46 protein-coding genes, 1 pseudogene and 1 CRISPR repeat array (1 of these 48 cut by a window edge) are annotated in these 57,325 nt (G+C 73.2%); of the genes and pseudogenes, 25 read left to right on the top strand and 22 right to left on the bottom strand.

Features of this window, described 5'->3' with window-relative positions:
* Positions 1-484: the 3' portion of a hypothetical protein gene (locus ACIO9K_RS10900; protein WP_400328473.1), read on the top strand. The gene continues 278 nt to the left of window position 1, outside the view; the window shows 484 of its 762 coding nt (coding positions 279-762); its start codon lies off the left edge, out of view; it ends in the stop codon at positions 482-484.
* Positions 485-827: 343 nt separating this feature from the next.
* Here ACIO9K_RS10900 and ACIO9K_RS10895 read toward each other — a convergent pair whose 3' ends face one another.
* On the bottom strand, positions 828-1,034 hold the full coding sequence (locus tag ACIO9K_RS10895) for a NaeI family type II restriction endonuclease (RefSeq protein ID WP_400328949.1): 207 nt from the start codon (positions 1,032-1,034) through the stop codon (positions 828-830).
* A 189-nt stretch (positions 1,035-1,223) separates the two neighbouring features.
* Positions 1,224-3,508: a CRISPR direct-repeat array (repeat unit 29 nt; unit sequence CGGCTGACCCCCGCGGGTGCGGGGAGAAC).
* Positions 3,509-4,156: 648 nt separating this feature from the next.
* Here ACIO9K_RS10895 and ACIO9K_RS10890 point away from each other — a divergent pair.
* Positions 4,157-4,732 (top strand): hypothetical protein, encoded by a 576-nt coding sequence (locus ACIO9K_RS10890; RefSeq protein WP_400328471.1) that lies wholly within the window; start codon positions 4,157-4,159, stop codon positions 4,730-4,732.
* A gap of 215 nt (positions 4,733-4,947) precedes the next feature.
* Here the strand turns inward: ACIO9K_RS10890 and ACIO9K_RS10885 are convergent, their stop codons facing one another.
* The gene (locus ACIO9K_RS10885; RefSeq protein ID WP_363586692.1) at positions 4,948-5,754 is read right to left on the bottom strand and encodes an exodeoxyribonuclease III; all 807 of its coding nucleotides are present in this window, start codon (positions 5,752-5,754) and stop codon (positions 4,948-4,950) included.
* Between the two features lie 276 nt (positions 5,755-6,030).
* On the opposite strand from ACIO9K_RS10885, the gene ACIO9K_RS10880 reads away from it, so the two are divergent.
* Positions 6,031-6,804, top strand: coding sequence for a GntR family transcriptional regulator (locus ACIO9K_RS10880; RefSeq protein WP_363586693.1), 774 nt, complete (start codon positions 6,031-6,033; stop codon positions 6,802-6,804).
* 187 nt (positions 6,805-6,991) lie between these two features.
* Here the strand turns inward: ACIO9K_RS10880 and ACIO9K_RS10875 are convergent, their stop codons facing one another.
* From ACIO9K_RS10875 to ACIO9K_RS10865, 3 genes are all read right to left on the bottom strand, one after another.
* A complete protein-coding gene (locus tag ACIO9K_RS10875; protein WP_363586694.1) occupies positions 6,992-8,170 on the bottom strand; it encodes an ROK family protein in 1,179 nt (392 codons plus the stop codon).
* 247 nt (positions 8,171-8,417) lie between these two features.
* Positions 8,418-8,567: a hypothetical protein gene (locus tag ACIO9K_RS10870; RefSeq protein ID WP_363586695.1), complete on the bottom strand. Its 150-nt coding sequence runs from the start codon at positions 8,565-8,567 to the stop codon at positions 8,418-8,420.
* 20 nt (positions 8,568-8,587) lie between these two features.
* Positions 8,588-10,261 carry a hypothetical protein gene (locus tag ACIO9K_RS10865; protein WP_400328467.1) on the bottom strand — a complete coding sequence of 558 codons (1,674 nt, stop codon included), beginning with the start codon at positions 10,259-10,261 and terminating at the stop codon, positions 8,588-8,590.
* Positions 10,262-10,692: 431 nt separating this feature from the next.
* Between ACIO9K_RS10865 and paaK the strand changes: the two genes are divergently transcribed.
* The 5 genes from paaK (at position 10,693) to ACIO9K_RS10840 (ending at position 16,157) form a co-directional block, all read left to right on the top strand.
* Positions 10,693-11,949 carry a phenylacetate--CoA ligase PaaK gene (gene paaK / locus ACIO9K_RS10860; RefSeq protein WP_400328946.1) on the top strand — a complete coding sequence of 419 codons (1,257 nt, stop codon included), beginning with the start codon at positions 10,693-10,695 and terminating at the stop codon, positions 11,947-11,949.
* A gap of 336 nt (positions 11,950-12,285) precedes the next feature.
* Positions 12,286-13,296, top strand: coding sequence for a substrate-binding domain-containing protein (locus ACIO9K_RS10855; protein ID WP_400328465.1), 1,011 nt, complete (start codon positions 12,286-12,288; stop codon positions 13,294-13,296).
* Between the two features lie 89 nt (positions 13,297-13,385).
* Positions 13,386-14,072, top strand: a complete 687-nt coding sequence (locus tag ACIO9K_RS10850) for a class I SAM-dependent methyltransferase (RefSeq protein WP_400328463.1) — start codon at positions 13,386-13,388, stop codon at positions 14,070-14,072.
* Positions 14,073-14,138: 66 nt separating this feature from the next.
* Positions 14,139-14,606 carry a GNAT family N-acetyltransferase gene (locus ACIO9K_RS10845; RefSeq protein WP_400328461.1) on the top strand — a complete coding sequence of 156 codons (468 nt, stop codon included), beginning with the start codon at positions 14,139-14,141 and terminating at the stop codon, positions 14,604-14,606.
* Positions 14,607-14,744: 138 nt separating this feature from the next.
* Entirely contained in the window at positions 14,745-16,157 is a 1,413-nt protein-coding gene (locus ACIO9K_RS10840) for a pyridoxal phosphate-dependent aminotransferase (protein WP_400328459.1), read from the top strand.
* A gap of 55 nt (positions 16,158-16,212) precedes the next feature.
* On the opposite strand, the gene ACIO9K_RS10835 is transcribed toward ACIO9K_RS10840, so the two are convergent.
* The 3 genes and pseudogenes from ACIO9K_RS10835 to ACIO9K_RS10825 form a co-directional block, all read right to left on the bottom strand.
* A complete protein-coding gene (locus ACIO9K_RS10835; RefSeq protein ID WP_400328458.1) occupies positions 16,213-17,649 on the bottom strand; it encodes an aminopeptidase P family protein in 1,437 nt (478 codons plus the stop codon).
* A gap of 242 nt (positions 17,650-17,891) precedes the next feature.
* Positions 17,892-18,104 (bottom strand): DUF397 domain-containing protein, encoded by a 213-nt coding sequence (locus tag ACIO9K_RS10830; protein WP_400328456.1) that lies wholly within the window; start codon positions 18,102-18,104, stop codon positions 17,892-17,894.
* Between the two features lie 36 nt (positions 18,105-18,140).
* Positions 18,141-18,311, bottom strand: a pseudogene (locus ACIO9K_RS10825) (transcriptional regulator); the annotation flags it as partial.
* A 190-nt stretch (positions 18,312-18,501) separates the two neighbouring features.
* Between ACIO9K_RS10825 and ACIO9K_RS10820 the strand changes: the two are divergent.
* Positions 18,502-18,729, top strand: a complete 228-nt coding sequence (locus tag ACIO9K_RS10820) for a hypothetical protein (RefSeq protein ID WP_363586702.1) — start codon at positions 18,502-18,504, stop codon at positions 18,727-18,729.
* Positions 18,730-18,949: 220 nt separating this feature from the next.
* On the opposite strand, the gene ACIO9K_RS10815 is transcribed toward ACIO9K_RS10820, so the two are convergent.
* The 4 genes from ACIO9K_RS10815 to bioB are packed head-to-tail and all read right to left on the bottom strand — an operon-like array spanning position 18,950 to position 22,765.
* Positions 18,950-19,396: a hypothetical protein gene (locus ACIO9K_RS10815; protein WP_363586703.1), complete on the bottom strand. Its 447-nt coding sequence runs from the start codon at positions 19,394-19,396 to the stop codon at positions 18,950-18,952.
* A 54-nt stretch (positions 19,397-19,450) separates the two neighbouring features.
* Positions 19,451-20,209, bottom strand: a complete 759-nt coding sequence (gene bioD, locus ACIO9K_RS10810) for a dethiobiotin synthase (protein WP_400328453.1) — start codon at positions 20,207-20,209, stop codon at positions 19,451-19,453.
* Positions 20,206-21,510 carry an adenosylmethionine--8-amino-7-oxononanoate transaminase gene (locus ACIO9K_RS10805; protein ID WP_400328451.1) on the bottom strand — a complete coding sequence of 435 codons (1,305 nt, stop codon included), beginning with the start codon at positions 21,508-21,510 and terminating at the stop codon, positions 20,206-20,208. The genes bioD and ACIO9K_RS10805 overlap by 4 nt, the downstream gene beginning before the upstream one ends.
* 22 nt (positions 21,511-21,532) lie before the next feature.
* Entirely contained in the window at positions 21,533-22,765 is a 1,233-nt protein-coding gene (bioB, locus tag ACIO9K_RS10800; RefSeq protein WP_400328449.1) for a biotin synthase BioB, read from the bottom strand.
* A gap of 306 nt (positions 22,766-23,071) precedes the next feature.
* On the opposite strand from bioB, the gene ACIO9K_RS10795 reads away from it, so the two are divergent.
* Positions 23,072-23,923 carry a hypothetical protein gene (locus ACIO9K_RS10795; RefSeq protein WP_400328447.1) on the top strand — a complete coding sequence of 284 codons (852 nt, stop codon included), beginning with the start codon at positions 23,072-23,074 and terminating at the stop codon, positions 23,921-23,923.
* Between the two features lie 62 nt (positions 23,924-23,985).
* On the opposite strand, the gene ACIO9K_RS10790 is transcribed toward ACIO9K_RS10795, so the two are convergent.
* Positions 23,986-26,478, bottom strand: coding sequence for a DEAD/DEAH box helicase (locus tag ACIO9K_RS10790; RefSeq protein WP_371522554.1), 2,493 nt, complete (start codon positions 26,476-26,478; stop codon positions 23,986-23,988).
* Positions 26,479-26,649: 171 nt separating this feature from the next.
* On the opposite strand from ACIO9K_RS10790, the gene ACIO9K_RS10785 reads away from it, so the two are divergent.
* On the top strand, positions 26,650-27,849 hold the full coding sequence (locus ACIO9K_RS10785; protein WP_363586709.1) for an 8-amino-7-oxononanoate synthase: 1,200 nt from the start codon (positions 26,650-26,652) through the stop codon (positions 27,847-27,849).
* Positions 27,850-27,932: 83 nt separating this feature from the next.
* Positions 27,933-28,454 carry a hypothetical protein gene (locus tag ACIO9K_RS10780; protein WP_400328445.1) on the top strand — a complete coding sequence of 174 codons (522 nt, stop codon included), beginning with the start codon at positions 27,933-27,935 and terminating at the stop codon, positions 28,452-28,454.
* Between the two features lie 26 nt (positions 28,455-28,480).
* Here the strand turns inward: ACIO9K_RS10780 and ligD are convergent, their stop codons facing one another.
* Entirely contained in the window at positions 28,481-29,488 is a 1,008-nt protein-coding gene (gene ligD, locus ACIO9K_RS10775; protein WP_400328443.1) for a non-homologous end-joining DNA ligase, read from the bottom strand.
* A gap of 128 nt (positions 29,489-29,616) precedes the next feature.
* Between ligD and ACIO9K_RS10770 the strand changes: the two genes are divergently transcribed.
* On the top strand, positions 29,617-30,678 hold the full coding sequence (locus ACIO9K_RS10770) for an ATP-dependent DNA ligase (RefSeq protein WP_363621610.1): 1,062 nt from the start codon (positions 29,617-29,619) through the stop codon (positions 30,676-30,678).
* An 80-nt stretch (positions 30,679-30,758) separates the two neighbouring features.
* Here ACIO9K_RS10770 and ACIO9K_RS10765 read toward each other — a convergent pair whose 3' ends face one another.
* The gene (locus ACIO9K_RS10765) at positions 30,759-32,192 is read right to left on the bottom strand and encodes a serine hydrolase domain-containing protein (protein ID WP_400328440.1); all 1,434 of its coding nucleotides are present in this window, start codon (positions 32,190-32,192) and stop codon (positions 30,759-30,761) included.
* Between the two features lie 467 nt (positions 32,193-32,659).
* Here ACIO9K_RS10765 and tdh point away from each other — a divergent pair, with 467 nt between their 5' ends.
* Both tdh and ACIO9K_RS10755 read left to right on the top strand, forming a co-directional pair.
* On the top strand, positions 32,660-33,688 hold the full coding sequence (gene tdh / locus ACIO9K_RS10760; RefSeq protein WP_363586714.1) for an L-threonine 3-dehydrogenase: 1,029 nt from the start codon (positions 32,660-32,662) through the stop codon (positions 33,686-33,688).
* 32 nt (positions 33,689-33,720) lie between these two features.
* The gene (locus ACIO9K_RS10755) at positions 33,721-34,914 is read left to right on the top strand and encodes a glycine C-acetyltransferase (RefSeq protein ID WP_400328438.1); all 1,194 of its coding nucleotides are present in this window, start codon (positions 33,721-33,723) and stop codon (positions 34,912-34,914) included.
* 228 nt (positions 34,915-35,142) lie between these two features.
* Here the strand turns inward: ACIO9K_RS10755 and ACIO9K_RS10750 are convergent, their stop codons facing one another.
* Together ACIO9K_RS10750 and ACIO9K_RS10745 are read right to left on the bottom strand one after the other, a co-directional pair.
* Positions 35,143-36,723 (bottom strand): TolB family protein, encoded by a 1,581-nt coding sequence (locus ACIO9K_RS10750; protein ID WP_400328436.1) that lies wholly within the window; start codon positions 36,721-36,723, stop codon positions 35,143-35,145.
* A 153-nt stretch (positions 36,724-36,876) separates the two neighbouring features.
* Positions 36,877-38,283 (bottom strand): TolB family protein, encoded by a 1,407-nt coding sequence (locus tag ACIO9K_RS10745; protein WP_400328434.1) that lies wholly within the window; start codon positions 38,281-38,283, stop codon positions 36,877-36,879.
* A gap of 219 nt (positions 38,284-38,502) precedes the next feature.
* Here ACIO9K_RS10745 and ACIO9K_RS10740 point away from each other — a divergent pair, with 219 nt between their 5' ends.
* On the top strand, positions 38,503-39,414 hold the full coding sequence (locus ACIO9K_RS10740) for a LysR family transcriptional regulator (RefSeq protein ID WP_363621618.1): 912 nt from the start codon (positions 38,503-38,505) through the stop codon (positions 39,412-39,414).
* 76 nt (positions 39,415-39,490) lie between these two features.
* Here ACIO9K_RS10740 and ACIO9K_RS10735 read toward each other — a convergent pair whose 3' ends face one another.
* From ACIO9K_RS10735 to ACIO9K_RS10720, 4 genes are all read right to left on the bottom strand, one after another.
* Entirely contained in the window at positions 39,491-40,177 is a 687-nt protein-coding gene (locus ACIO9K_RS10735; RefSeq protein ID WP_363588867.1) for a TetR/AcrR family transcriptional regulator C-terminal domain-containing protein, read from the bottom strand.
* Positions 40,178-40,235: 58 nt separating this feature from the next.
* Complete coding sequence (locus tag ACIO9K_RS10730) at positions 40,236-41,396, bottom strand: FAD-dependent oxidoreductase (RefSeq protein WP_400328431.1); 1,161 nt, start codon at positions 41,394-41,396, stop codon at positions 40,236-40,238.
* A gap of 413 nt (positions 41,397-41,809) precedes the next feature.
* Positions 41,810-41,989: a hypothetical protein gene (locus ACIO9K_RS10725; RefSeq protein ID WP_400328429.1), complete on the bottom strand. Its 180-nt coding sequence runs from the start codon at positions 41,987-41,989 to the stop codon at positions 41,810-41,812.
* A gap of 35 nt (positions 41,990-42,024) precedes the next feature.
* On the bottom strand, positions 42,025-42,417 hold the full coding sequence (locus tag ACIO9K_RS10720; RefSeq protein WP_400328427.1) for a hypothetical protein: 393 nt from the start codon (positions 42,415-42,417) through the stop codon (positions 42,025-42,027).
* A 356-nt stretch (positions 42,418-42,773) separates the two neighbouring features.
* Here ACIO9K_RS10720 and ACIO9K_RS10715 point away from each other — a divergent pair, with 356 nt between their 5' ends.
* The 5 genes from ACIO9K_RS10715 (at position 42,774) to pip (ending at position 48,298) form a co-directional block, all read left to right on the top strand.
* On the top strand, positions 42,774-43,295 hold the full coding sequence (locus tag ACIO9K_RS10715; RefSeq protein ID WP_400328425.1) for a hypothetical protein: 522 nt from the start codon (positions 42,774-42,776) through the stop codon (positions 43,293-43,295).
* Between the two features lie 98 nt (positions 43,296-43,393).
* Positions 43,394-44,323: a Gfo/Idh/MocA family oxidoreductase gene (locus ACIO9K_RS10710; protein WP_363588877.1), complete on the top strand. Its 930-nt coding sequence runs from the start codon at positions 43,394-43,396 to the stop codon at positions 44,321-44,323.
* Positions 44,324-44,771: 448 nt separating this feature from the next.
* Entirely contained in the window at positions 44,772-46,586 is a 1,815-nt protein-coding gene (locus tag ACIO9K_RS10705; RefSeq protein WP_400328942.1) for an endonuclease/exonuclease/phosphatase family protein, read from the top strand.
* 45 nt (positions 46,587-46,631) lie between these two features.
* Positions 46,632-47,243 carry a GNAT family N-acetyltransferase gene (locus tag ACIO9K_RS10700; RefSeq protein ID WP_363621629.1) on the top strand — a complete coding sequence of 204 codons (612 nt, stop codon included), beginning with the start codon at positions 46,632-46,634 and terminating at the stop codon, positions 47,241-47,243.
* Positions 47,244-47,338: 95 nt separating this feature from the next.
* The gene (gene pip, locus ACIO9K_RS10695; protein WP_400328423.1) at positions 47,339-48,298 is read left to right on the top strand and encodes a prolyl aminopeptidase; all 960 of its coding nucleotides are present in this window, start codon (positions 47,339-47,341) and stop codon (positions 48,296-48,298) included.
* 57 nt (positions 48,299-48,355) lie between these two features.
* Here the strand turns inward: pip and ACIO9K_RS10690 are convergent, their stop codons facing one another.
* Positions 48,356-50,374, bottom strand: a complete 2,019-nt coding sequence (locus ACIO9K_RS10690; RefSeq protein ID WP_400328421.1) for a S9 family peptidase — start codon at positions 50,372-50,374, stop codon at positions 48,356-48,358.
* 223 nt (positions 50,375-50,597) lie between these two features.
* On the opposite strand from ACIO9K_RS10690, the gene ACIO9K_RS10685 reads away from it, so the two are divergent.
* The 4 genes from ACIO9K_RS10685 (at position 50,598) to ACIO9K_RS10670 (ending at position 57,228) form a co-directional block, all read left to right on the top strand.
* A complete protein-coding gene (locus tag ACIO9K_RS10685) occupies positions 50,598-52,334 on the top strand; it encodes an acyclic terpene utilization AtuA family protein (protein WP_400328419.1) in 1,737 nt (578 codons plus the stop codon).
* Entirely contained in the window at positions 52,331-53,929 is a 1,599-nt protein-coding gene (locus ACIO9K_RS10680) for a carboxyl transferase domain-containing protein (RefSeq protein WP_363621637.1), read from the top strand. Before ACIO9K_RS10685 ends, ACIO9K_RS10680 begins: the two co-directional genes overlap by 4 nt.
* 79 nt (positions 53,930-54,008) lie before the next feature.
* Complete coding sequence (locus ACIO9K_RS10675; protein WP_400328416.1) at positions 54,009-56,033, top strand: acetyl/propionyl/methylcrotonyl-CoA carboxylase subunit alpha; 2,025 nt, start codon at positions 54,009-54,011, stop codon at positions 56,031-56,033.
* Positions 56,034-56,046: 13 nt separating this feature from the next.
* The gene (locus ACIO9K_RS10670) at positions 56,047-57,228 is read left to right on the top strand and encodes an acyl-CoA dehydrogenase family protein (RefSeq protein ID WP_363621641.1); all 1,182 of its coding nucleotides are present in this window, start codon (positions 56,047-56,049) and stop codon (positions 57,226-57,228) included.
* The last annotated feature ends 97 nt before the right edge of the window (positions 57,229-57,325 follow it).

Genomic DNA, 57,325 nt, shown 5'->3' with positions numbered 1-57,325 from the left:
GATCGAGGACGCCGACGCGCTCGCCTTCCGGCTCTACCGTTGGCTGACGAACCCCGCACGCGAGCTGGCGACCGGTACGACGCTGGGCGATCTCGTCAAGACCGACGCCGACCTCGACGACTACATCGAGCACGCCGACCAAAGCCTGCGCGGCTTCGTCGCGCAGATCGAGGACAAGGGCGTCCGTTTCGGACTGCTGTACACGGCCGGCCACGGTGCACTGGCGTGCCCGCAGTGGTGGGGCCACCCGTCCTGGCCCGCACGAGTCGACCAGTTCACCGCTGTTCTCGACCGGCCCGGAGACCACCACTGGGGCCCCAACGTCGAGTACCGCGAACGACTGCCACCAGAACCGCCCGCCCTCCAGGACCGCAGCGCCCTGCGTGCGACGCTCCTGAGGGCGCCGTGGGAGCTCGACGGCACCACCGCCGAGTGGATCACCAGCGCGGGCATCGGCTACCTGAGGCTGCCCACTGACACCTGAACCGGACCGAGCCCACCCGCAGCCACGAGGAACCGGAGAACGCCACACACGACGGCGATTCCCGGCGCGATTGCACGGTCGCCCGCTTCGCCCTGCCCGCCTCCGGCGGGTGCCTCCTGCAGTTCGGCCGGCAGGTTGGCCGCCTCGAATGACACACGGCTGTGCCAGCCTCTGAGCGAGGGGCGCGGAGGCCTGCACTCACCTGCTCCGAGCGGTTGGGGACAGAGAGTCCCAAGGATTCGGCCGCGCCCGTCCGCGTCACGCAGGCGGACGCGGACTCGCGGGAGGAACTGGTGTTCATCACCGCCTCCCTGTCCTCCCGGAGGGGCGGTTCGCGTCACTTTCAGGCCGCGCCGAGACGACCGTGAGACGCCAATACCCTTTTATCAGACAAGTTTTGATTGTTAGTCAAGTCCAGGGAGTTTTCACGAGAGAGCCCTGCGCTCCACCGAGACATCCTGTCACCAGCCCAGAGCATGAGACAGATGTGGCCCACAGCCTCCGAAGGGAACGTCCAACCTCTGGAACTGAAGCTGAACTTCCACGCCACATCAAGCCCGTGGGCGAAGGGCTCCAGCACCGGCAGTAGCAATCAGACCCTCCCGTATGGGCCGAGTTCTCCTATCCTCAATATCGGCTGTGGTGGCGAGATTCATCACCGTTCTCGGTGGCGGCTCGATAGCTATGACGGTCGTTGCCTCGGTACGGGCGTCCACATCGCTCCGAGCGATCCCGATGACCGCTGACCCCCGCGGGTGCGGGGAGAACAGGACGTTGACGACCCGGCCCTGGTTGTGGAGCGGCTGACCCCCGCGGGTGCGGGGAGAACTGGAGAACACGCCACGCCAGCGAGCCCATTTGCGGCTGACCCCCGCGGGTGCGGGGAGAACTGGCCAGCGTCGATCACAGCCCCGATATCGATCGGCTGACCCCCGCGGGTGCGGGGAGAACGAGACGATGACGATCTCGTCGGCGAGGCGGATCGGCTGACCCCCGCGGGTGCGGGGAGAACCAGGCACGGCAGGTGATCACCGCGTCGTCGGCCGGCTGACCCCCGCGGGTGCGGGGAGAACCCGCCGCCCTTGGTCTTCGCCCCGGTACGGGCCGGCTGACCCCCGCGGGTGCGGGGAGAACATGCCGCCGGACCACATGACCACGTGATGGGACGGCTGACCCCCGCGGGTGCGGGGAGAACGGATCTCGCGCTGGCTCAGGCCAGTTCGAATGCGGCTGACCCCCGCGGGTGCGGGGAGAACCGTCTCAGCTGCGGTGGAAGAGAAGTAATTAGCGGCTGACCCCCGCGGGTGCGGGGAGAACGTTCCGTCGTCGCATGGCGTCCTCTTGTGTGGCGGCTGACCCCCGCGGGTGCGGGGAGAACCTGCAGTACGAGCCCGACACTGGCCATGTCCGCGGCTGACCCCCGCGGGTGCGGGGAGAACGCCCGCAACATCGCTCAGCTGGGCATCCACGTCGGCTGACCCCCGCGGGTGCGGGGAGAACCGACCTCCACTGCACCGGCACAACCGGCGAGGCGGCTGACCCCCGCGGGTGCGGGGAGAACGCGGGCCTTCGGTGATGAGGCGTTCGGATTCACGGCTGACCCCCGCGGGTGCGGGGAGAACTGCTCGGTGGTGAAGTCGGTGTAGCCGAGCGCCGGCTGACCCCCGCGGGTGCGGGGAGAACACGGACACCACGCCCCCGCCGGCTGTCGAGGACGGCTGACCCCCGCGGGTGCGGGGAGAACGTAGGCTTGCCCCGTCAGTGATCCAAAATGAACGGCTGACCCCCGCGGGTGCGGGGAGAACGTCCGCAGCGTCGCTCCACGGAACCAGTTGTGCGGCTGACCCCGCGGGTGCGGGGAGAACGCGTCCGTGGGCGGTCGCGGTCGACGTCTGCGCGGCTGACCCCCGCGGGTGCGGGGAGAACACCACGGAGGGGAACCCCCAGTTGAACGACGCCGGCTGACCCCCGCGGGTGCGGGGAGAACGAGCACCTGGCCGCTGACCCTCATCACCCGGGCGGCTGACCCCCGCGGGTGCGGGGAGAACGTCGCGGTGAAGAACCTGCTGCTGCACCTCGACGGCTGACCCCCGCGGGTGCGGGGAGAACGTCCGGGAGGGCCGCGTCTACTTCTCGAACTACGGCTGACCCCCGCGGGTGCGGGGAGAACGGCCACCACCACCTGACGACCCTGACGATCACCGGCTGACCCCCGCGGGTGCGGGGAGAACCCGGATCACCCGACACAGGCGCCGGGGGGCGGGGGCTGACCCCCGCGGGTGCGGGGAGAACGCGGGTTACGCCTGGTAGACCAGCTCGCGGATCGGCTGACCCCCGCGGGTGCGGGGAGAACTCGTCCACGCCCAACGCCAGCTCCGCGAACTCCGGCTGACCCCCGCGGGTGCGGGGAGAACGATGGCGAGCCGTTCAACGTGAACGACAGCTACGGCTGACCCCCGCGGGTGCGGGGAGAACCGGCCGGAGACCGGGATCACCGCCCCGTTCGACGGCTGACCCCCGCGGGTGCGGGGAGAACCGCTGATCGCCGTCGAAGTCGGGCAAGGAGTGCGGCTGACCCCCGCGGGTGCGGGGAGAACAGTACTGAGGAGCGCGCTGCGATCAGGAAGGCCGGCTGACCCCCGCGGGTGCGGGGAGAACCTGGGGACCCGTCAGGAGAAGATCGTCATCGACGGCTGACCCCCGCGGGTGCGGGGAGAACCCCGGTGCGCAGCCGCGACATCTCCACGGCCGCGGCTGACCCCCGCGGGTGCGGGGAGAACGACGTCCGGCCGCCCAGCGCCGACGAGGCTGCCGGCTGACCCCCGCGGGTGCGGGGAGAACTCCTCCCTCTTAGGACAAAGAGGGGCTGTTTGCGGCTGACCCCCGCGGGTGCGGGGAGAACGCCCTGGTCCTCACCGAGGGCCTGACCCTCGCCGGCTGACCCCCGCGGGTGCGGGGAGAACGCGTGCGTGGTCTGAGCGGGCATCGTGAGTGCCGGCTGACCCCCGCGGGTGCGGGGAGAACCCTTCGCGACCTGGGACGTTGTGGCGGCTTTGCCATTTCTTTGCGTGGCTTGGCGCGTTGTTGTGGGGACGTCTCAACGTCGCTGGCGAGGTGTTGAGGTGTCAAAGGGCTTGCGAATCATCCCACGTGTCGGTGACGTGCGGGGCCGATCGCCCTATACGTACGGTTCGCTGCCGCCGGGCCCGCGGACCGCCCAGTTTCGTAAGCGCTGGGAGGTGTGGACTGCGCCTGCTGGGCCGGGTGGGATCCGGGCGCAGCGGGTGCGCGAGGCCGTGGAGGAGGTGACGTGAGGTGCGCGGAACCAGGGTTGGCGTGGGTCCGATCGGGAACAGTTCGTGTTTCCCGTGGCGGTTTCGGAAGTGGTTGTTGCGGCTGGCGCCTTCGACAGGTGGGCCGGCTGTGCGCCAGGCGTGGTGAAAGGATCTGTCCGGGCCGCCACCGCCTCCTCACCTCCCTCGGGGGCCGCACCCAGTCCCCCTGCAGGACCTTGACGCAGCCGCCGCCCTCTGCCGCTCCCTGCTCGCCGAACTCCGTGTCCTGGTCGTCCTCGACAACGTCGCCACGGTCAGCCAGGTTCGCCCCCTGCTACCCGGCAGCGCCAGCAGCCGGATAGTCGTTGTCAGCCGCAGCCGGCTCTCCGGCCTCGCCGTGTGCGACGGCGCCCGCCGCCTCATCCCCGGCACCCTGCCGGAGCCTGAAGCCGTCGCCCTGCTGCGCACCGTCACCGCGGGCCACCGGCCGCGGGGCGACCCCGCCCAGCTTGCCGAACTCGCCCGGGTCTGGGCCAAACTGTCCCTGTCCCTGTCCCTGCACATCGCGGTCGAACGCGCCGCCGGCCTGCCCCACAGGGGACTGGACGAGCTGATCTCCGACCTGCGCTACGAATCCGCCCTGTGGGTCGCCCCGAGCGTGGAGACGACGAGGACGCCGACGCCGTCCGCCCTTCGGCAACTCGACTGCCACGGCGTCACCCCCGAACGCCTGCGCGTCATCGCCCCTTCCGCGCCCTCGGCCGCGAAGCCCGCGGAACCTGCCGCAGCCTCACCGCCTGGACCACCGACCTCCTCGACGTCGCCGCCAGCCGCGTCAAACGCCGCCTTTACGCCATCGGCGACCGCGCGCCCCACGTCGGTGTCCTCGCCGCCGAACTCCCCGCCTGCCACCATTCACGCCCTCGGCACCTGGCCCCGCGACGACCCCGAACAGGCGGATGCACCCGGGTAGACCGTTCGGCGGCGCCGTCCGGAGCGCGGGAGATTTGTCGGACGACGGGCGGTCTGAAGCTGCCATCGTCGAGAAGCGGTGAAACGAACCGACTTGTCAAACCGGCCCGGGCGAGCTGGCAGGCCTCGTCAGGTGATCCGAGCGGCCCTGAACCCAGGGAGGCGCCGTCAGCCGGGGCCGCCCCTGGGCTCTGCTCAACTGTGGCTGCCTGCCGGTCAGTTGTCGCCGAGGTCGTAGGCCGCGGTGACGGGGGCGTGGTCGGACCAGCGCTCGGTGTGGGTGGCGGCGCGTTCGACGCGGGCGTCGGTGGCGCGGGCGGCGAGGCCCGGGGTGGCGACCTGGAGGTCGATGCGCCAGCCGGAGTCGTTGTCGAAGGCGCGGCCGCGGTAGGACCACCAGGAGTAGGGGCCGGTGCGGTCGGGGTGGAGGGTGCGGACGACGTCGACGTAGCCGGCTTCGTCGTAGACGCGGGAGAGCCAGGCGCGTTCTTCGGGGAGGAAGCCGGCGGACTTCTGGTTGGCCTTCCAGTTCTTGAGGTCTTCGGGGCGGTGGGCGATGTTCCAGTCGCCGCAGACGACGACCTCGCGGCCGTCGGCGGCGGCGCGGGTGCGGAGGGCGGTGAGGTGGACGAGGAATTCCGCCATGAAGCGTTCCTTCTCGTCCTGGCGTTCGGTGCCGACCTCGCCGGAGGGGAGGTAGAGGCTGGCGACGGTCAGCCCCGGCAGGTCGATCTCGACGTACCTGCCCGTGTTGTCGAACTCCTCGGACCCGAATCCGATGACGGTCCGCTGCGGCTCCTGGCGGGACAGGACGGCGACGCCGGCCCGGCCCTTGGCGACGGAGGGGGCCCAGACCGCGTGCCAGCCGTCGAGGTCGCGCAGTTCGACGGGCAGTTGCTCCGGCTCGGAGCGCACCTCCTGGAGGCAGACCACGTCCGCCTCGGTGCCGGCCAGCCACTCGACGAAGCCCTTCTTGGCCGCCGCCCGGATTCCGTTCACGTTCACACTCGTCACCACGATCACCCGGGCAGCCTACCGAGTGCCGGGGCCTGCGCCGAAGCGTGACGCGCGCCGCCGCGGGATGACGTGAACGCGGCATGAATGTGTGCGACAGTCGCACCAAGCCGCGCCATTGGTCTTGACCATCTCCGGACGATGCCCCTAGGGTCGCTTACTGCAAAGACCTTTAATAAAGAAGGACGGATAAAAGCCCGCTCTCCCACCTGCCGCATCCGCGGACAGCGGGCCCGGGATCCGCCCTCCTTACCACAGGGTGGACGAAGCAGGGTGGAGGACACGGTGGGGACGACTGGACAGCTTTCGGCGGTGCCGGAACCGAAGTACTGGCACCTGCGCACGGTGCTGCTGCGGGCCATCGACTCGGAGTTCTCCACCGGCCAGGTCCTGCCCAACGAGCGCGAGCTCTCCGCCCGCTTCGGGGTCGCCCGGGCGACCCTGCGGCAGGCCCTCGACCAGCTGGAGCTGGAGGGTCGCCTGGTGCGTCGCCGGGGGATCGGCACCCTGATCGCCGCCCCGCGGGTCGGCGTCCCGGTCAACCGGCAGGAGGAGGGCTGGCCCGGCGTCGGCCGCAGCCACGCCTGGCGGACGGTCGACTGCACCACCGCCCCCGCCCCGGCGCAGCTGGCCAAGGGCCTCGGCATCGCCGAGGGCGCCACCGTGCACACCGTCCGCCGGGTTCGCCTGGTGGAGGGCCGGGCGGTGGCCACCGAGTCGCTGCACGTGCCGGCCGCCGCGCTGCCGCACCTGCCCGGCTTCCGGGCCGAGAGCGACCGGGCCCGCTCGGTGCTGCGCCAGCTGGAGCGGCTGGAGGTGGACGGCGAGTCCCGCGCGGTCGAGCTGGGTGTCGCCGAGGCCGACGAGGCCGCCCTGCTGGAGCGCCCGCCCGGTTCGCCGGTGCTGGTGATGACCACCCAGTACGCGTCGGCCGGCCGCCTGGTGGCGCTCGCCGTCGCCACCTACCGGGCCGACACCTGCAAGCTGACCTTCGGCTCGACCGGGCTGGTCGAGGTCACCCCGGTCGGCGCTGCGGCCGAGGTCCGCACCGCCTCCTGAACCACTTTTCCGACACCCTCAGACCGAGGCCCGAACGCCCAACTGGCGTCCGGGCCTCGGCCGTTGTGTGGGTTGAGTTGTGTGGGCGGAGTGGTCCGGGCGGAGCTGGGTCCGGACCGCTGCCCGGGCGGAGCTGAGTCCGGACCGCCGCCCCGGGTTCAACCCAGGGCGGGGCGGTCCGGGGCCGTCAGGCGCGGCCGTTGCCGGTGGTCGGCGGGTCGACGGCGAACAGCTGGTCCTCGACGTGGTCGAGGGCGACGCGGAGCGCGCCCATCGCCACGACCTCGGAGCCGAGCGCGGCGAGCGCCACCTCGGGCGCGCGGAGGGTGAACTGGGCGAGGCGCTCGCGCAGCGGTTCCAGGACGCCGTCGAGGCCGGCCGCCCAGCCGCCGATCACGACGAGCTGCGGGTCGATGGCGAGGACGAGCGCGGCGACGCCCTGGACCAGGCGGGTGAGGAAGCGGTCCATGGCGACCTTCGCGACCTCGTCCCCCTCCCGCGCGAGCCGCAGGACGCGGGCGACGGCGGCCTCGTCGAGCGGGTTGAGCGGCTTGCCGGTGGTGGAGAGGAGCCGCTCGGGGGTGACCTCCTGTCCGAGCAGGTGGAGGGCACCGATCTCGCCGGCCGCCCCGCCGTAGCCGCGGTGCAGCCTGCCGTTGATGAGGGAGCCGGCGCCGGGGCTGAGGCCTGCCATGACGAAGACGACGTCACCGGCGCCGACCGCCGCGCCCTGCCAGTGTTCGGCGATGGCGGCGAGGTTGGCGTCGTTCTCGATCAGGACGGGGCAGCGGAAGGAGCGCCGAAGCCGGGCGCCGAGGTCGAGGCCGGTCCAGCCGGGCATGGCGGTGCCGAGTTGGATGGTGCCGTCGCGGTCGACGATGCCGGGGGTGCCGATGCCGACGGCCCAGAGGTTGTCGCGGGAGATGCCGGCCTTGCGCAGGACCTCGGCGACGGCGGTGCGGACGGCGGCGAGCCGGTCCTCGGCGTCCAGGGTCTCGTCGACCGGCTTGAAGTGACTGCCCACCACCTCGCCGGTGAGGTCGGCGAGGATGACGTGGATGTCGTGCACGCCGACCTCGATGCCGAGGATGTGTCCGGCCTCGGCGCGGAAGCGGAACCAGCGGGCCGGTCGGCCGCGCCGGCCGGTGCCGGGCTGGCCGTCCTCCTTGGGCTGGTCGACCTCGGCGACCAGCCCGGTTTCGACCAGACCCTCGATGACGCCCTCGACGGTCGGGCGGGAGAGCCCGGTCTCGCCGACGAGCTGGGTGAGGGTCACGGAGTGGCCGGTCCGCAGCGCCCGAAGCGTGACCGCCGCGTTGATCCGCCGCAGCAGCGAGGAGTCTCCTCCGGTGAGCCGATCCGCCAATGCGATGCCCTTCGCCGTTCGCGCGACTGCCCTGGCGCGCGGTGTCGAGTGCGCGGTGCCCACCGAATGGCCCGCGGGGGTGTGCCACCCCCGGAACGCGGCACGGCGGCGCGGGGCCGCCTGCGCCAGGGCCGGAGGACAAGCGGAGCCTACCCGGGGGTGGGCCCGCTGGGCGAGAATCCTTGCAGCTCATCCAGGCTTCGGTATCGAAATGGTACGCATCGGGTGGTGGTGCACGACCCGGGCTTCACGGCCCGGCCACGGGCCGCCCGCCGCCGGGCCGCCGGGACCGTACCGACCAGCGGGAACGGGCGGAGAACAGCGAGCCGAGGCTCAGCCGGGAGCCGGCCGACAGGGCGCTGAGCACGGAGCCGGCCGCCACGGGGGAGTCGGGCACGGCCCGATGGTAGCGGCGGCTCAGGGCATCCGCGCCGCGAACAGCCGTTGCCCGAGCAGTCCCATCGGGTGCCCGTCCTCGGGCAGCGCGAGGACGGTCGGGCAGCCGGCGGAGGTGAGGGCGGCCCGCCAGCGCTCGGCGGGGAGCGCCGGGAAGGCGGGGAAGCCGGGGGCAGCGGGGGACACCGGGAAGGCGGGACCGGCAGGGTGGACGGCGGAGACCGGGAAGGTGGGACCGGCAGGGTGGACAGGGGAGGCAGGGTGGACAGGGGAGGCGGGGAAGGTTGGGGAGTCGGTGCGGGCCTCGGCGTCCCCCGTGATCAGCAGGTCGAGCTGTTCGCCGGTGGGCGCGAGCAGCAGCAGTTGCCCGCCGGGCGCGAGCTGGTCGACCAGCTCCGGGACGACGGTGTCCGGGTGGCCGGTCACGGTGGCGACGACGAGGTCGTAGCGGCCGCCGTCGGGCAGCTGGTGGTGGTCGGCGCCGGGGCGGGGCCGGGTGGCGAGGGCCCGGGCGACGGTGGAGTCGGCGTCGTCCTGGCCGAGTTCGAGGATGCGCAGCGGCTGCGGCCCGTCGTGGGTCTCGGCGATGCCGCGGACCAGCGCGCCGAGGGCGGCGCCGAGGTAGCCGCGGGCGGCCGTCCAGCGGATCGGGGCGGCGGCCGGGCGGGGTGCCTCCTCGCCGGTGATCAGCCGGGGCAGCCGTAGTGCGCCGCGCCGGATCCGGTCCAGGGCGGCGACCGGGCCGAGTCCGTCGTTCCAGGCCTCGACGGCGGGCCGCCAGGCCTCCCGGACCTCGGCCGCGGTGAGTTCGGGTCGGCCGTAGTGGACGTCGTCGTGCCGGGTGATCAGGCCGTGCCGGGTGAGGGCGTCGAGCCAGCGGCCGACCCGGGGCCGCTGGGCGGGGGTGACGAGGGCGGCGGCGAGGATCTCGGCCTCGGTGTGTCCGCGCCCGGGGTCGGTGAGGACGCCGCTCTGCTGGAGGGTCAGCAGCAGCGCGGACAGTACGGCGTGGTCGAGGTGGGTGCCGAAGGCCTGGACCTGTTCGGCGGTGACGCCTATGGCGTGCTTCCAGGCGATGGCGTCGGCGGCGTCGGCGGCGGTGCGCAGTCGCCGGTCGGCGGCTTCGGCGTGGCTGTGCGGGGCGCGGACGTGGGCGAGGACGGCGCCGAGCGCGTCGACGGCGGCGTACACGTCGTCCTGTCGGGGTTCGGGGCCGACGTGCAGGACGAGCCGCAGGGCGCCGAGGTCGTGGTCGGCCAGGTCGGGGCGGCGGCTGAGGCGCCACAGCAGGGTGGAGGGCAGGCTGAGGTGGGTGGCGGCGCTGGCGGCGAGGTCGACGAGCTGCCGCTCGGGGTCCTGCCGGGGGTCGCCGCAGTGGACGGTGCCGCCGGCGAGCAGGGTGGCGAGGGCGAGTTCGACGGCGAGGTCGGTGGCGGGGTGGAGCACGGTGTGCCGGATGGGCGGCGGGCCGAGGACGCCCGCCCAGTGCCGCAGTCGCTGTTCGGCGGTGCGGGCGGCGGAGGGCGGCAGCGCGGCGTGGGCGGCGACGCGCTGGGCGAGGGCCCGGGGCAGGCCGCCCGGCGGGGAGACGCCGAGCAGCAGGCCGATGCCGCTGATCGCGCGCCCGTCGGCGACGACGGCGGGTCGGTCGCCGAGTTCGCGCAGCGCGCTGACCAGGGCTGGAGTCGTGGGCACGGTGATCACTCCGGGGTGCGGGGGAGAAGCCGCACTACTGAACCACGTGGTCGGGCCGGGTGATGCCGTGCACGGGTCAAACTTCTGTAATGATTTTCATATCGGACAGCCAAGGTGGGTGTCCGATCTCCACCCGAAGTGGTCGGAACTTCGCATTCCGGATCCGGTGTGCGACCCCTTGACAGCCGGTACGGGCGCTGGGTTACTTGGCGTGGAGGTCGCCCTGACCGAACGATCGGTCGGCGCACCCGTCCCGCCCGACCTGCGGAGGAGCGACGATGACCGGCAGCGCACCCGCCCCGCGCCCGTACGGCGAAGAGCCCGCCTACGGCGAAGCGCCCGTTTGCGGTGAAGCGCCCGCCTGCGGCGAAGTGCCCGCCCGGCGCCTGGGTGAGCCGATCCCGCCCGCGCTGCTGGACGCCGGCGAGCGGATGGGCGTCGACGAGCTGCGCGCCCACCAGCTCACCCGCCTCCGGGCCACCCTGCGCCACGCGTACGACAACGTCGAGCTGTACCGCCGCAAGTTCGACGCGGCCGGCGTCGGCCCCGAGGACTGTCGCACCCTGGCCGACCTCGCCCGCTTCCCCTTCACCACCAAGGCCGACCTGCGTGAGGGCTACCCGTTCGGCATGTTCGCCGTCCCGATGGAGCGGGTCCGCCGGCTCCACGCCTCCAGCGGCACCACCGGGCGCCCGACCGTCGTCGGCTACACCGAGCGCGACCTGTCGATGTGGGCCGACGTGGTCGCCCGGTCGATCCGCGCGGCCGGCGGCAGGCCCGGGCACAAGGTGCACATCGCGTACGGCTACGGGCTGTTCACCGGCGGCCTGGGCGCGCACTACGGCGCCGAGCGGGCCGGTTGCACCGTCATCCCGGCCTCCGGCGGCATGACGGCCCGGCAGGTGCAGCTGATCCAGGACTTCCGTCCCGAGATCATCATGGTCACCCCCTCCTACCTGCTCACCCTGCTCGACGAGTTCGAGAAGCAGGGCGTCGACCCGCGCAGCACCTCGCTGCGCATCGGCATCTTCGGTGCCGAGCCGTGGACGGAAGAGATGCGGCGCGAGATCGAGGACCGGCTCGACCTGCACGCCGTCGACATCTACGGCCTGTCCGAGGTGGTCGGCCCCGGCGTCGCGCAGGAGTGCGTGGAGACCAAGGACGGGCTGCACATCTGGGAGGACCACTTCTACCCGGAGATCGTGGACCCGTTCACCGACCAGGTGCTGCCCGACGGCGCGAGCGGCGAACTGGTCTTCACCTCGCTCACCAAGGAGGCGCTGCCGGTCATCCGCTACCGCACCCGCGACCTCAGCCGGCTGCTGCCCGGCACCGCGCGCCCGGCCTTCCGACGGATGGAGAAGGTCACCGGGCGCAGCGACGACATGATCATCCTGCGCGGGGTGAACGTCTTCCCGACCCAGATCGAGGAGGTCCTGCTGCGGACCCCGGGCGTCGCGCCGCACTTCCAGCTGAGGCTCACCCGGCAGGGGCGGCTGGACCGCATGACCGTCCGGGTCGAGGCGCGGCCGGACGCCCCGGCCGAGCAGCGGGCGGCGGCGCGGGAGGCGATCGTCCGGGGGGTCAAGGACGGGGTGGGCGTCACGGTCGCGGTCGAGGTGGTGGAGCCGTACGCGCTGGAGCGTTCGGTCGGGAAGATCCGGCGGGTGGTCGACGAACGGGGGTGAGGCCGACGGGGGCCCGCAGCCCTGGGGCCTGCCGGAGGCGTAGGGCTGTCCGGGGGGGATGCCCTACGCCTCCGGCGTCTATCGCCGTCCCGCCGTCCCGCCGTCCCGCCGGCCCCCGGCCGCTGCCTGCCGTCCCGCCGTCCCGCTGGCCCCCGGCCGCTGCCTGCCGTCCCGCCAGCCTCCGCCTCGCGGACGCCTTTTGACGGACGCCTTTTGACGGACACCCGCCGACGGAAGCTTGAGACCCATTCGGCGCACCGGGATCGTGGTCGCGGCCGAAGGTTCCCAGACTCGAACGAAAGAGGGGTGGACCCAACCAATCGGAAAGGCATCCTCATGAGCATCGGGCTGCGCCGCGTCCTCGCGGTGACCGCAGCGATTTCCCTCGGCCTGGGCGCGGCGTCCTGCGACAGCGCGTCGCAGCCGTCCAGCGGCGGCTCCGGCGGCGGCCCGGCCCCCCTCCCGGCCGCGGCCGGGAGGGGGGCCGGGCAGATAGCCCTGCTGCTGCCGGAGGCCAGGACGACCCGCTACGAGCAGTTCGACCGGCCGCTGATCGAGAAGAGGATCAAGGAGCTGGCGCCGGACACGCAGATCGACTACTACAACGCCGACCAGGACGCCGCCGTCCAGCAGACCCAGATCGACGCCGCCGTGAAGAAGGGCGCCAAGGTGCTGATCCTGGACGCGGTGGACGCCAAGTCGATCCAGGCGTCGATCCAGAAGGCGCACGACGCGGGTGTCAAGGTGGTCGCCTACGACCGCCTCGCCCAGGGGCCGGTCGACGCCTACGTGTCCTTCGACAACCGCAAGGTCGGCGAACTGCGGGGCCAGGCGGCGGTGGCGGCGGGCGGTACGGCGGACGGCGGCGAGACGATCACGACCAACGGCTCGCCCACCGATCCCAACGCTGTCGACCCGAACGCTGCCGCACCCAGCGCGGCTGACCCGAACGCTGCCGCACCCAGCGCGGTCGACTCCAGCGCGTCCGGTTCCGGGGCGTCGCGCCAGAGTGTCCCGCTGACCGGCCAGGACTTCCAACTCGACGGCGTGCAAAGGATCCTGGCGGGCGCCCAGGCCATGTCGGTCTATAAGCCCTTCAAATCGGAGGCCGACGTGGCCGCGCAACTGGCCGTCGACCTGGCCTACGGCCAGGAAATCGGCGGCGCCCTCGTGCCGACCACGGTGACCAGCGGCAGCAGCGACAAGGTGCCGGCCGGACTGATCGCCCCGGTCGCGCTCACCAAGGACAACATCAAGGCCACCGTGGTCGCCGACGGCCTCTTCACCGTCGCCCAGATCTGCACGGCCGACTACGTCGCGGCCTGCTCCGCGGCCGGCCTCCAGTAGTTGCGGCGGGCGCCGGCTCGCTCGCCCGGCGCGTCCGGACGGCGGCCGGACGGGCGTGAGCACTCCCGCGCGGGCCCTATGCTGCGGAGATGCCGAGTGAGCTGCGCACTCTCAAGCCGGAGACCCACCAACCGGAGGCCGACCTCGCCTTCATCCGGCGCGAGACCGAGCTGAAGCCCGTCCCGTTCGTCCCCGAGGTCGGCCTGCACATGGCCGAGGACGCGATCACCCTGTGGGAGACCACCGAGCGGGCGCGGGGGGAGGCCGGACTGCCGCCGCCGTTCTGGGCGTTCGCCTGGGCGGGCGGGGTGGCCGTCGCCCGCCACGTGCTGGACCACCCTGAGCTGGTGGCCGGGCGGGCGGTGCTCGACGTGGCCTCCGGGGGCGGGGTGGTCGCCGTCGCGGCCGCGCTGAGCGGCGCCGCGTCCGTGCGCGCCGCCGAGATCGACGCCTACGCGGTGGCCGCCATCGGCCTCAACGCCGAGGCCAACGGCGTGCGCGTGGAGGCCGCCCTGGTGGACCTGGTGGACGGCGACGGCGCCCCGGCCGACGTGGTGCTCGCCGGCGACGTCTTCTACGAACGGGCCATGGCCGCCCGCTTCCTGCCCTTCCTGGAACGGGCCGTCGCGCGCGGCGCCACCGTCATCGTCGGCGACCCCGGCCGGGCCTACCTGCCCCGGGAACGGTTCACCGCGCTCGCGGCCTACCAGGTGCCGGTCGTCGCCGACCTGGAGGACACCGCCGTCAAGACCACCACGGTGTGGCGGCTGGGCTGACGGCCCGTCCGTCCAGGCTGCGGAATTCCCGGCCGCCGGGCGGAACCGCCTGCTAGACAGGCCGCCATGACCGACGAGATCGCCCCGCGCACCGCCGCCCCCAACGAAATCGCCCTGCGCACCGCCACCCCCGACGAGATTCCCGCCCTGCTCGCCCTCTGGGCCCGGGCGGCGAAGGGCGCCAGCATCACGGATGACGCCCCAGGTGTGGCCGCGCTGCTCGCCCGGGACCCGGAGTGCCTGATCGTCGCCACCCCGGCGGGCGACCCGGCCGCCGTCCTCGGCACCGTGATCGCCGGCTGGGACGGCTGGCGCTGCCACCTCTACCGGCTCGCCGTCGACCCCGACCACCGCCGCCGGGGCATCGGCGCTGCCCTGCTCGCCGCCGCCGAGGAGCGCTTCGCCGCGCTCGGGGGCCGCCGCGCGGACGCCATGGTGCTGGACGACAACGCCCTCGGCCACCGCACCTGGGAGGCCGCCGGTTACCGCCCCGAGCCGCAGTGGAGCCGCTGGACCAAGCCGCTGACGGCCTGATCCCGCCCCCGTCCGGACGGGCGCCGAGCGTTGGCGGCCGTGCCCGGGGCGTGGTCCGCTGAGGCAGATGCGTGTGCGAACGACCATGTTCCGGCACGCCGCCCAGCTCGCCCCGAGAAGCCCGGAGTAAGGACCGCCATGACCGACGACACCCGCACCCTCGCCTCCCCCGAGGCGGCCGCCGAACAGCTCACCCGGATGCCCGACCTGGAACAGGCCCTCGCCTACTTCCACCAGTACGTGGCGTCCCCCAGGGCGGTCAACCTGTCCGTCGCCGAGAACGTCCTGCTCTACCACCACTCGATGAAGAAGAAGGTCTTCGACAACATCCAGCTGATCCCCGAGCGGTACATCCAGTACATCGCCTCGGCTGGGACCTTGGAGGTGCGCCGGCCGGTCGCCAAGCTGCTCACCCTGGCGCTCGGCGCCGAGGTCGACGAGGACGACGTGTTCGGCGTGGCCGGGGTCGCCTCCGCGCTGGAGTGCATCGCGTTCGCGCTCAAGGGGCGTGACTCGGTCGGCCCGCCGCTCAGGGACGGCGACGAGGTGCTGATCCCCGCGCCGTACTGGCAGGGGTTCAACTGGTCGTTCGAGGAACGGCCCAAGCTCAGGTGCGTCCCGGTGAACCTGCCGACCACGGGGGAGCACCGGTACCGGCTCACCCTGCCCCTGATCCAGAAGGCCTACGAGGACCGGAAGGCGGCCGGCCACACACCGCGCCTGCTCGTCCTCACCAACCCGCACAACCCGCTCGGTGTGAACTACTCGCGGGCCCTGCTGGACGAGATCTACGGCTGGGCGCTCCACCATACCGATCTGCACATCATCTCGGACGAGATCTACTGTCACTCCCAACTCGACAGCAGCACCACGAAGTTCACCAGCGCGCTGGCCCTGAAGGCGTACCGGGAGCAGCCCGACCGGATCCACGTGGTCTGGGGCTTCGCCAAGGACTTCGGCCTGTCCGGCTTCCGCACCGGCTTCGTGGTCTCCCGGAACCTCGCTGTGCGCAACACCATGCTCGGCAACAACGACCCGGCCGAGCCCACCCACCCGCTGCCCTGGTTCAGCCCCTTCGACTCGCTGAAGACCTACGTCATCCAGGACCTGCTGAGCGCCCCCGCCAACGGCTCCGGCGGCGAGCTCTACACCACCTACGCGATGCGGGAGTACCGCACGCTGCTCAGGACGAGCTTCGACAAGGTCAAGGCCGCCCTGGACGCCGCCAAGGTCGACTACGTGCACCGGCCCGGCGACAACGCCGCCCAGTTCTTCTGGCTCGACCTCACCAAGTACCTCGGCAAGCGCCCCGGCCACGGTCACGAGGAGGTGGCCGGGCTGCCGCTCGCCCGGCCGAACGGACTCGACCCGAAGGAGGAGTGGCTGTTCAAGTACCTCATGGCCGAGCCCACCGAGGTCACCCTGCTGCCCGGCGGCACCATGCACAACCCGGCGCCCGGCTTCTTCCGCCTCTGCTTCACCGCCCGCCAGCCCGAGGACGTCGTCGCCGCCGTCCAGCGGGTGGGGACGGCGCTGGGGAAGCTGAAGTAGCCGGTACCGTGCGGCACCCGGGCGTTCCCGGGTGCCGCAGCTGTCGTTCCGGGGCTCAGCCGCGCAGTTCGGCGAGCCAAGCCTCGACCTCGGTGGAGGTGCGGGGGAGGCCGGCCGAGAGGTTCTCGTTGCCGTCCTCGGTGACCAGGATGTCGTCCTCGATCCGGACGCCGGTGCCGCGGTACTCCTCGGGCACCGTCAGGTCGTTCTGCTGGAAATAGATGCCCGGCTCGACGGTGAGCACCATGCCCGGCTTCAGCGGGCCGTCGACGTGCTCCTCGGTGCGCGAGTGGGCGCAGTCGTGGACGTCGAGGCCGAGCATGTGGCCGGTGCCGGCCAGGGTGAAGCGGCGGTGCAGGCCCAGCTCGTACACCTTGTCGGCGGTGAGGTCGCCGAACAGGCCCCAGGAGGTGAGGTGTTCGGCCAGCTCGCGCTGGGCGGCGTGGTGGAAGTCGCGGAAGTCGGCGCCGGGCTTCACCGCGGCGATGCCGGCCTCCTGTGCCGCGAACACCGCGTCGTAGACCTTGCGTTGCAGGTCGGTGAAGCGGCCGCTGACCGGGAGGGTGCGGGTGACGTCGGCGGTGTACAGGCGGTTGGTCTCCACGCCGGCGTCGAGCAGCAGGAGGTCGCCGGGCTTGGCGTGGCCGTTGTTGCGTACCCAGTGCAGGGTGGTGGCGTGCGGACCGGCAGCGGCGATGGTGCCGTAGCCGATGTCGTTGCCCTCGATCCGGGCCCGGACGAAGAAGGTGCCCTCGATCAGCCGCTCGGGGGTCTCGGTGTCGGTGCCGAGGATGCGCACCACGTCCTCGAAGCCGCGGGCGGTGGCCTCGCAGGCGAAGCGCAGCTCGGCGATCTCGAACTCGTCCTTGACCAGGCGCAGTCCGGACAGGAAGACCTCGAACTCCGCGTCCCGCTCGGCGACGGCCAGGCCCTGGAGGGACTGCTCCACGCCCGCGTCGTGGCGGCGCAGCACGCGCACCGGGCCGGTGGCCGCGCGCAGATCGGCGTGGACGGTGCGGACGTCCCGGCAGGGCAGGCCGAGCAGCTGCTCGTTCTCGGTCAGGCTGTTGCGGCGGCCGTCCCACAGCTCGCCGTGGTTGTCCAGCCAGAACTCGCCGTTGTCGGTCCGGGAACGGTCGCGCAGGTAGACGGCGGCCCGGTGGCCGGTGTCGCCGGTCGGTTCCAGGACCAGCACGGCGTCCTGGGACTGGTCGCCGGTCAGGTAGACGTAGTCGGAGGACGGGCGGAACGGGTAGTCGGTGTCGTTGGCCCGCACCTTCGGGTTGCCGGACGGGATCACCAGCAGCTCGCCGGGGAAGGCCGCGGACAGCTCGGCGCGGCGGCGGGCCGTGTGCGCGGCCTGCGGGATCGGCTCCAGGGCGCTGCGCTCGGTGTCGGCCCAGCCCTGCTTCATGTGCTCGGCGAGCTCGTCCGTGACGCCGCGGGTGAGGCCGTTCTTGCGGTACTTGATGGTCTCGGCGGGTTCGGTCACAGCAGACTCTCCAGGTGAGGGTGGTGGATGCGAGGTGCTTCGCTACGCTGACCTGCCCGGTACGTAACAAGCGTTATGTACGGTATATCGAGCAGAGTTCGAAGAGAAGGGGTAGACGCCTCGCGGAACCGGCCGACCTGCCTGGCGGCCAGGCCTTCCACCTGCGCAACGACAACGCCACCCGGCGGCCTGGATCAAGTACACCACCCCGACCGGACCCGGCTGGTCGGCAGTCGAGGATCTCAGACAGTGCCGAGGTCGCCGGACTTGACGCCGGCGACGAAGGACCGCCAGGCGTCGGCGCCGAAGGCGAGCTGAGGGCACTCGGGGTCCTTGCTGTCGCGGACGGGGAGGATGCCGGGGAGCCCGGGTGCGACCTCGACGCATTCGCCGCCACCGTTGCTGTACGAGGACTTCAGCCAGGAGGTGGGCTTGACCGTCGCGATGGGGAACATGGCGTGGAACTCCTTGAGACGGGCGTGGATGAGGGCCAACGAGTCCTCGCATGAGAGGGCTTGGGCCTGGAGCCAATGGTAAGTCTCTGCGAGGGAACGGATCTTGTTCTCGTCCTCGCGCTCGACATAGCCCCGTTGGATGGTTTCGAGGTAGGCCATCCACTTCTTGTCCGTGCTGGTCAGCAGCGTGAACGGCATGGTCGCCGGGAGGGCTTCGCCCGTCCGAGCCCTACCGGCCGGCCGTTGTCGGCGAGCGGGTCTACGACGTCCGCTCCGGGTGCTGGGCCGTCTTCATGGGGTGGCAGTACGGGCTGGCCTTCCTCCGGCCCGTCGGAGGTGGCGTGGAGTGGGACACCGAAGCGCGTTGGATCGCGAACAGCGAAGAGTGCGATGCCCCATGAGCAGCATGATCGACAAGGTCACGGCCGAGGACCGTCGCGCCGCGGCCGACATCCTCGACGACCTCCAGGCCGTCCTGAGCGCCGCCGAGGTCAAACTGCCCTCCCTCGGCATCGACTGGCGCTCGGCCAAAGCCACCGGAGTCATCCTGATCGACCTCGGAGCCGCCCGGCCGGACGTCATCGAGCGGCTGGTCGTCGTCCTCCGCAGGGGAATGCGACCGTAATCGCCTCCGGCGCCATCGCCATCGGGAGTTTCGCGCTCGCGGGTGTGGTTTTCCTCGCGATTCCTGAGCGTGTTCCCACCGCGGCGAGTGCCTTGGTGTTCGTCCTTATCCTCTTCGCCTCCTCGACGGGTGGATTCGCGCTCGCCGCAGGCTGGATGAGGGTGCAGACATGACGGCGCGGGCTTCGAGAGGTCTCGAAGCCCGCGCCGAGGTTCCGGTGTCAGGCGCCGTTGAGGGCGTAGGTGCGGAAGGTGGCCAGCAGGGGGAGGACCTCGGTCTGGCTCGGGTCCTCGGTCACGGCGCGCATGGAGTCGATCACCGCGCGGGCGATGGCCTTGGTCACCGCCAGGTCGTCCGGGGGCGCGAGGGCGCCCCAGGTCTTCAGGGCCTGGGTGAGCAGGGCGCTCATCCGGGCGCCGATGTTGGAGCTCACCGCGTCGGAGAGTTCGGCGATCTCCTCGTCGCTCATGGTGGACCGCAGGCCGAAGGCCAGGGCCATCAGGGTGTCCATCGCGTGCTCGCCGTACGCGGCGACCAGCGCCGGGAGCGACCGCTCGTCCGCACCGCCCGCGGCGAGGGCGGACAGCGCCTCGTCGTCGTCCTTCCACGCAGCCTCCAGGGCGGCCAGGGCCCGAAGAGACTCGTCTACCGTCATCCCGTCTGTCATGGGAGGAACGGTATTGAGCCCGTAGCGTCCGAACCCAGGGTTCGGGCGCCGGAATCACCCCTTCGAGCGAAGCGGGGCCTGTTCGGGCCGATGGGTGTGCGCGAAGTGCTTCGCGTCCCAGCTGCCGCCCAGCTCCGGGGCCAGCGAGGCGAGCGCGAGGGCGGCGAAGTCCGCGGCGGCTGCGGCGCGTTCCGGCAGGGCGCCGAGCAGCGGGGCGCCGGCCGAGCGCGGCAGGTCGGCGAGGTTGCACCGTTCGGCGAGCCCGGGGGAGGAGGGCCAGGAGCCGACGACCACGCCCGCGAGGGGGAGTTGACGCGAAGTCAGGGCCTCCGCCGAGAGCGCGACGATGTTCAGCGTGCCCAGCCCGGCGGAGGCGACGAGCAGGACCTCGGCCGGCAACCCGGCGTCCAGGACGGCCCGGGCCTGGTCGGCGAGGGTGCGGCCCTCGTCGTCGTAGCGGACGAGCAGCCCGCCCGCGCCCTCGACCAGGACCAGGTCGTGCGCGGCGGCCAGTTCGGCGACGGCGGCGGCCACCTCGGCGGGGGAGAGGAAGGGCATCCCGGCCCGCCGGGCGGCGGTGTCGGGCGCCAGCGGCTCCGGGTAGCGGACGAGTTCACGGATCGTCAGATCGCCTGCCAGGCGCCGGACTTCGGCCGCGTCCCCGGGCTCGCCCGGCGCGACGCCGGTCTGCCCGGGCTTGAGCACGGCGACCTTCTGCCCGCCGCGCAGCGCCGCCGAGGCGAGGGCTGCGGTGGCGACGGTCTTGCCGACGTCCGTGTTGGTGCCCGTCACGAACAGGATGCGGGCGCTCATCCGGCCACCGCCGCAGCGGTCACGGCGGCGGCGATGCGTGCCACGTCCTCGTCCTCCGTCACGTAGGGGGGCATGGTGTAGATCAGGTCCCGGAAGGGCCGCAGCCAGACGCCGGCCCGGGCGGCCGCCTCGGTGGCCGCGGGGACGTTCACCGGGTGGTCCAACTGGACGACGCCGATGGCGCCCTGGACCCGGACGTCCCGGACGCCCGGGAGGCCGGCGGCGGCCGCGAGCCCGTCGGCCAGTCCGGCCTCGATGCGCTTGACCCCGACCGTCCAGTCCTGGCCCAGCAGCAGCTCCAGCGAGGCGTTGGCGGCCGCGCAGGCCAGCGGGTTGCCCATGAAGGTCGGCCCGTGCGCGAGCACCGGCATCTCGCCGCGGCTGATGCCGTCGGCGATCTCGCCGGTGCACAGCGCGGCGGCGAGGGTCAGGTAGCCGCCGGTGAGTGCCTTGCCCAGGCACATCACGTCCGGCGAGACGCCCGCGTGGTCGGCGGCGAACAGCGCGCCGCTGCGGCCGAATCCGGTGGCGATCTCGTCGAAGACGAGCAGCACCCCGTACCGGTCGCAGAGTTCGCGCAGCATCCGCAGGTAGGCGGGGGAGTGGAACTGCATCCCGCCGGCGCCCTGCACCACCGGTTCGACGATGACGGCGGCCAGCTCGTCGGCGTGCCGGGCCATCAACTCCTCGAACTCGGCCGCGTACCCGGCGTCGAGCGGGGCGTCGAACCCGGCCGGCGGCTGCGGGGCGAACAGCTGCCCGGGCAGCACCCCGCCCCACAGGTGGTGCATGCCGCCGTCCGGATCGCAGACGGACATCGGGTGGAAGGTGTCGCCGTGGTACCCGCCGCGCCAGGTCAGCAGCCGGCGCTTGGCCGGGCGGCCGGTGGACTGCCAGTACTGGAGGCACATCTTCATCGCGACCTCGACGGCCACCGAGCCCGAGTCGGCGAGGAAGACGTGTTGCAGCGGCTCGGGCGTGATCTCGACCAGCGTCGCCGCCAGGCGGACGGCGGGCTCGTGGGTGAGCCCGCCGAACATGACGTGGCTCATCCGCCCCAGCTGCTCGCGCACGGCCTCGTCCAGCACCGGGTGCCGGTAGCCGTGGATGGCCGCCCACCAGGACGACATCCCGTCGACGAGCTCGCGCCGCCCGCCCGCGACGGGCTCGGCGAGGCGCAGCCGGACCCCCGAGGCGGATTCGACCACGTACGGGGTGGCGGTGCCGGGCATCGGCCCGTACGGGTGCCAGACGTGGGCGCGGTCGAGGGTGAGCAGCGTGTCCGCGGACAGCTGGGGCATGATGCGTCAGTCTCCAGAACTATCAGGCATTGGGCGCGAGTTCGGTGCCGGCGCCGCGCAGCCGGACCTTGACGAGGTCGCTGCGCAGCTCCCCGTCCGAGGCGTCGGTGTCCTCCACGGCCGACGCAGGGGTGTCCTCCGAGGCCGGGGCGTGCGCGTGCCCGCCGCACGGGCCGCAGCCGCCGCCGCTGCCGCAGGCCGACGCGGCGGTGCCGCAAGCCGACGCGGCGGAGGAGGCCGCCGCGACGTCCGCGCGGTGGCGGGGCAGGGTGGCCTCGCCGGCGCCCTCGACCTCGAACCCGGCGTCCTTGATCATGTCGAGGTCGGTCTGCCCGGCCTGGCCCTCGCTGGTCAGGTAGTCGCCGAGGAAGATCGAGTTGGCGAGGTGCAGGCCGAGCGGCTGCATCGAGCGCAGGTGCACCTCGCGGCCGCCGGCGATCCGCACCTCGGTGTCCGGGTTGACGAAGCGGACCATCGCCAGGATGCGCAGGCAGCGCTGCGGGGTGAGGTTCCACTCCTTGGCGAGCGGCGTGCCCTCGAACGGGATCAGGAAGTTGACCGGGACGGAGTCCGAGCCCAGCTCGCGCAGCGCGAACACCACGTCGACCAGGTCCTCGTCGCTCTCGCCCATGCCGGCGATCAGGCCGGAGCAGGCGGACAGGCCCGCGCCGTGCGCCTTCTTCACGGTGTCCACCCGGTCCGCGTAGGTGTGGGTGGTGGTGATGTCGCCGTAGGTCTTCTCGGAGGTGTTGAGGTTGTGGTTGTAGGCGTCGGCGCCGGCCGCCTTCAGCCGCTCCGCCTGGTTGTCGGAGAGCAGGCCGAGGCAGACGCAGATCTCGACCTCGGGGTCGGCCTCCTGGATGGCGGCCATGGTGTCGGTGACCCGGTCGATGTCACGGTCCGTGGGGCCGCGGCCGCTGGCGACCAGGCACACGCGCTTGGCGCCGCCGGCGACTCCGGCGCGGGCCGCCTCGGCGGCCTGGTCGGGCTTGAGCCAGGTGTACTTGAGGATCTCGGCCTTGGAGCCCAGCCGCTGCGAGCAGTAGTTGCAGTCCTCCGGGCAGAGCCCGCTCTTGAGGTTCACCAGGTAGTTGAGCTTCACGCGTCGGCCGAACCACCTCCGGCGGACCTTGCCGGCCGCGGCGACGACGTCCAGCAGCTCGTCGTCGGTGGTGGCGAGGACGGCCAGCGCCTCCTCGCGGGTCGGGACTTCGCCGCGCAGGCCCTTGGCGGTGAGGGTATCGAGCAGATCCATGGGGCCGATCCTGCCTGGTGGCGCTCGAATGGCGCCAGAGGGAACCCGCCAGAAGATCGGCGGAAGGATGTGCCACTTGCCACAGTGTCGAAGCTCACGGTGTCGCCGCTGGTCACGAGCTTGACGCCGGTGCGAATCGGAGGTTACCGGCCGGTAGGAGGTGGTCGCGGAGAGGGGCCGGGGAGGCCGGCGCGGGGCGGTCGCCGGTGCGCGCGCCGGACGGTCGCGGACGCCCGCGCGCGGCGGTGACCGGCAACCGCCCACCCAGTGATCCACGCCACCCGACGGTTGCTTAGAATCTGCGCCATGACCACGCAGGGGGAGCGCACCCCGACTCCGGGAGAGGGCCAGAACGGCCAGGCAGTGCGGCGGACCGGCGGGGCCCCCGCCGGCGCGGGCACGGACCTGATCGGTGGTCGGGGCGGCGGCAGGGGCAGGCGGTTGACGGCCCGCCGGGCGGTGGGCTGGGTCGTCGTGGTGGGAGTGGTGGCCGCCGGCGGATGGATCATCACCCGCCCGATGCCCGGCGACTACATACCCGGGCTCGGCCCGTCCAGCAAGGATGCGGCCAGGACGCCCCCGGTGGTCGGCACCCCGCCGCCGCGCACCGACCCCGAGGGGCTCAACGCGGACACCTTCTTCCCGCCTCAGCGCCCGGTCGAGGTCGGCGCCTACAAGGCCCGGCGCAACGGCATCCGGCAGGGCGGCAACTGCACCGAGGTGCTGCAGGACCGCACCCAGGAACTGCTCAAGGACACCGGCTGCCAGGCCTACCTGACCGTCAGCTTCACCGGCCAGGACCGCCCGGTGCTCAGCAGCGTCACCGTCCTGCGCTTCGGCGACCAGGCCGCCGCCACCCGGGCCGCCGACACCCTGCGCGGCAAGCCCGGCGCGCTCGCCTTCATCCTTCCGGACACCAACGCCGCCCCCGCGCCGTCGTCCGGCGGGCCCAAGTCGGCGGAGCCGCGGGTCGAGGCGGTCGGGCACTACGTGACGGTGGCGAGCTCCCGGCTCAGCGATGGCCGCACGCCCGGCCCCGGCACCGCGTCCACCCCGGCCGCGACATCGTCGGGCCCGGCGCTCACCACCGAGCAGACCCTGGAGGAGGCGACCCGCGCGCTCTCCTACGCGGCGGGCGCGCCGTTCGTCTGGATGTGACGCCGCGCCGGCCCCCCCGCTCCGGGGGGCCGGCGACTCCGAAAGCGGGGGTCGACGGTTCGTCAGCCGCCCAGCCGGTCCACCGCGGTGACCCGCAGCACCGCCCGGCCCTCCTCGTCCGAACCGTACAGGTCGACCTCGGCGCTGATGCCCCAGTCGTGGTCGCCCTCCGGGTCGTCGAAGATCTGCCGGACCTTCCAGGCGGAGTCCTCCTCCTCGATGATCAGCATCTTGGGGCCGCGCGCGTTCGGGCCGGTGCCGAGGTCGTCGTACTCCTCCCAGTACCCGTCCATGGCGTCCGCCCAGCGGTCCGCGTCCCAGCCGTACGAGCCGTCCAGCTCGGCGAGCTCCTCGTAGTGCTCCAGGGCGCACAGCTCGACCCGGCGGAACAGCTCGTTGCGCACCAGCACCCGGAACGCCCGCGCGTTCGCCGTCACCGGCGCCGGCTTGTCGTCCAGCGTCACCTCGGGGGCCTGCGGGTCCGTCGGGTTGGCCAACTGCTCCCACTCGTCCAGCAGGCTGGAGTCGACCTGGCGGACCAGCTCGCCGAGCCAGGCGATGACGTCCTTCAGGTCGTCGGTCTTCACGTCCTCGGGGACGGTCTGCTCCAGCGCCTTGTACGCGCTCGCCAGGTAGCGCAGCACGATGCCCTCGGTGCGCGCCAGTTCGTAGAAGCCGACGTAGTCCGAGAAGGTCATCGCCCGCTCGTACAGGTCGCGGACCACCGACTTCGGCCTCAGCTCGTGGTCGCCGATCCACGGGTGCGCCCGGCGGTACACCTCGTACGCGTGGGTGAGCAGCTCCTCCAGCGGCTTCGGGTAGGTGATCTCCTGGAGCCGCTCCATCCGCTCCTCGTACTCGATCCCGTCGCGCTTCATCTCGCCGACGGCCTCGCCGCGCGCCTTGTTCTGCTGCGCGGCGAGGATCTGGCGCGGGTCGTCGAGGGTCGCCTCGACCACCGAGATCACGTCCAGCGCGTACGAGGGCGAGGTCGGGTCGAGGAGCTCGAAGGAGGCCAGGGCGAAGGTGGAGAGCGGCTGGTTGAGCGCGAAGTTCTCCTGGAGGTCGAGGGTGAGGCGCACGATCCGGCCCTCGGCGTCCGGCTCCGGCAGCCGCTCGACCACGCCGCCCTGCAGCAGGGAGCGGTAGATCGCGATCGCGGTGCGGATGTGCCGGCGCTGCGCGGCGCGGTCCTCGTGGTTGTCGGTGAGGAGCTTGCGCATCGCCTCGAAGGCGTTGCCGGGGCGGCCGATCACCGACAGCAGCATCGCGTGGCTCACCTTGAACCGGGAGACCAGCGGCTCCGGGTCGGCGCCGATCAGCTTGTCGAAGGTCTCCTCGGTCCAGCCGACGAAGCCCTCCGGCGCCTTCTTGCGCACCACCTTGCGCTTCTTCTTCGGGTCGTCCCCGGCCTTGGCGATCGCCTTGTCGTTCTCGATCACGTGCTCGGGCGCCTGCGCCACCACCTGTCCGACGGTGTCGAACCCGGCCCGGCCGGCCCGCCCGGCGATCTGGTGGAACTCCCGGGCGCGCAGGATCCGCACCCGGTTGCCGTCGTACTTGGACAGCGCCGTGAACAGCACCGTACGGATCGGCACGTTCACCCCGACGCCCAGCGTGTCCGTCCCGCAGATCACCTTCAACAGGCCTGCCTGGGCCAGGCGTTCGACCAGCCGGCGGTACTTCGGCAGCATGCCCGCGTGGTGCACGCCGATGCCGTGGCGCACGAAACGGGACAGGTTGCGGCCGAACTTGGTGGTGAAGCGGAAACCGCCGATCAGGTCGGCGATGGCGTCCTTCTCCGCCTTCGAGCACATGTTGATGCTCATCAGCGACTGCGCCCGGTCCACCGCCTCCTTCTGCGTGAAGTGCACCACGTAGACCGGCGCCTGGCCGGTCTGCAGCAGCTCCTCCAGGGTGTCGTGCATCGTGGTGCGGCGGTACTCGTAGAACAGCGGCACCGGGCGGGTCGTGTTGCGCACCACCGTCGTCGGGCGGCCCGTCCGGCGGGTCAGGTCCTCCTCGAAGCGGCGCACGTCGCCGAGCGTCGCCGACATCAGCAGGAACTGCGCCTGCGGCAGCTCCAGCAGCGGGATCTGCCAGGCCCAGCCGCGGTCCGGCTCCGCGTAGAAGTGGAACTCGTCCATGACCACCTGGCCGACGTCCGCCCGGAGCCCGTCGCGCAGCGCGATCTGCGCCAGCACCTCGGCCGTGCAGCAGATGATCGGCGCGGTCGGGTTCACGCTCGCGTCGCCGGTCATCATGCCGACCTGCTCGGTGCCGAACATCTTGACCAGGTCGAAGAACTTCTCCGACACCAGCGCCTTGATCGGCGCCGTGTAGAACGTCCGCTTCCCCTCCGCCAGCGCCGCGAAGTGCGCCCCGGCCGCCACCAGGCTCTTGCCCGACCCGGTCGGCGTCGCCAGGATGACGTTGTTCCCCGACACCAGCTCGATCAGCGCCTCCTCCTGCGCCGGGTACAGCGTGATCCCGCGCTCCTCCGCCCACGCGGCGAAGGTCTCGTACAGCGCATCGGGCGTGGCGGGCTTCGGCATCAGATCAAGGAGGGTCACCCGGCTATCTTGCCTGCTCGCCGCCACCCCGGGCAAAGCCCGCCCTCCGCCGGCACCCGCCCCGGGACTGTCCGGATCGCCGCACCGGCGGCCGCGAAGCTGTGCGCGGCCGCACATTGATCGCGGCGGCGGCGCCGTGCCAGAGTGCCGGGCATGGTCCAACCGCTCGCGTCCGCAACGCACACCACCGACCTCGCCCCGGCGGCCGTCTTCGACTGGCTCGACGAGGCCGCCGAGCTGCGGGCCGAGGCCGGGCTGACGCGCCGGCTGCGCAGCCGCGCGGCGCAGGACCCGGTGCTCGACCTGGCCGGGAACGACTACCTGGGGCTGACCAGGCACCCGGCGGTGACGCAGGCGGCCGCCGAGGCGGCGCTGCGGTGGGGCGGGGGGTCGACCGGGTCGCGGCTGGTGACCGGGACGACCGCGCTGCACACCGAACTGGAGGAGGAGCTCGCCGCGTTCTGCGGGGTGGAGGCGGCGCTGGTGTTCTCCTCCGGCTACACCGCCAACCTGGCCGCGCTGACCGCGCTCACCGACCCGGACACGCTGATCGTGTCGGACGCCTACAACCACGCCTCGCTGATCGACGGCTGCCGGCTCGCCCGCGCGGACGTCCACCGGGCCCCGCACAGCGACCCGCAGGCCGTCCGGGAGGCGCTGGAGCGCCGGACGCAGCGGCGGGCGCTGGTGGTCAGCGACTCGGTGTTCTCGGTGGACGGCGACGCCGCCCCGCTGGCCGGGCTGTCCGCCGCCGCCCGGGCGCACGGCGCCGCGCTGCTGGTCGACGACGCGCACGGGCTGGGCGTCCTCGGCCCCGGCGGCGCCGGGGCGCTCGCGGCGGCCGGGCTCGCCGGGCAGCCGGACACCGTCGCCACCGTCACGCTCTCCAAGTCGCTCGGCTCGCAGGGCGGCGCCGTGCTCGGGCCGCGCCGGGTGATCCGCCACCTCACCGAGACCGCCCGCACCTTCATCTTCGACACCGGCCTCGCCCCGGCCGCCGTCGCCGCCGCCCTCGCCGCCCTGCGCCTGCTGCGCGCCGAGCCGCACCGCGCCGACCGCACCCGCGAGGTGGCCCGCGGCCTCGCGGCCCGGCTGACCGCCGCCGGGCTCCGGGCCTGCGAGCCGGACGCGGCCGTGGTGTCGGTGCGCGCCCCGGGCGCGGAGGCCGCCGTCGCCTGGGCCGCCGACTGCCGGCGGGCCGGGCTCGCCGTCGGCTGCTTCCGCCCGCCGTCCGTCCCGGACGGGGTGTCCCGGCTGCGGCTCACCGCGCGCGGGGACCTGACGGACGCGCAGCTCGCGGAGGCGGTCCGGATCATCGCCGAGCTGGCGCCGGAGGGTGCCCGGGTCGGCTGACACCTGGGCCGGGAGGGCCGCCCGCCCGGCCGCCCGTGCAACCGTCCGGCCGTCGGTGGCGTCACCCCAGCGGGGGTGAGTCGATGGGGGTGGCGGTGCGGCGGTGGGGGCCGGTGGCGGCCGGGGTGCTGTTGGTGCTGCTGGCCGGATGGCTGGTGGGCGGGCCGGTGCGGCAGTTCGGGCAGGCGGCCGGGCTGGTGGGGGCGCCCGGGACGTTCCGCGCGGAGCGGTGTCTGATCCCGGCGAACGAGGACGGCCCGCCTCCTTCGGACTGCCGGGGCGTGTTCCGCCCGGACGGCGGCGGCCCGGCGCACGAGCACGCCAGGATGCGGGCGGGCGCGCCGGTCGGCGAGGACGTCTGGGCGGTGTGCGAGGGCGACGAGTGCCACCTGGTGTCGGACGCCGAGGTGGCGCGGACGGTGATGCTGCTGGCGCTGGCCCTGGCACCGGGTGTGGCGGGCGTGCTGCTGACCGGCGTCGGCCTGCGCGCGCGGCGCGTCGGCCGGGGGCTGCTGCTCTCCGGCGCGGTCGTGGGCGTCCTGCTGTTCACCCTGATGGTGCTGGGCAGCGTCTTCTGGTTCGTGCTGGCCATGACGGGGGTGTGAGCCCGGCGAGATCGGCCGGACAGGGCCTACGTCTTGCGGGCCCGGCTGGGCTGCACCCTGGTCGGCTCGCCGGCCGCCTTGGGGTGGTCGGGCGGGTACGGGAGCTCTCCGAGGCCCTCGTCGCGCAGCTGCTTGTCGTACAGCTCCAGCAGGCCGTCCAGGCGGTACGCCCGATCGTCCATCTCGGCGTTCAGGTCGCCGAGTTCGGCGAAGCGGGCGGGGACGGTGCGCAGGTCGAAGTCCTCGGGGGAGGCGTCGTCGAGCTCCTCCCAGCGCAGCGGGGTCGAGGCGGTGGCGCGCGGGCGGGCGCGCAGGGAGTAGGCGGAGGCGATGGTGCGGTCGCGGGCCATCTGGTTGTAGTCGACGAAGATCCGCTCGCCGCGCTCCTCCTTCCACCAGGCGGTGGTGACCTGCCCGGGCATCCGCTGCTCCAGCACCCGGCCGAGGGCGATCACCGCGTGCCGTCCGTCGGTGAAGGTCCACTCGGGCACCAGCGGCACGTACACGTGCAGGCCGCGCCCGCCGGAGGACTTGGGCCAACCGCGCAGCCCGTACTCCTCCAGCAGGGCGCGCAGTTCGTGGGCGGCGCGGACGGCGTCGTGGAAGTCGGTGCCGGGCTGCGGGTCGAGGTCGATGCGCAGCTCGTCGACGTGCTCGGTGTCGGAGCGGCGGACCGGCCAGGGGTGGAAGGTGAGGCAGCCCAGGTTGGCGGCCCACAGCACGGCGGCCGGCTCGGTGGGGCAGATCTCGTCGGCGGAGCGGCCGCTGGGGAAGTGGATCCGGGCGGTGGGCAGCCAGTCCGGCAGGCCCTTGGGGGCGCGTTTCTGGTAGAAGAACTCGCCGTCCACGCCGTCCGGGAAGCGCTGCAGGGTGGTGGGCCGGTCGCGCAGTCCGCGCAGCACCCCGTCGGCGACGGCCAGGTAGTACTGCGCGACGTCCAGCTTGGTGAAGCCGCGCTCGGGGTAGTACACCTTGTCCGGGTTCGACAGCCGGACGCTGCGCCCGGCGACATCCAGTTCCACGGCTGAGCCCATGCCCCTCACGCTAAGGGCGCCGTGCCCCGCGCGCGTCTTTTCGGCGTGCGCCCTTTCCGCGGTGCGCCCTCTTCGCCCTGCGCCCTCTCGTCGCGCGCCTTCCGGCCGTGCGCGCGAGGATCGGAGCCATGGACCTGCCCGTGATGCCGCCGGTGGCGCCGATGCTCGCCAAGTCGGTGGCGAAGATCCCGCCGGGGATGCAGTACGAGGCCAAGTGGGACGGCTTCCGGACGATCGTGTTCCGCGACGGCGACGAGGTGGAGCTCGGCAGCCGCACCGGCAAACCGCTGACCAGGTACTTCCCCGAGCTGGTCGCCGCGCTGCGGCGTGAGCTGCCACCGCGCTGCGTGCTGGACGGCGAGGTGGTGATCGCCCGGGACGGCCGGCTGCGGTTCGAGGAACTGCTGGAGCGCATCCACCCGGCGGCGAGCCGGGTGCGGCTGCTGGCGGAGCGGACGCCCGCCTCCTTCATCGCCTTCGACCTGCTCGCGCTCGGTGACGTCGCGCTGCTGGACGAGCCGCTGTCGGTGCGCCGCGCGGCCCTGGAGACGGCGCTCGGCGCCGCCCGCGACCCGGTGTTCACCGCCCCCGCCTCCACCGACCGGGACGTGGCGCAGACCTGGTTCGCCGAGTACGAGGGCGCCGGACTGGACGGCGTGGTCGCCAAGCCGCTGGACCAGCCGTACCGGCCGGGCGAGCGGACCATGTTCAAGATCAAGCACGAGCGCACCGCCGACTGCGTGGTGGCCGGCTACCGCGAGCACAAGAGCGGCCCGGTGGTCGGCTCGCTGCTGCTGGGCATCAACGACGCCGAGGGCCGGCTCCAGCACGTCGGCGTCTGCGCCGCGTTCTCGATGGCCCGCCGCCGCGAACTCGCCGAGGAGCTGGCCCCGTTGCGGATGACCGACCTCTCCCGCCACCCGTGGGGCGGCTGGGCGGACGAGGCGGCGCACGCCGAGGGCCGGCTGCCGGGCGCGGTCAGCCGGTGGACCGGCGGCAAGGACCTCTCCTGGGTCGCGCTGCGCCCCGAGCGGGTGGTCGAGGTCGCCTACGACCACATGGAGGGCACCCGCTTCCGGCACACCGCGCAGTTCCGCCGCTGGCGGCCGGACCGCACGCCGGAGAGCTGCACCTACGCGCAACTGGAGGAGCCGGTCTCCTACGATCTGGCCCGCGTGCTGGGCAGGTGACGGCGCCTCGGAGGCCCGGCCCGGTGATCCGGGCCGGGCCTCAAGCGGTCTGGCGTTCAGGCGCCCGGTCGGTCCGGAGCTCAGGCGTTGACCGTGGACGGCGCGCCGGAGGGGGACCCCGGGGCGCCGGGCGAGGCCGGGGACGAGGCCGACCCCGAGGGCGAGAGCGAGGGTGACGGCGACGCGGACCCCGAGGACGAGGCCGACGGCGAGGCCGTGTTGTTCACCGGCGGGATCGAGTAGACGTTCTTCGGCGAGACGATCTGCGTGATCGCCTTCGCGAACAGCGAGGACGGCTCCGAACCCCGGTACGGCACATCGGTGTTGAGCAGCACCACCAGGGTGGCCTGGGACTGCGGCAGGTACACCGCCACGGTCTCGTAACCGGGCAGCGAGCCGTTGTGCCCGATCCACCCGTTGTTGTTGAACAGCCCGAGGCCGTAGCCGACGCCGGGGTCCCCGGTCGGCTGGGTCTTCAACCGCTGGGACTGGGTGTCCTGCTTCAGCAGGGAGCCGGTGGCCAGGGACTTCGACCAGTTCTGCAGGTCGGTGAGGTTGGAGATGACCGCCCCGGCCGACCAGGCCCAGGACGGGTTCCAGTCGGTGGCGTCCGTGGTCTGGCCGTTGGGCGTCTGGTCGGTGTAGCCGCGGGCGTGCGGGTCGGGGAAGGTCGCGTCGGTCGGGAAGACCGTCCCGTTCAGTCCGGCCTGGCTGAACACCTGGTCCTTGAGGAACTGGTCCACGGGCTCCCCGCCGGCCTTCTCGATGACCTTGCCGAGCAGGATGTAGTTGCTGTTGCTGTACTGGAACTTGCTGCCCGGCGGGAAGTTCGCCGGGTGCTTGTACCCGTAGGCGAGCAGCTCGTCGGGCGTGAACACCCGGTTCGGGTCGCTGATCAGCGCGTTCACGAAGTTCGGGTCGGAGGTGTACGGGAACAGGCCGCTGCGCATCCCGGCGAGCTGGCGGATGGTGATCTTGTCGCCGCCGGGCACGCCGTCCACGTACTTGGAGACCGGGTCGTCCAGGCCCACCTTGCCCTGGTCGACCAGCCGCAGCACGCCGGTCGCCGTGAAGGTCTTGGTCTCGCTGCCGATCCGCATGTTCAGGTCGGGCGACATCGGGGTGCCGGCGGACTTGTCGGCCTGGCCGAAGGCCCGCTGGTAGCTGCCGTCGGGGGTGGTGATCCCGACGATCACGCCGGGGGTGGAGGTCTGGTTCAGCACCTGCTTGATCGCGGCGTCCAGCTGGTTGGCGACGTCGGGGGTCAGCGGCACCACCGCGCCGGCCGAGCCGCTCGCCGAGCCGCTCGCGGCGCCCGGACCGGCGCTGGAGCCCGACGCGGACGGGCTGAGCGCGGCGGGCTCGGCGGTGAGGGCCGCGCCGCCGGCCTGCTTCGGCGGTGACCCGCCGGAGCAGGCCGCGGTCGCGAGCAGGCCGGTCAGCGCCAGGGCGGCGCAGGCCGCTCGGCGGGTGGAACGGGACGCGGCCGGATGCGGCCGTCGGAGCGTGGTCATAGGTCGAGGCGCCTCTCTGCGGCGGACGGCCCCGGAGCGCTGCTCCACGAGGCCGACGGGGGAGCGCCGCCACCGTAAGCACCGCCGGTGCGGCCCCGCTCGTCGACCGCCGCAGGGCTGACCCGAACGGACCGGCGGTCAGCCGACTGCCCCAGCCGGCTGGCGCACATCGCCTCCCGTGCTGTCAAGGACCACTGCCCACTGGGGGGTTGGTGTCGCGAAAGCGGGCTCGCGCTCGGCCGAACAGGTGAGCACCGGCACGCCGCACCCGCCCCCGGCCCCGGCTCGGGCACGATCGTTTAGCCCAGCTGTGGCCGTCCTTAAGAATTCCTCGATGGACCGAACCCACCCTCACCAGGCAGATTTCTGCCTGCCCGGATCGCGTCCGCCAGGAACGGCCACACCGGGGCCACTCGGCCTGCCCACCCGCGAAGGCCGCCCCACTCGCACGTCAGGAGCCGACGCCCGTGAAGGCACTCGTCAAGCAGAAGGCCGAGCCCGGGCTCTGGCTGGTGGACGTCCCGAAGCCGGAGATCGGCCCCGGCGAGGTGCTGATCAAGGTGCTGCGGACCGGCATCTGCGGCACCGACCTGCACATCCGCAACTGGGACGGCTGGGCGCAGCAGACCATCACGACCCCGCTGGTGCTCGGCCACGAGTTCGTCGGCGAGGTCGCCGAGATCGGCGCCGGCGTCGCGGACATCGCGGTCGGCGACCTGGTCAGCGGCGAGGGCCACCTGGTCTGCGGCAAGTGCCGCAACTGCCAGGCCGGCCGCCGCCACCTGTGCCGCAACACGGTCGGCCTCGGCGTCGGCCGGGACGGCGCCTTCGCCGAGTACGTGGCCCTGCCCGCTTCCAACGTCTGGGTGCACCGGGTGCCGGTCGACCTGGACGTGGCCGCGATCTTCGACCCGTTCGGCAACGCCGTCCACACCGCGCTCTCCTTCCCGCTGGTCGGCGAGGACGTGCTGATCACCGGCGCGGGCCCGATCGGCATCATGGCCGCCGCCGTCGCCAAGCACGCCGGCGCCCGCAACGTGATGATCACCGACGTCTCCCCGTACCGCCTCGACCTGGCCCGGAAGGTCGGCGTCACGCTGGCACTGAACGTCGCCGAGCACACCATCGAGGAGGGCCAGCAGAAGCTCGGCCTGCGCGAGGGCTTCGACGTCGGCCTGGAGATGTCCGGCCGCCCCGAGGCGATGCAGTCGATGATCGCCAACATGACCCACGGCGGGAAGATCGCCGTGCTCGGCCTGCCCGCCGAGCAGTTCCCGGTCGACTGGGCCTCGGTCGTCACCTCGATGATCACCATCAAGGGCATCTACGGCCGCGAGATGTTCGAGACCTGGTACGCGATGTCCGTGCTGCTGGAGGGCGGGCTGGACCTCGCCCCGGTGATCACCGGCCGGTACGCCGCCGACGACTTCGCGGCCGCCTTCGACGAGGCCGCCGGCGGCCGCTGCGGCAAGATCATCCTCGACTGGACCGCCTGAGCCCCCCCGTTCGTCCTCGTTAGGAGTCCGCAGTGTTCGACAACGTGCGCGCCGACATCGCCACCACCCTCGACGAGATCCGCGAGGCCGGGCTCTTCAAGCCCGAGCGGGTCATCGGCACCCCGCAGAGCGCCGCGGTCACCGTCACCGGCGGCGGCCGCCCCGGTGAGGTGCTGAACTTCTGCGCCAACAACTACCTCGGCCTGGCCGACCACCCCGAGGTGCTCGCCGCCGCCAAGGACGCGCTGGACCGCTGGGGCTACGGCATGGCCTCGGTGCGCTTCATCTGCGGCACCCAGGACGTCCACAAGGCGCTGGAGGACCGCCTCTCGGCCTTCCTGGGCCAGGAGGACACCATCCTGTACTCCTCCTGCTTCGACGCCAACGGCGGCGTCTTCGAGACCCTGCTCGACGACCGCGACGCCGTCATCTCCGACGCGCTCAACCACGCGAGCATCATCGACGGCATCCGGCTCAGCAAGGCCCGCCGCCACCGCTACGCCAACCGCGACCTGGCCGACCTGGAGCAGCAGCTCAAGGAGACCCAGGACGCCCGCCGCCGCCTGATCGTCACCGACGGCGTGTTCTCGATGGACGGCTACGTCGCGCCGCTGCGCGAGATCTGCGACCTGGCCGACCGCTACGACGCCATGGTCATGGTCGACGACTCGCACGCCGTCGGCTTCGTCGGCCCCGGCGGCCGCGGCACCCCCGAACTGCACGGCGTGATGGACCGCGTGGACATCATCACCGGCACCCTCGGCAAGGCGCTCGGCGGCGCCTCCGGCGGCTACGTCGCCGCCCGCCGGGAGATCGTCGCCCTGCTGCGCCAGCGCTCCCGCCCGTACCTGTTCTCCAACTCGCTCGCCCCGGTGATCGCGGCGGCCTCGCTGAAGGTGCTCGACCTGGTCGAGCAGTCCAACGAACTGCGCGAGCGGCTGGCGGCCAACACGGCGCTGTTCCGCGGCAGGATGACCGAGGCCGGCTTCGAGATCCTGCCGGGCGACCACCCGATCGCCCCGGTGATGATCGGCGACGCGGCCAAGGCCGGCCGGCTCGCCGAACTGCTGCTGGAGCGCGGCGTGTACGTGATCGGCTTCTCGTTCCCGGTGGTCCCGCACGGCCAGGCCCGGATCCGGGTGCAGCTGTCCGCCGCGCACTCCACCGAGGACGTCGAGCGCGCCGTCGCCGCCTTCGTCGACGCGCGCGCCGCGCTGGGCGAGTAGCCCGGCGGTCGGTGGCCCGGCAGCCCCATGAGCTGCCCGCGGGCCGGTCCGCTCGGAACCGGACCGGCCCGCGGGCTCACCACCGTCGTGCGGTGGGGGCGCATCGATCCGCCCCCACCGCACGGCCCACCAACCATCTGCCCCACCCTCCCGCTTCGGGGGCGGGACGCCGGCCCGGCCGACGTCCCGCCCCCGTACGCGGTTCACGGTGCGAGCGGCGGTTGACGGTCAGTCGTCGCTGTCCTGGTCCTGGCCTTGGTCCTGGTCCTGGTCGTCGCCCTGGTCGTCGCCGTGGCCGTGGTGCGCGGTGGCGCGGGCGAAGACCAGGGAGTCGGTGCTCGCCGGGCCGCCGGTGCCGGCGAGCAGGTTGCCGCTGGTCGAGCTGAACACCACCGTGCGGCCGCGGGCGTCCACGACCGGGTCGGTCGAGGAGCCGTTGCCGAGCGAGCCGTCCGCAGCGGTGGCGACCCGCTCGGTGCGGCCGGTGCGCAGGTCGTGGCGGTAGACGTCCCAGCCCGGGTGCTGCGGGCCCGCCACCAGGTTGTCGGCGGCGGAGGCGAAGTAGACCCAGCGGTTGTCGGCGGTGATCCGGGCGTGGTCGGAGGAGCCGACCGAGGTGGTGCCGGGCAGGCCGCCGCTGATCTTCGTCACGGTGCCCTTCCCGAGGTCCCGGACGTACAGCACGGTGTGGAACCGGTGGCCGCCGGTCGACCCGCCGGGCTCGGGCAGGGCGTAGATCGCGCGCCGCCCGTCGGGGCTGATCGTCGCGCCGAAGCTCGGGGCGCCGAGCTTGCCGTCGAGGTCGAGGCTGGCGGCGGAGATCCGGCCGGACTCCACGTCGTAGGTGTAGTAGGGGGCGGTCACCGGCCGGGCCAGGTTCGGCTGGGCCAGGCCCTTCTGCGCGCTGTGGGGCAGGGCCGGGGCGATGCCCGGGGCCAGCTCCAGGTCGGCGGGCGCCGCTGCGCCCCCGGCGGCCGGGGCGGGGGTCTGGTCGGCGGGCAGCAGGTTGTCGGCCATGGAGGTGAAGCCGATGGTGCGGCCGTCCGCGCTGATCGTCGGGTGGAGGGACATGCCGTCGCCCGGCTTGCCGTCCACGCCGCGGGTCACCAGCCTGGTCTTCCCCGTCCAGCGGTCGGTGACGTAGATGTTGTAGTCCCAGGTGTAGGGCCTGGCCAGCGAGGGGGCGTCGCCCTGGAGGTCGGGGACGAGGTCCTTCCGGCTGGAGCCGAAGACCACGTAGCGGCCGTTCGCGCTGATCGAGGGCGCGTAGGAGGCGTGGAACTTGTCGGTGTCGGTGCCGGTGAGCCCGCCGCTGATCAGCTCGGTGCGGCCGGTCTTCCGGTCGCGGACGTACACCTCGGTGCGCCCCTGGACCTGCATGCCGGGCACCACGTTCTCGGCGTCGCTGTCGAAGGCGACGTAGCGGCCGTCGGCGTTGATCGCGACGTCGTCGGTGAAGCCGTTCAGCGCGCTGCCGTCGGCGGCCAGGTTGATCCGCTCGGTGCGGCCGGTCCTCAGGTCGCGGACGTAGGCGTCGCGGGCGCTCTTCGCGGGCTGGGACACCAGGTTCGTGGCCCAGGAGGTGAACAGGGCGTAGCGGCCGTCGGCGCTGATCGCCTGGCTCCACGACTGGTTGTCCGGCGCGGCGCCGTTCACCCCGACGCTGACCTGGACGGTGCCGCGCGGCGCCCGGTCGGCCCGGTCGGCCTGGGCGGGTGCGGCGGTCACGGCGAGTACGGCGGTGGCCGCGAGAATGCTGCCGCCGCCGGCCAGCCACCGGTTGCGGGTGGTACGGGTGCTGCGTGTCATGACGTCTGCCTCCCCGGGGGTCGCCCGGCCGGGCTCCCTCCCGGCGACGGGCTTTCGGGAGAGCCAATCGTCGGGAGGGTCGGTGGTCAACGCCCACGGGTGATCTCGGCCGAAAATACGTCAACGGACGTATGCGGCAGGGGAGTCAGGACGTCACAGGCGGCGCAGGAAGACGTCCAGGAAGGTGTTGGTGTCACCCGGCACCAGGTCACCGTCCGAGGCGTCGAAGATCACCGTGTCGCCGGTGGCGTCCACGTACGGGCCGTAGGAGGAGGCGGTGCTCTGCCCGCCGCTCCGGGTGAGGCTGATCCGCTCGATCCGCCCGGTCCACAGGTCGCGGCGGAAGACGTCGCTGGCGGAGTTGGTGTCGTCGGGGACGAGGTTCTCGGCGGCGGAGTCGAAGTAGACCCAGCGGTCGTCGAGCGTCATGACGCCACCGGACGAGGACCACTTGGCGGTGGTGCCCGGCAGGTCGGTGTTGACCTTGGTGATCTTGCCGGTGGCCAGCTCGTGGACGTACACGTCCATCCGGATGCCGTGGGCCGGGGCGGGCGCCCCGCCGATGAAGACCGGGAGGCTGTAGATCGCGTAGCGGCCGTCCGGGCTGACCCGGCCGTCGCGTCCGCCGTCGCTCAGCGCCCCGGTGTCGTCCAGGCTGGCGCCGGCGATCTTGCCGGTGCCGGCCTTCCAGACGTAGTACGGGTAGAACTTGGGCCCGGCCAGCTGGGGTGCCCCGGCGCCGGGGGCGGAATCGGCGTCGGTGGCCGGGTCGGTGGCCGGGGCCGGAGTGCCCGGGAGCAGGTTCCCGGCCCGGGAGCCGAAGCCGACGGTCGAGCCGTCCGCACTGATCGTCGGACTGAAGGAGTTGTTGTCGGCGCCCTCGCCCTCCGTGCCGGAGGTGACCAGCCGGGTGGTGTGCGTCCAGCGGTCGGTGACGTAGATGTTGTTCTTGCCGCGCTTCACGCCCGGGGCGAGGTCGGTGCGGCTGGAGGCGTAGGCGACGAAGCGGCCGTCCCAGCTGAGGGTGGGGCTGTCGGCGGTGCGGATGCTCTGGTCGTCGGTGCTCGCCGGGCCGGCGGTGGTGATCAGCTCGGTGCGGCCGGTCCAGCGGTCGCGGACGAAGACGTCGCTGCCGTGCTTCGGCTGGCCGGGCAGCACGTTGGTGGCGGCGGTGCTGAACGCCACGTACCGGCCGTCGCCGCTGATCGCGGCCTGGTTGGTGGCGGCGTCCAGCTTGGAGCCGTCGGCGGCGACGCTGACCCGCTCGACGTGCCCGTTGCGCAGGTCCCGCACGTAGACCTCGTCCGAGTTCGGGGTGCCGGCCCCGGGCAGCAGGTTGGTCGCGGTCGAGGTGAACAGCGCGGAGCGGCCGTCGGCGCTCAGCCCGAGCGCGGACGAGGTGCCGTCGAGCTGCTCGCCCTTGGGCCCCTCGCTCACCCGGGAGGTGTCGCCCTTGAGCGGCCGGGCCTCGGCGGCTGGCATCGCGGCCCCGGCCACGGCGGCGGCCACCAGGACGCCGGCGGTGCGGGCCAGCCAACGGCGGGTTCGTGCGGTGGTCATGGACATCCTCCCCTGATGACGGCACCGGGCCCTCGTCACCCCCGCGGCCCGGCTCGGGAAGAGCCAATCGTCGCCCGGGCCGGGTGGTCAACCGGGCGAAGCGATCTCGTCCGGAAATACGCCACCGGTCGTATCGCCCCTTACGCGGAAGCGGGCCCGGATCCCGCCCCGGTTCCGGGTCCGGTCCGGCTGACCCCGGCGCGCTGGCAGAATTGGCCTGTGATCGACGCCCGACGGCTGCGGACCCTGCGGGCCGTGGCGGACCACCGCACCGTGACCGCAGCGGCGGCTGCCCTCTACCTGACCCCTTCCGCCGTCTCCCAGCAACTGGCCGCCCTGGAACAGGAGACCGGCCACGACCTGCTCGCCCGCGAGGGCCGGGGGGTGCGGCTGACCGCCGCCGGGGAGATCCTGCTCGGCCACGCCGACGCCGTGCTCGCCCAGCTGGAGCGCGCCGAGGCCGACCTCGCCGCCTACAGCGCGGGCGTCTCCGGCGAGGTGACCGTCGCCTCCTTCGCCACCGGCATCGCGCTCGTCCTCGCCCCGGCGATCGGGCTGCTGGCCGCGCAGGCGCCCGGGGTGCGGCTCAAGGTGCTGGACGCGGAGGGCGACGCCAGCCTGCCGATGGTCCTCGACGGCCGGGCCGACCTCGCGGTGGCCGTCGAGTACCGGGGCGCCCCGCGCGCCGACGACGCCCGGCTCACCCGCGTCCCGCTGTACGCCGAGCCGTTCGAGGCGGTGCTGCCGCTCGGCCACCCGCTGGCCGCCGACGGCGCTCCGCTCGCCGTCGCGGCCCTGGCCGACGAACGGTGGATCGGCCCCTACCCGGGCAACCCCTGCCACGACGTCGTCCTGCTCGCCTGCGAGCACGCCGGCTTCCAGCCGCGCCTGGTGCACTCCTCCGACGACTTCCGGGCCGTCGTCGCCCTCGCCTCGGCGGGCGCCGGCGTCGCCCTCGTGCCGCGCTCGGCGCTGCGCGGCGTCGACCTCGGCCGGATCGCCGTCCGGCCGGTCGACAGCGAGCTCGCCACCCGCCGGGTCTTCGCCGCCGTCCGGGCCGGCGCCGACGGGCACCCGCTGATCCGCCCGGTGCTGGACGCCCTCGCCGAGGCGGCCGCGGCGGGCGCCTGAGCCCGGCCCGGCCTGAGTTCGGGTGGGTCCGAGGTCGGGCGGGGCGCGGCGGGCGGGGCGCGGCGGGCGGCTGGGGTCAGGCGGGTCGGGGCGTCGTGCGCGTGCCGTTGACGACCGCCCGGAACATCCAGGACAGCCGGTCCTCCGGCGCCCCGGACACCAGGTCGTCCCCGAGCGCGGCGATCCTCGGGTAGGTGGCGGCGGGCGCCGCGCGGAGCGCGTCGGTGAGCGCGGCCTGTTCCCGCTCCGCCTGCTCGCCCTGCCGGGCGGACTGCTCGGCGGCGGTGGCGGTGGCCACCTGGAGCAGCACGTCCACGCCCCAGGCCGCCTGCCCGTCCGGCACCCCGCCCTCGTGCAGCAGTGCCAGGACCGCCTCCACCAGGGCCAGGTAGTGCGGCCCGGACGGCCTCGCCACCAGTGCGGCGTGGGCGAGCGCCGGGTGCCGGAGCAGCACCCCGGTGCAGGAGTCGAGGACGGCGGCCAACCGCTCGCGCCAGTCCCCGGCCGCCGTCACCGGGCTCAGGTCCACCTCCCCGAGGTACTCCTCCAGGATCGCGGCGTGCAGTTCCGCGGCGTTGGCCACGTACACGTACAGCGAGGCAGGCCCGGTGTCCAGCTCCTGGGCCAGCCGCCGCATGGTCACCCGTGGCAGGCCCTCCGCCTCCAGCACCCGTACGGCGGCGGCGACGATCGCCTCGTGGCTCAGCGCGGGCTTCGCCGGCCGCTCGCGGCGGCTGCGGGGTCGGGAGGGGGAGCTCGTCATACCGGCCAGCCTAGCGACCGTGTTCGTGACGAACTGGTTCGCCGAAACGGCGCCGCCGCTACCGGCCGGGCGGCGGGGCGGGCTGGTTCGGGGCGGCGAACTGGTCGAGCAGGCCCTGGAGGCCGTCGGGGCCGAACATCAGCTCCAGGCTGGCGGCGGAGGCGGCGGCCGAGGCCTCGCTGCGGGGGAAGAGGGCGTGCTCGTAGGTGGTCAGGGCGGCCTCGGGGTCGCCGGGGTGGTGGGCGAGGGCCTTGCCGAGTTCGGCGCCGTCGAGCATGGCGAGGTTGGCGCCCTCGCCGGCGAACGGGGACATCAGGTGGGCGGCGTCGCCGAGCAGGGTGACGCCGGGGGTGCGGTCCCAGCGGTGGCCGACGGGCAGGGCGTGGATCCGGCGCGGGACCAGGTCGCCGTCGGCGTCGGCGAGCAGGGCCCGCAGGCCGTCGGCCCAGCCGTCGAAGCCGGCCAGCACGGCCGCCTTGGCGGTGTCGGGGGCGGTGGTGTCGATGCCGTCCAGCCAGTCCTCGCCGGCCCGGACGGCGGTGTAGACGTGGATGCTGCCGTCGCCCTCGCGGTGGGCGAGGAAGCCGCGGCCCTCGGCCACGGAGAGGAAGAACCCGCCGCCGACCAGGGCGGCCGCCTCGGGGTGCCGGGTGTCCGCGTCGTGCAGGTCGGCCTCGACGAAGGAGATCCCGGTGTAGGTGGGCCGGGCGTCGGACAGCAGTGGCCGGATCCGGGACCACGCGCCGTCCGCCCCGACCAGCAGGTCCGTGGTGACGGCCGTGCCGTCGGCGAAGGCGACCTGGTGGCGGCCGTCGCCCAGCGCGTGGGCGCGGACCACCTTCCGGCCCCAGCGCACGGTGTCGGTGGGCAGGGAGTCCAGCAGCAGGTCGCGCAGGCGGCCCCGGTCGACCTCGGGGCGGCCGCCGGTGCCGTCGTCCTCCTGCTCCAGCCGGACGGCGCCGTCCGGCCCTACCACCCGCAGGGCCTCGCCGCCCGCGTGGACCAGGGCCAGGAACCGGTCGTGCAGCCCGGCGTCGTGCAGGGCCTGCTGGCCGGAGTCGTCGTGGATGTCGAGCAGGCCGCCCTGGGTGCGGGCCTCGGGCGAGGGCTCCAGGTCGAAGACGGCGGCCCGGATGCCGTGGACGTGCAGGACCCGGGCGAGCACGAGGCCCCCGAGCCCGGCTCCGATGACGGCGACGGGAACGTGCTGGACGGTCATGGCCACTCCTCGGGTCGGTGTCGGTCCGTGTCGGTCGGCGTGGGTTCGCCGCCCGCTCCTCCACGATAACGAACATGTTCGTAACGAACAAGTTCGTCTCCTGGAGCGGCCTACCGGACAACCGGGATCCCACCGGACGGGAGTGTGAGAACTTCATGATCCGGAGATGGCGGGATCACTGGCGCGCCGCGAGACGAGGCGGGCAGACTCGGTGCCGGAGAACCAGCTGACGGGAGGCCGTCGCCCTGGTCCACCCCTCGCAACTGCCCGGCCCCGGCGTCCCCGGCGTGCCCGCGTACGTCGCCGACCACCCGCTCCCCGACACCACCCGCGCCGCCATCGACCGCACCAACTCCGCCCGGCTCTTCGCCGGGGCGGCGTTCCTCAAGTAGTGGCCGAAGGCTGTGGGGACCTCACTCCACGATCAGGTACCGCTGCGCGCTCGCCCCGCTGGCGCAGGTCCCGCCGTCGCAGCCGCCCTTGGCCTCGGTGAACGCGTTCCAGACGTAGATCCCGGGCGAGGGCGGGGTGTACAGGTAGGTCGACGCGTCCTGCCAGGGCATGTTCTGCCAGGTCCCGTCGGGCGACAGCACCGAGGCGTGGGAGGGGAAGCCGCTCGCCGTCCAGCTCAGCGAGACCGGCCGGCCTTGGCCACGGTCTGGTCCGCCGGGGCCAGCAGGCGGGGGACGGCCGGGGTGTCGTGCCCGGGGTCGGGCGTCGAGGAGCCCTTCGCCCTGACGAGCAGGAACTGGTCCTCGGACCACGCGCTGCCGGCCCGTCCTTCGGCGGCGTTCGCGGTGCTCGCCTCCCACCGGTACAGCCCGGCGGCGGTGGGAGTGAACGTGCAGGCGGCGGAGCTCAGCCAGGCGGTGTAGCGGGGGGCGTCGTCGCCCAGCCCGGTGAAGACGCGCGACATCGCGGCGGCGTGGTCCCAGCTGAGCGTGACCGACTGGCCGAGCTCGATGACCGTCCGGTCGGCGGGCCCGGTGGGCTCGGGCGGGTGCGGGGTCCCCGCGGGCACGCTGGTCACCCTGGCCGGGGGCGAGGAGTCGGCCGGTGCGCCGCGCCGGGCACCGGATGGATCGAAGCCTAGGTGATTCCATTGCCATCGAATGGGACAACTATTAAGTGGTGAAGGAGGGTTGGAAGATCCGGCCGTGGCTGTTGGGGTGTGCGGCGCAGGCCTGCCGGGACCGTCGTGCCCACCGGAAACCGTTCGACCGCCGTGCTTCCACCGCGAGCCGGCGGGAGGTCAACTGGCGCCCACCACCGGGTGAGTCCGTCTCGTCGAATGAGAGAATCACCCCGGCCCGCGAATTCCGGCCCGCGAATTCCATTCCATGCGGCCGGAGTTACGACCCACCAAAGGAATCGCAGATGACCGACCTGCCGGCGCCCGCTCCCTTCACCACCGAGGACACCCTGTTCGGCGAGATCACCGTCCGCATCGAAGGCCAGCACCGGGTGACCGTCTCCGGCGATCGGATCCCCACCGCCGTCCTGGAGCGCGACCCGGGCAGCGAGCCGGACCCGCAGATCGCCATCGGCACCCGCGACACCGCCCACCTGACGCTGACCGTCGACGGCTCGCCGGTGCCGCTGCGGCCGGGCCGGGGCAAGCTCCGCCGGAAGTCCTACCGGGTCGAGACCACGTACGACGGCGCCGTCTACGTCCTCGTCCCGGACTCCATCCCCAGCAGCCGGCTCATGCGCGACGGCAAGCGCCTCGGCGACTTCTCCTGCGACGGCGACCAGATCGTCATCGTGGAGTGGCGGGACGGCGCCCCCGCCCGCCCCGCCGACGCCGCGATCGGGTACGTCCTCGCCTCCGCCTTCGGCACGGGCGGGCAGCCCACCTGGATGCTGGTGGTCGAAGGGGTCGGCGCCCTCATCCCCTGAGCCGCCGGGCCGGTCGCTCGCCGGCCCGGCGCCGTTGCGCGGGAGCGGGCGAATAGGGTGGGGCGGATGGTTTTCGGCGCATGAGTATGGAGATTCGTATGAGCTCGACCTCTGTTCCTGACGGCCTGCTCCCGGTCGGGGTGATCGGCCTCGGTGACATTGCGCAGAAGGCGTATCTGCCGGTCCTGGGCGGGTTGCCGGCGCTGGACCTGCGGTTGATGACCAGGGACGGGGCGAAGCTGGACCGGATCGGTGACGCGCACCGGATTGCGCCGGAGAATCGCTTCACCGATCTCGGGGAGTTGATCGGGAGCGGGATCCGGGCGGCGTTCGTGCACGCCGCGACCAGCCAGCACGTTCCGATCGTGGAGCAGCTGCTGACGGCCGGTGTCGACGTCTACGTCGACAAGCCGCTCGACTACACCGTCGACGGTGCCCGCCGGCTCGTCGACCTCGCCGACCGGACGGGCCGCTCGCTGATGGTCGGCTTCAACCGCCGGCACGCGCCCGGCTACGCCCAGGCCAAGGAGCGCCCCCGCGACCTGATCGTCCTGCAGAAGAACCGCGAGGGCCTCGCCGAGGCCGCCCGCTCCCTGGTGTTCGACGACTTCATCCACGTCGTCGACACCCTGCGCTTCCTGGCCCCCGGCGAGATCGAGCACGTCGACGTCCGCGCCCGCGTCCGGGACGGGCTGGTCGAGCACGTCGTCCTGACCCTCGGCGGGGACGGCTTCACGGCGCTCGGCATCATGAACCGGCTCTCCGGCTCGACGGAGGAGATCCTGGAGGTCTCCGGCGCCGACTCCAAGCGGGCGGTGCACAACCTCGCCGAGGTGATCGACCACCGCGGCCAGCCCACCGTCCGCCGGCGTGGTGACTGGGTGTCCGTCGCCCGCCAGCGCGGCATCGAGCAGTGCGTGCTGTCCTTCCTGGACGCCGTTCGGGCCGGCAAGACCCTGGACGCGCACGACGCGCTGCGCACCCACGAGCTGTGCGAGCTGATCGTGGAGCGGATCGAGGCGGGCTGAGGGGCCGTCGAGGCAGGTTGAAGGAGCGGGCTGAAGGGACGGGCTGAAGGGACGGGGATAGGAGCGGGGATAGGAACAGGGGCCGGGGCGGACGCCGAAGCGGAACCAGAAGTTCACTGACGGGGTCTTGTCGCGTCATTTTCTACGCGCGTATCTTGGGGGCGCTGCGGGGGGCGGGTGACCGGCTTCCGCTTCATCTACGCGGGTAGCGCGTGCCATGGGCACGCCGCCTGACCATGCGTCACGGCCCGGCGGCCGCAGACCCGCCGGGTGGACGACGCGCCCTGTGCCCCGCTCCACCCTCGACCGCCGTGCCACGACCGTGCCGCACGACGGAGCTAGGAGTCATGCCCCGGTGACCACCGCCCCCGCTCCCCGCCCCCGCCGGGCCCTGCTGCGCGCCGCGATCCTCCCGGCCGGACTGGCCGCCTCGCTGGTGCTCGTCCCGCTGCCGGCCGCGAACGCCGCGCCCACCGCCGCGAACGCCGCCACGAACGCGGCGAACGCCGCCGCCCCGGCCGGGCCGACCGAGGCCGGACCGCTGCGCATCCACGACATCCAGGGCACCACCCGGATCTCCCCGCAGGCCGGGAAGCCCGTCACCGGCGTGCCCGGCGTCGTCACCGGCGTGCGCGCCTACGGCAGCGCCAAGGGCTTCTGGATGCAGGACCCGAACCCCGACGCCGACCCGGCCACCAGCGAGGGCATCTTCGTCTACACCGGCGGCAACCCGATCGTGAAGGCCGGCGACTCGGTCCTGGTCAGCGGCAAGGTCACCGAGTACTACCCGAACTTCGCGGGCGGCTCGCAGTCCGTCACCGAGCTCACCGGCCCCGCCGTCACGGTGCTGTCCTCCGGCAACCCGCTGCCGGCCCCGGTGGTCGTCGACACCCGCAACATCCCCGGCACCTACGCCCCGCCGGCGCCCGCGGGCGGCAGCATCGACGCGCTGCCGCTCGACCCGGAGAAGTACGCCCTGGACTTCTACGAGTCGCTGGAGGGCATGCTCGTCCAGGTCAAGGACGTCCGGGTGATACAGGCGACGGACAAGTACAACGAGCTGTGGGTCGCCGCCGACCGGCAGGACCAGCGCAGCAAGCGCGGCGGCGTGCTGTACGAGTCGTACGCGGAGCCCAACGTGGGCCGCCTGATGGTGCAGCAGCAGGCGGCGGTCACCCCGCAGCAGCCGTTCCCGGTGGCCAACGTGGGCGACGTGCTGACCGGCACCACCACCGGCCCGCTGGACTACAACCAGTTCGGCGGCTACACCCTCGTCGCCGGCACCCTGGGCACGCTCCAGGACAACCACCTCCAGCGCGAGGTCACCGCCAAGGCGGCCGACCGCGAACTCGCCATCGCCACGTACAACGTGGAGAACCTGGCCCCCGGCAACCCGGACGCCAAGTTCGCCGAGCTGGCCCAGGGCATCGTCACCAACCTGCGCTCGCCCGACATCGTCGCCCTGGAGGAGATCCAGGACAACAACGGCGCCAAGAACGACGGCACGGTCGACGCGAGCCAGACCGTGGCCAAGTTCATCGCCGCGATCAAGGCGGCCGGCGGCCCGGCGTACGACTGGCGCTCGATCGACCCGCAGGACGGCAAGGACGGCGGCGAGCCGGGCGGCAACATCCGGCAGGTGTTCCTGTTCAACCCGCAGCAGGTCTCCTTCACCGACATCCCCGGCGGCGCCGCCACCAGCGCCGTGGACGTCGCCGGCAGCGGCGCCACCACCGCGCTGACCGCCTCGCCCGGCCGGATCGCCCCGACCGACGACGCGTGGACCAACAGCCGCAAGCCGCTGGTCGGACAGTTCTCCTTCCGCGGCAAGAAGGTCTTCGTCATCGCCAACCACTTCAACAGCAAGGGCGGCGACCAGGGCATCGACAGCCGCTTCCAGGCCCCCACCCGCAGCTCCGAGGTGCAGCGGGTCAAGCAGGCCACCATCGAGCAGGCCTTCGTCGCCAAGCTGCTGGCCGCCGACAAGGAGGCGCGCGTCGTCTCGCTCGGCGACTTCAACGACTACCAGTTCTCGCCCGCGCTGGCCGCGCTCACCAAGGACGGCGTGCTGCGCGACCTGGTGAACGAACTGCCGGAGACCGAGCAGTACTCGTACGTCTACCAGGGCAACTCGCAGGTGCTGGACCACATCCTGGTCAGCCCCGAGGTCGGCTACGCCAAGTACGACGTGGTGCACATCAACGCCGAGTTCGCCCAGCAGGCCAGCGACCACGACCCGCAGGTGGTCCGCATCAAGCCCTGAGCGTCAAGCCCTGACCGGTCCGCATCAAGCCCTGAGCGTCAAGCCGTGACCGGTCTGCATCAGGCCCTGACCTGCGGCTATGCTGCCTTCGCCGGAGGTGACCACCGCCGGCGAAGGCGGCTGCGGCAGTGGGGGTCGGAGAGCATGCGGTACCGGATCGAGCGGATGGGGGCCGAGGACTGGCAGCGCCTGCGGAAGGTGCGGCTGGCCCAGCTCCTCGACTTCCCGATAGCCTTCGGCGAGACCCACGCCGCGGCGCAGGCCCTGGGCGAGGCCGACTGGCGGGCCCGGACGGCGCGGGTGAACGAGCCGGGCAGCGTCGGCCTGGTGGCCGTCGACCCGGACGGCGAATGGGTCGGCACGATGCTCTCCGTCCCCGACCGGGACCAGGCCGCGACCGCCGTCCTGATCGGCGTCTGGGTGGCCCCGGAACACCGCGGCCGCGAACGCGGCGTGACGGACGCCCTGTTGGACGCCGCCACCGACTGGGCCCGCACCGAGGGCGGCGCCAAGCGGATGCTGCTCGGCGTGCACGAGGCGAACGCCCGCGCCGCCGCCTTCTACCTGCGCCGGGGCTTCACCTACACCGGCGGGGAGACCCCGTACGGGCTCGACCCGCAGGCCCGCATCCTGGAGATGGCCCTCCCGCTGGACTGAAACGCCCTGAGGCCGGCCGAACGGCCGTTCCCGCGAAGCGGGTTGGGCGGAAAAGCGCGGGCCCCGAGCGCGCCCGCGCCCTAGGATCGACGGTCATGGTTGATCTCTATCCTCCGACGAGTCCCTACGGCCACGGTTTCCTCGACACCGGAGACGGCAACCGGGTCTACTACGAGCAGCTCGGCAACCCCGAGGGCAAGCCCGTCCTGTACGTCCACGGCGGCCCCGGCGCGGGGACGCCGGACCGGCCCACCCGGGCGTGGGATCCGGAGTGCTACCGCGTGATCCGCTACGACCAGCGCAACTGCGGCCGCAGCACCCCGCACGCCGGCGACCCGGCGGCGGACATGAGCCTGAACACCACGCAGCACCTGATCGACGACATGGAGCGGCTGCGCCAACACCTCGGCATCGAGCGGTGGTTGCTGAACGGCGCCTCCTGGGGTTCGACCCTCCTGCTGGCCTACGCGCAGCAGCACCCCGAGCGGGTCAGCGAGATCATCATCCAGGCGGTGACGACGACCCGCCGGGCCGAGACCGACTGGCTCTACCAGGGCGCCGGGTCCTTCTACCCCGAGGCGTGGGACCGGTTCCGCGAGGGCGTGCCCGAGGACGAGCGGGACGGCGACCTGCTCGCCGCCTACGCGCGGCTGATGGAGAACCCCGACCGGGCGGTCCGGGCGAAGGCCGCCGCCGGCTGGCTCGCCTGGGAGGACGCGGTCATCTCGAACGAGCCCAACGGCTCTCCCGGCATGTACAGCGCCCGGGAGGTCGACGAGCAGATCGCGTTCGTCCGGATCTGCGCCCATTTCTTCAGCAACGGCGCCTGGCTTGAGGAGGACCAACTGCTGCGCAACGCCCACAGGCTGGCCGGGATCCCGGCGGTGCTGGTGCACGGCCGGCACGACATGGGCTGCCCGGTGCAGACGGCCTGGGAGCTGGCGAAGGCGTGGCCGGGCGCGCGGCTGCACATCTCCGAGGACTCGGGGCACATCGGCAGCGAGGAGATGAAGAACACCGTCCGGGAGGCCATCGAGGAGTTCAAGCACCGCTGATCCTGCTCGGGTTCCGCCACTCGTCGATCACGACTCGATGCCCTCCCGGGTACGGGCTCACAGCCAGCGGTCGTACCAGGCGCGGACGCGCCGGAGGGCGTCGAGTTGATGGGCGCGCTCGCGCAGCCCGTGGCCCTCCCGGGGGTAGACGACGAACTCGTGCTCGACGCCGAAGTGGCGCAGTGCGCGATGGAAGTGGACGGCCTGGCCGAGGGGGACGTTGGTGTCCTGCTCGCCGTGCAGGATCAGGACCGGGGTGCGGATCCGGGACGCGTAGGAGATCGGGCTGTTCCGGTCGTGGAGGTGCGGTCCCGGCCCGTTCCAGCCGGTGCTGCCGCCGAGCGCCGCGTCCATGGCTCCCCACTCGCCGGTCCCGGCCTGCATGCCCCAGTCGGTGATGCCCGCGCCCATCATGGCGGCCTTGAACCGCCCGGTCTGGCCGATGGCCCAGGCCGCCATGAAACCGCCGTGGCTCCAGCCGGAGATGCCCAGGCGTTCGGGATCGGCGACTCCCTCGGCGACCAGCAGGTCGATCCCGGCGAGGATGTCGGTCCACTCGTCGCCACCCACCGCGCCCGCCACCACGGCGGCGAATTCATGGCCGTGGCCCGACCCGCCCCGGGGATTGGGCAGGAAGACCGCGTATCCGGCGGTCGCCAGCCACTGGCCGCAGTCGACCGCGGTGAGCGTGAACTCGTCGGCATGGCGGAAGTAGGGGCCGCCGTGGACCATGGTGACGAGCGGGAACGGGCCCTGGCCCCGAGTCCGGCCGGCCGGCAGGATCAGCAGGCCGTCCAACTGGAGTCCGTCGGACGCCTGGTAGCCGAGCCGTTCCTGGGCGCCCCAGCGGATCCCGCGCAGTTCGGGGCTGGTGTCGCTGAGCCGGAGCAGTGGCCCGCCCGTGGGGCCGGCGTGGACGTTCCTGGGCTCGCGCGCGGTGCTCAGCAGCACGGCGAGGGTCGTTCCGGAGCGACTCGCAGTGAGCCCGGCGAGCGTGCCGGGCGTGCCGAACGTGCCTGGCGTGCCGGGCGTGCTGAACGTGCCTGGCGTGCCGGGCGCGCAGGACAACCGGTGGAACCGCAGCGACTGCGGATCGAGCCGGTACAGCGCGGTGTCCAGCCCGTCGGCGAACAGCGCCAGCGGCGGCCCGTCGGCGACCTGCACCAGCTCGGTGGGGCAGGCGGACATGCCGACCGTGAGATCGCGCTGTTCGACGGTCGGGCCGGTCGCCGGCGGCACGGTGTCGATCACGGCGAGCGCGCCGACCAAGTGCCCGGGGCTCACCGCCAGGTGGGCCAGATGCCATTCACCGTCGTGGTGCCACCAGACCGGGGACCGGGCCTCGAATCCGACCGGGCCCAGGTCCTGGACGGCTCCCGTCTCCGGGGCGACCAGGTGCAGTCCTGCCGTCGTCACGCCGGGGTCGAGCTCGGGGGTGGCCCAGCTCAGCACGGCCAGCGGGCCGCCGTCCGGACGCTGGGCCACCTCCACGACATGGCGGTCTCCGAGGCCGTCCACGGTGCGGACCACGCCGGTCGCCAGGTCGAGCAGGCGCAGCCGGGTGGCGGGGAGGTGCCGGCCCCAGACCTTCGCGTCGTCACCCTCGGCCTCCCGGCGTTCGTCCTCCGGGGTGGGCTCGTCCTCGGCGAGCAGCGCCACGGTGCGGCCGTCGGCGAGCGGGTAGTGGTCGCAGATGCCCCCGCGCCACCTGGTCAGGGGCTCTGCCCGGGCGATGTCCTCGCTGCCGTCCAGAAGGATCCGCCGGAGTTGAGCGGTGCCCCGCTCCTCGCGGTCGGAGGTGAGAAACAGAGAAGCCGAGTCCGGCGCCCACTTCGGGGCGGCGGCGCGGGCCGTGCCGTCGGTCAGCCCGCGCGGGGCGGCGCTGCCATCGGCGGCGGCGACCCAGACCGAGCTGTGCGGGCGTCCGTCCCTTCCACTGTTCGCGACCACGCCGTAGGCGACCAGGCGACCGTCCGGCGAGATGGCCGGCGCCGCGGGGGCGGCCATGTCCACCACCAGTTCCGCGGTGAGCAGGCGGGTCGAGTCGGGAGCCGGTCGCGGTGCGGGATGCGGCATGCGGACTGCCTTTCACTCGCCAGTACGACGGACGGACATCGTGTCGCACCGACGGGCCGATGTCAGTCGGGTTTCGGAGAATCGGGCCGTACGCGGCCTTGTCGAGTGTGGCCATCGGCTCGAAACAAGCAGGCGTGATTGCTTTTTTTCGCACCCGGTGCCACGCTGCTGCCCGGCGGCGCTCGTGTGGGGGCGTCGCCAACCCGTCGGCAGGGGAGGCGCTTTGGCGCGCGAACGCTCGGTACTGCGGGTCGGCAACGCCTCGGGGTTCTACGGGGACCGCTTCGCGGCGGTGCGGGAGATGCTCACCGGCGGGCCGCTGGACGTGCTCACCGGGGACTACCTGGCGGAGCTGACCATGCTCATCCTGGCCCGGGACCGCCTGAAGGACCCGTCCCTCGGCTACGCCCGGACGTTCCTGCGGCAGATGGAGGAGTGCCTCGGCCTGGCGCAGGAGCGCGGGGTGAGGATCGTGGTGAACGCGGGCGGGCTGAATCCGGCCCGGCTCGCCGCCGAACTGCGGAACCTGGCGCAGCGCCAGGGCCTCGCGGTGGCCGTCGCCCACGTCGAGGGGGACGACCTGCTGCCGCGCAGGAGCGAACTCGGCTTGCCTGACGGCCTGTTGGCCGCGAACGCCTACCTCGGCGGCTTCGGGGTGGCGGCCTGCCTGGCCGCGGGCGCCGAGGTGGTGGTCACCGGGCGGGTCACCGACGCGGCGCTGGTCGCCGGGCCCGCGATCGCCCACTTCGGCTGGACGGCGACGGACTTCGACGCCCTCGCCGGGGCGGTGGTCGCCGGGCACGTGCTGGAGTGCGGCGCCCAGGCGACGGGCGGGAACTACGCGTTCTTCCGCGAGCACGACGTCACCCGCCCGGGCTTCCCGATCGCCGAACTGCACGCCGACGGCTCCAGCGTGATCACCAAGCACCCGGGCACCGGCGGCGCCGTTACCGCGGGCACCGTCACCGCCCAACTCCTGTACGAGACGGGCGGTGCGCGCTACCTGGGCCCGGACGTCACCGCCCGGCTGGACACCGTGCGGCTCGCCGAGGAGGGGCCGGACCGGGTCCGGATCGACGGGGTGCGCGGCGAGGCGCCGCCGCCCACGCTGAAGGTGGGCCTGAACCGGCTCGGCGGCCACCGCAACGAGGTGGTGTTCGTCCTCACCGGCCTCGACATCGAAGCCAAGGCCGACCTGGTGCGGCGGCAGTTCCTGGACGCCCTGCCGCCCGCCGCCCGGCCCGCCGAACTGCGCTGGACGCTCGCCCGGACCGACCACCCGGACGCCGGCACCGAGGAGGCCGCCTCCGCCCTGCTCCGGCTCACCGCCCGCGACCCGGACCAGGCCAAGGTCGGGCGCGAACTGGGCAAGGCCGCCGTGGAGTTGGGGTTGGCCGGTTACCCGGGCTTCCACCTCACCGCGCCGCCAGGCCCCGGCGCGCCGTACGGGGTGTTCGCCGCCGCGTACGTCGACGCCGAGGTCGTCGAGCACATCGCCGTGCTACCGGACGGCCGCCGGCTCGCCGTCCCGCCGGCCCCGGTGACGAGCCGGCCGGCCGAGGCCTCCGAAGAGCCGACGCTCCCCGCAGCACTCCCAACTGCACTCCCCGCAGAACCCCCCGCCGGCCCGCGTCGCCGCGCCCCGCTCGGCCTGGTGGCCGGCGCCCGCAGCGGCGACAAGGGCGGCGACGCCAACCTCGGCGTCTGGGCCCGCTCCGAGGCGGGATGGCGCTGGCTCGCCCACACCCTCACCGTCGACAAGCTGCGCGAACTCCTGCCCGAGACCGCCGACTTGCCCGTCACCCGGCACCTGCTCCCGAACCTGCGCGCGGTCAACTTCACCCTCACCGGCCTGCTCGGCGAAGGCGTCGCCGCCCAGCACCGCTTCGACCCGCAGGCCAAGGCCCTCGGGGAGTGGCTGCGCTCCCGCCACCTCGACATCCCGGAGGCCCTGCTGTGACCGTGCTGCCCACCCGCGTCGACCCGGCCGGGCCCGAGTACGCCGAGTACCGCGCCGCGATGCTCGCCAAGCTCGCCGGGCTGGACGCCGAGCACGCCAAGGCGCTGGCCGGCGGCGGCCCCAAGTACGTGGACCGCCACCGCGCCCGCGGCAAGCTGCTGCCGCGCGAGCGGATCGAGCTGCTGGTCGACCCGGACTCGCCGTTCCTGGAGCTCTCGCCGCTGGCCGCCTGGGGCAGCGACTACCCGGTGGGCGCGGCGCTGGTCACCGGCATCGGCGTGATCGAGGGCGTGGAGTGCCTGATCACCGCCAACGACCCGACCGTGCGCGGCGGCGCCAGCAACCCGTGGACCCTGCGCAAGGCCCTGCGCGCCAACGAGATCGCGTTCGACAACCGCCTCCCGGTGGTGAACCTGGTCGAGTCCGGCGGGGCCGACCTGCCCAGCCAGAAGGAGATCTTCATCCCCGGCGGCGCGCTGTTCCGCGACCTCACCCGGCTCTCCGCCGCCGGAATCCCCACCGTGGCCGTGGTGTTCGGCAATTCGACGGCCGGCGGCGCCTACGTCCCCGGCATGTCGGACCACACCGTGCTGGTCAGGGAGCGCGCCAAGGTGTTCCTCGGCGGCCCGCCGCTGGTCAGGATGGCCACCGGTGAGGAGGCCGACGACGAGTCGCTCGGCGGCGCCGAGATGCACGCCCGCACCTCCGGTCTGGCCGACCACTTCGCGGCGGACGAGGCGGACGCGCTGCGGCTGGCCCGCCGGATCGTCGCCCGGCTGGACCACCGCAAGCCGGGCCCGTCGCCGGACCGGCTCGCCGAGCCGCCGAAGTACGACGAGGAGGAGCTGCTGGGCATCGTCCCGGGCGACCTCAAGGTGCCCTTCGACCCGCGCGAGGTGATCGCCCGGATCGTCGACGGCTCCGACTTCGACGAGTTCAAGCCGCTCTACGGCACCAGCCTGGCCACCGGCTGGGCCCGGCTGCACGGCTATCCGGTCGGCGTGCTGGCGAACGCGCAGGGCGTGCTGTTCAGCGCGGAGTCCCAGAAGGCCGCCCAGTTCATCCAGTTGGCGAACCAGCGGGACATCCCGCTGCTGTTCCTGCACAACACCACCGGCTACATGGTCGGCCGGGCGTACGAGCAGGGCGGCATCATCAAGCACGGCGCGATGATGATCAACGCCGTCGCCAACTCCCGGGTGCCGCACCTGTCGGTGCTGATCGGCTCGTCCTACGGCGCCGGCCACTACGGCATGTGCGGGCGGGCGTACGAGCCGCGCTTCCTGTTCGCCTGGCCGAGCGCCAAGTCCGCGGTGATGGGCCCGCAGCAGCTCGCCGGGGTGCTGTCGATCGTCGCCCGGCAGTCGGCCGCCGCGAAGGGGCAGCCGTACGACGAGGACGCGGACGCGGCGATCCGCGCCATGGTCGAGCAGCAGATCGAGGCCGAGTCGCTGCCGGTCTTCCTGTCCGGGCGGCTGTACGACGACGGCGTGATCGACCCGCGCGACACCCGTACGGTGCTCGGCCTGTGCCTGTCCGCGATCCACAACGCGCCGGTCGAGGGCGCGCGCGGCTACGGCGTCTTCCGGATGTGAGACCGAGCTGTTCGACCGAGCTGCGAGACCGAGCTGCGAGACGGAGCTGTGAGGCGGAGCTGTGAGGGGCACCCGAGACATGATCACCAACCTGCTGGTCGCCAACCGTGGCGAGATCGCCCGCCGGGTCTTCCGCACCTGCCGGGCCCTGGGCGTCGCGACCACCGCCGTCCACTCCGACCCGGACGCCGGGGCCGCGCACGTCCGTGAGGCCGACGCGGCCGTGCGGCTGCCCGGCGCCGCGCCCGCCGACACCTACCTGCGCGCCGACCTGATCGTCCGCGCCGCGCTGGCGGCGGGCGCGGACGCCGTCCACCCCGGGTACGGATTCCTGTCGGAGGACGCCGGGTTCGCGCAGGCCGTGCTGGACGCCGGGCTGGTCTGGGTCGGCCCGCCGCCGGCCGCGATCGCCGCGATGGGCTCCAAGACGGCCGCCAAGCGGCTGATGGCCGCGGCCGGGGTGCCCGTGCTGGACGCCCTGACCGACCCCACCGAGGCCGACCTGCCGCTCCTGGTCAAGGCGGCGGCGGGTGGCGGCGGACGCGGCATGCGGGTGGTGCGCACGCTCGCGGAGCTCCCCGGCGAACTGGCCGCCGCCCGCGCCGAGGCGGCGAAGGCCTTCGGCTCGGACGGGGTGTTCTGCGAGCGCTACCTGCCCGCCGGGCGGCACGTCGAGGTCCAGCTGCTGGCCGACGCGCACGGCACGGTCTGGGCGGTCGGCGACCGGGACTGCTCGCTCCAGCGGCGGCACCAGAAGGTGATCGAGGAGGCCCCGGCCCCCGGCCTGCCCGAGGCGGTGCGCGCCGGGCTGCACGCGGCGGCCGTCAGCGCCGCCCGGGCGATCGGCTACACCGGTGCCGGTACGGCCGAGTTCATGCTCGGCGAGGACGGCCGGTTCCACTTCCTGGAGATGAACACCCGCCTCCAGGTCGAGCACCCGGTCACCGAGGCGGTCACCGGACTGGACCTGGTGGCGCTTCAACTCGCCGTCGCCGAGGGGGAGCGGCTGCCCGGGCCGGTCCCGCCGCCCGCCACCGGCTGCGCGATCGAGGCCCGGCTGTACGCGGAGGACCCGGCGAAGGACTGGCAGCCCGCCACCGGCACCCTGCACCGCATCGAACTCACCGTGCCGCACGAGGAGTTCGGCGGCCGGGGCGTCCGGCTGGACTCCGGCGTGACGGCCGGCGACGAGATCACCCCGCACTACGACGCGATGCTCGCCAAGGTGATCGCCTGGGCGCCGACCCGCGCCGCCGCCGCCCGCCGGCTGGCCGACGCGCTCGCCCGCGCGGAGGTCCACGGGCCCGCCACCAACCGGGAGTTGCTGGTCCGCGCGCTGCGGCACCCGGCCTTCCTGGCCGCACGCCTGCACACCGGCTTCCTGGTCGAGCACGCGGCCGAACTCACCGCCCCGGACGACAAGGAGACCGCGCGCGCCGCCCTGGCCGCCGCCCTCGCCGACGCCGCCGCCCGGCGCACCGGGCCGCACGGCGCACTGCCGTCGGGCTGGCGCAACCTGCCCTCGCAGCCGCAGTCCAAGCGCTACCGTACCGACGACGGCGCCGAGTTGGAGGTCCGCTACCGCCTCACCCGGGACGGCCTGCGGGCCGACGGCCACCCGCGGACGGAACTCCTGGACGCCTCGCCCGAGCAGGTCACGCTGCGCGAGGGCGCCGTCCGGCGCGGCCACCGCGTCGCGCGCTACGGCGACCGGGTGTACGTCGACACCCCGAACGGCGGCATCGCGCTCACCGCCCTGCCGCGCTTCCCCGACCCCGCCGCCCGGGCGGACCCGGGCGCGTTGCTCGCCCCGATGCCCGGCACCGTCGTGCGCACCACCGCCGCCGTCGGCGACACCGTCACCGCCGGTCAGCCGCTGCTGGTCCTGGAGGCGATGAAGATGGAGCACCGCGTCACCGCCCCCGCCGACGGCGTCCTGGTCGAACTCCACGCCGCCCCCGGCCGGCAGGTCGAACTCGGCACCCTGCTCGCCGTCGTGCAGCCCGAGGCCGGTCCCGCCGCCGAGCCGACCGCACCAGCCGCCGTCCAGCCCACCGCCGAGCCGACCGCACCAGCCGCCGTCCAGCCCGCCGCAGAAGCCTGAGGAAGGACCCCGCATGTCCACCATCGGCAGTCAGCTCATCGAGACCACAGAACGCCGGGCCCTGCGCCAGGCCGTCGGCGACCTCGGCCGCCGCTACGGCTCCGCCTACTACATGGCCAAGGCCAGGGCCGGCGAGCCCGCCGACGAGCTGTGGGCGGACGCGGGCAAGGCCGGCTACCTCGGCGTGAACCTGCCCGCCGAGTACGGCGGCGGGGGCGGCGGCATCACCGATCTGGCCATCGTGCTGGAGGAGTTGGGCTCGGCCGGCTGCCCGCTGCTGCTGCTCATCGTCTCCCCGGCGATCTGCGGCACCGTGATCGCCCGCTTCGGCACCGAGGAGCAGAAGCAGCGCTGGCTGCCCGGACTCGCCGACGGCAGCCGCAAGATGGCCTTCGGCATCACCGAGCCGGACGCCGGCTCCAACGCGCACCGGATCTCCACCGTCGCCCGCCGGGACGGCGGGGACTGGCTGCTGACCGGCCGCAAGGTGTTCGTCTCCGGCATCGACCACTGCGACGCCGTGCTGTTCGTCGCCCGCACCGAGACCGCGGACACCGGCGGGGGCCGCAGGCTCAAGCCCTGCCTGTTCATCGTCCCGCGCGACGCCGCCGGCTTCGAGTACCGGGCGATACCGATGGAACTCGTCGCCCCCGAGAAGCAGTTCCAGGTCTTCCTGGACGACGTCCGGCTGCCCGCCGACGCCCTGGTCGGCGACGAGGACGCCGGCCTGCTGCAACTGTTCGCGGGCCTCAACCCCGAGCGTGTGCTGACCGCCGCGTTCTCCCTCGGCCTGGCCCGCCAGGCCCTCGGCAAGGCCGTCGAGTACGCGAAGACCCGCACCGTCTGGTCCACCCCGATCGGCGCCCACCAGGGCCTGGCCCACCCGCTGGCCCAGTGCGCGGTGGAGATCGAGCTGGCCCGGCTGATGACCCAGAAGGCCGGGCTGCTCTACGACGCGGGGGAGGACCTGGCCGCCGGGGAGGCCGCCAACATGGCCAAGTACGCGGCCGGCGAGGCCGCCGCCCGTACCGTCGACCAGGCGGTGCAGACGCTGGGCGGCAACGGCCTCACCCAGGAGTACGGGCTGGGCGCGCTGCTGGCCGCCACCCGGGTCGGCCGGGTCGCCCCGGTCAGCCGCGAGATGGTGCTCAACTACGTCGCCCAGCACACCCTCGGCCTCCCGAAGTCCTACTAGTCCCAATGCCGGTGACTTTGTGGTCGGTGTCTCGTTGGTTGTGGTGTGGCGAGGGTGGGGCAGGTCAAGGCGCCTGCGAGTGAGCGGATATCGGACC

Source organism: Kitasatospora sp. NPDC087271, assembly GCF_044744605.1.
Classification (GTDB): Bacteria; Actinomycetota; Actinomycetes; order Streptomycetales; family Streptomycetaceae; genus Kitasatospora.
The sequence above is the reverse complement of the archived record's forward strand: the minus strand, read 5'-3'. Positions and strand labels throughout refer to the sequence as shown.

Coding starts and splice junctions, on each gene's coding strand:
- ACIO9K_RS10805 (WP_400328451.1), bottom strand. CDS start 21,510: ATGCCCCAGCTGTCCGCGGACACGCTGCTCACCCTCGACCGCGCCCAC.
- ACIO9K_RS10840 (WP_400328459.1), top strand. CDS start 14,745: ATGACCGACGACACCCGCACCCTCGCCTCCCCCGAGGCGGCCGCCGAA.
- ACIO9K_RS10780 (WP_400328445.1), top strand. CDS start 27,933: ATGGGGGTGGCGGTGCGGCGGTGGGGGCCGGTGGCGGCCGGGGTGCTG.
- bioD (WP_400328453.1), bottom strand. CDS start 20,209: ATGAGCGCCCGCATCCTGTTCGTGACGGGCACCAACACGGACGTCGGC.
- ACIO9K_RS10750 (WP_400328436.1), bottom strand. CDS start 36,723: ATGACACGCAGCACCCGTACCACCCGCAACCGGTGGCTGGCCGGCGGC.
- ACIO9K_RS10820 (WP_363586702.1), top strand. CDS start 18,502: ATGAGCAGCATGATCGACAAGGTCACGGCCGAGGACCGTCGCGCCGCG.
- ACIO9K_RS10690 (WP_400328421.1), bottom strand. CDS start 50,374: ATGCCGCATCCCGCACCGCGACCGGCTCCCGACTCGACCCGCCTGCTC.
- ACIO9K_RS10850 (WP_400328463.1), top strand. CDS start 13,386: ATGCCGAGTGAGCTGCGCACTCTCAAGCCGGAGACCCACCAACCGGAG.
- bioB (WP_400328449.1), bottom strand. CDS start 22,765: ATGGATCTGCTCGATACCCTCACCGCCAAGGGCCTGCGCGGCGAAGTC.
- pip (WP_400328423.1), top strand. CDS start 47,339: ATGGTTGATCTCTATCCTCCGACGAGTCCCTACGGCCACGGTTTCCTC.
- ACIO9K_RS10730 (WP_400328431.1), bottom strand. CDS start 41,396: ATGACCGTCCAGCACGTTCCCGTCGCCGTCATCGGAGCCGGGCTCGGG.
- ACIO9K_RS10785 (WP_363586709.1), top strand. CDS start 26,650: ATGGTCCAACCGCTCGCGTCCGCAACGCACACCACCGACCTCGCCCCG.
- ACIO9K_RS10830 (WP_400328456.1), bottom strand. CDS start 18,104: ATGTTCCCCATCGCGACGGTCAAGCCCACCTCCTGGCTGAAGTCCTCG.
- ACIO9K_RS10795 (WP_400328447.1), top strand. CDS start 23,072: ATGACCACGCAGGGGGAGCGCACCCCGACTCCGGGAGAGGGCCAGAAC.
- ACIO9K_RS10715 (WP_400328425.1), top strand. CDS start 42,774: ATGACCGACCTGCCGGCGCCCGCTCCCTTCACCACCGAGGACACCCTG.
- ACIO9K_RS10745 (WP_400328434.1), bottom strand. CDS start 38,283: ATGACCACCGCACGAACCCGCCGTTGGCTGGCCCGCACCGCCGGCGTC.
- ACIO9K_RS10675 (WP_400328416.1), top strand. CDS start 54,009: ATGATCACCAACCTGCTGGTCGCCAACCGTGGCGAGATCGCCCGCCGG.
- ACIO9K_RS10845 (WP_400328461.1), top strand. CDS start 14,139: ATGACCGACGAGATCGCCCCGCGCACCGCCGCCCCCAACGAAATCGCC.
- ACIO9K_RS10710 (WP_363588877.1), top strand. CDS start 43,394: ATGAGCTCGACCTCTGTTCCTGACGGCCTGCTCCCGGTCGGGGTGATC.
- ACIO9K_RS10770 (WP_363621610.1), top strand. CDS start 29,617: ATGGACCTGCCCGTGATGCCGCCGGTGGCGCCGATGCTCGCCAAGTCG.
- ACIO9K_RS10670 (WP_363621641.1), top strand. CDS start 56,047: ATGTCCACCATCGGCAGTCAGCTCATCGAGACCACAGAACGCCGGGCC.
- ACIO9K_RS10735 (WP_363588867.1), bottom strand. CDS start 40,177: ATGACGAGCTCCCCCTCCCGACCCCGCAGCCGCCGCGAGCGGCCGGCG.
- ACIO9K_RS10765 (WP_400328440.1), bottom strand. CDS start 32,192: ATGACCACGCTCCGACGGCCGCATCCGGCCGCGTCCCGTTCCACCCGC.
- paaK (WP_400328946.1), top strand. CDS start 10,693: ATGGGCGTCGACGAGCTGCGCGCCCACCAGCTCACCCGCCTCCGGGCC.
- ACIO9K_RS10815 (WP_363586703.1), bottom strand. CDS start 19,396: ATGACAGACGGGATGACGGTAGACGAGTCTCTTCGGGCCCTGGCCGCC.
- ACIO9K_RS10790 (WP_371522554.1), bottom strand. CDS start 26,478: ATGCCGAAGCCCGCCACGCCCGATGCGCTGTACGAGACCTTCGCCGCG.
- ligD (WP_400328443.1), bottom strand. CDS start 29,488: ATGGGCTCAGCCGTGGAACTGGATGTCGCCGGGCGCAGCGTCCGGCTG.
- ACIO9K_RS10855 (WP_400328465.1), top strand. CDS start 12,286: ATGAGCATCGGGCTGCGCCGCGTCCTCGCGGTGACCGCAGCGATTTCC.